The organism is Rhodanobacter glycinis, assembly GCF_006438785.1.
GTDB lineage: Bacteria > Pseudomonadota > Gammaproteobacteria > Xanthomonadales > Rhodanobacteraceae > Rhodanobacter > Rhodanobacter glycinis_A.
Genome location: NZ_RCZB01000004.1, coordinates 57,672 through 113,214, shown reverse-complemented (window position 1 = coordinate 113,214; position 55,543 = coordinate 57,672). Strand labels below are relative to the sequence as shown.

At 64.9% G+C, this 55,543-nt stretch carries 55 protein-coding genes (2 of these 55 only partly in view); 26 read left to right on the top strand and 29 right to left on the bottom strand.

Annotation, left to right across the window (positions count from 1 at the left end):
• Both dnaN and dnaA read right to left on the bottom strand, forming a co-directional pair.
• Positions 1–847, bottom strand: partial view of a DNA polymerase III subunit beta gene (gene dnaN, locus EAH75_RS14485; protein ID WP_140651565.1) — the 5' portion only. The gene continues 254 nt to the left of window position 1, outside the view; the window shows 847 of its 1,101 coding nt (coding positions 1–847); it begins with the start codon at positions 845–847; its stop codon lies beyond the left edge, outside the window.
• 251 nt (positions 848–1,098) lie between these two features.
• A complete protein-coding gene (gene dnaA, locus EAH75_RS14480; protein ID WP_140651563.1) occupies positions 1,099–2,433 on the bottom strand; it encodes a chromosomal replication initiator protein DnaA in 1,335 nt (444 codons plus the stop codon).
• Between the two features lie 190 nt (positions 2,434–2,623).
• Here dnaA and rpmH point away from each other — a divergent pair, with 190 nt between their 5' ends.
• From rpmH to mnmE, 4 genes are all read left to right on the top strand, one after another.
• Positions 2,624–2,758 (top strand): 50S ribosomal protein L34, encoded by a 135-nt coding sequence (rpmH, locus tag EAH75_RS14475; RefSeq protein WP_008211413.1) that lies wholly within the window; start codon positions 2,624–2,626, stop codon positions 2,756–2,758.
• Between the two features lie 14 nt (positions 2,759–2,772).
• Positions 2,773–3,177: a ribonuclease P protein component gene (rnpA, locus tag EAH75_RS14470; protein WP_140651560.1), complete on the top strand. Its 405-nt coding sequence runs from the start codon at positions 2,773–2,775 to the stop codon at positions 3,175–3,177.
• Between the two features lie 64 nt (positions 3,178–3,241).
• Entirely contained in the window at positions 3,242–4,984 is a 1,743-nt protein-coding gene (gene yidC, locus EAH75_RS14465) for a membrane protein insertase YidC (protein ID WP_140651558.1), read from the top strand.
• Positions 4,985–5,060: 76 nt separating this feature from the next.
• Positions 5,061–6,407: a tRNA uridine-5-carboxymethylaminomethyl(34) synthesis GTPase MnmE gene (mnmE, locus tag EAH75_RS14460; RefSeq protein WP_140651556.1), complete on the top strand. Its 1,347-nt coding sequence runs from the start codon at positions 5,061–5,063 to the stop codon at positions 6,405–6,407.
• Here the strand turns inward: mnmE and rbsK are convergent, their stop codons facing one another.
• The 8 genes from rbsK to lptM all read right to left on the bottom strand — a co-directional run bounded on the left by rbsK (position 6,408) and on the right by lptM (position 12,975).
• Positions 6,408–7,304 (bottom strand): ribokinase, encoded by an 897-nt coding sequence (gene rbsK / locus EAH75_RS14455; protein ID WP_140805954.1) that lies wholly within the window; start codon positions 7,302–7,304, stop codon positions 6,408–6,410.
• Between the two features lie 179 nt (positions 7,305–7,483).
• Complete coding sequence (locus tag EAH75_RS14450) at positions 7,484–8,110, bottom strand: hypothetical protein (RefSeq protein WP_193557793.1); 627 nt, start codon at positions 8,108–8,110, stop codon at positions 7,484–7,486.
• Positions 8,111–8,164: 54 nt separating this feature from the next.
• Complete coding sequence (gene hslU / locus EAH75_RS14445; RefSeq protein ID WP_140651549.1) at positions 8,165–9,502, bottom strand: ATP-dependent protease ATPase subunit HslU; 1,338 nt, start codon at positions 9,500–9,502, stop codon at positions 8,165–8,167.
• A gap of 81 nt (positions 9,503–9,583) precedes the next feature.
• A complete protein-coding gene (hslV, locus tag EAH75_RS14440) occupies positions 9,584–10,120 on the bottom strand; it encodes an ATP-dependent protease subunit HslV (protein WP_140651547.1) in 537 nt (178 codons plus the stop codon).
• 140 nt (positions 10,121–10,260) lie between these two features.
• On the bottom strand, positions 10,261–11,148 hold the full coding sequence (gene xerC / locus EAH75_RS14435) for a tyrosine recombinase XerC (RefSeq protein ID WP_140651545.1): 888 nt from the start codon (positions 11,146–11,148) through the stop codon (positions 10,261–10,263).
• Between the two features lie 7 nt (positions 11,149–11,155).
• Complete coding sequence (locus EAH75_RS14430; protein ID WP_140651543.1) at positions 11,156–11,842, bottom strand: DUF484 family protein; 687 nt, start codon at positions 11,840–11,842, stop codon at positions 11,156–11,158.
• Positions 11,843–11,934: 92 nt separating this feature from the next.
• On the bottom strand, positions 11,935–12,783 hold the full coding sequence (gene dapF, locus EAH75_RS14425; RefSeq protein WP_140651541.1) for a diaminopimelate epimerase: 849 nt from the start codon (positions 12,781–12,783) through the stop codon (positions 11,935–11,937).
• Positions 12,784–12,795: 12 nt separating this feature from the next.
• Positions 12,796–12,975 carry an LPS translocon maturation chaperone LptM gene (gene lptM, locus EAH75_RS14420; protein WP_140651539.1) on the bottom strand — a complete coding sequence of 60 codons (180 nt, stop codon included), beginning with the start codon at positions 12,973–12,975 and terminating at the stop codon, positions 12,796–12,798.
• A 120-nt stretch (positions 12,976–13,095) separates the two neighbouring features.
• Here lptM and EAH75_RS14415 point away from each other — a divergent pair, with 120 nt between their 5' ends.
• Positions 13,096–13,785 carry a hypothetical protein gene (locus EAH75_RS14415; protein ID WP_140806125.1) on the top strand — a complete coding sequence of 230 codons (690 nt, stop codon included), beginning with the start codon at positions 13,096–13,098 and terminating at the stop codon, positions 13,783–13,785.
• 31 nt (positions 13,786–13,816) lie between these two features.
• Here EAH75_RS14415 and EAH75_RS14410 read toward each other — a convergent pair whose 3' ends face one another.
• On the bottom strand, positions 13,817–14,398 hold the full coding sequence (locus EAH75_RS14410; RefSeq protein ID WP_140805952.1) for a hypothetical protein: 582 nt from the start codon (positions 14,396–14,398) through the stop codon (positions 13,817–13,819).
• A 131-nt stretch (positions 14,399–14,529) separates the two neighbouring features.
• On the opposite strand from EAH75_RS14410, the gene EAH75_RS19650 reads away from it, so the two are divergent.
• Positions 14,530–14,718, top strand: coding sequence for a hypothetical protein (locus tag EAH75_RS19650; RefSeq protein ID WP_161596307.1), 189 nt, complete (start codon positions 14,530–14,532; stop codon positions 14,716–14,718).
• A 134-nt stretch (positions 14,719–14,852) separates the two neighbouring features.
• On the opposite strand, the gene EAH75_RS14405 is transcribed toward EAH75_RS19650, so the two are convergent.
• A complete protein-coding gene (locus EAH75_RS14405) occupies positions 14,853–15,326 on the bottom strand; it encodes a GNAT family N-acetyltransferase (protein ID WP_140651946.1) in 474 nt (157 codons plus the stop codon).
• Positions 15,327–15,751: 425 nt separating this feature from the next.
• Here EAH75_RS14405 and EAH75_RS14400 point away from each other — a divergent pair, with 425 nt between their 5' ends.
• Complete coding sequence (locus EAH75_RS14400) at positions 15,752–17,236, top strand: RimK family protein (protein WP_140651535.1); 1,485 nt, start codon at positions 15,752–15,754, stop codon at positions 17,234–17,236.
• Between the two features lie 47 nt (positions 17,237–17,283).
• On the opposite strand, the gene EAH75_RS14395 is transcribed toward EAH75_RS14400, so the two are convergent.
• Positions 17,284–17,544, bottom strand: coding sequence for a hypothetical protein (locus EAH75_RS14395; protein ID WP_140651533.1), 261 nt, complete (start codon positions 17,542–17,544; stop codon positions 17,284–17,286).
• 176 nt (positions 17,545–17,720) lie between these two features.
• Between EAH75_RS14395 and aroE the strand changes: the two genes are divergently transcribed.
• The 3 genes from aroE (at position 17,721) to EAH75_RS14380 (ending at position 19,478) form a co-directional block, all read left to right on the top strand.
• Complete coding sequence (gene aroE / locus EAH75_RS14390) at positions 17,721–18,551, top strand: shikimate dehydrogenase (protein WP_140805950.1); 831 nt, start codon at positions 17,721–17,723, stop codon at positions 18,549–18,551.
• Complete coding sequence (locus tag EAH75_RS14385) at positions 18,548–18,814, top strand: YkgJ family cysteine cluster protein (protein ID WP_140651529.1); 267 nt, start codon at positions 18,548–18,550, stop codon at positions 18,812–18,814. The genes aroE and EAH75_RS14385 overlap by 4 nt, the downstream gene beginning before the upstream one ends.
• A gap of 112 nt (positions 18,815–18,926) precedes the next feature.
• Positions 18,927–19,478: an energy transducer TonB gene (locus tag EAH75_RS14380; protein ID WP_140651526.1), complete on the top strand. Its 552-nt coding sequence runs from the start codon at positions 18,927–18,929 to the stop codon at positions 19,476–19,478.
• A 14-nt stretch (positions 19,479–19,492) separates the two neighbouring features.
• Here the strand turns inward: EAH75_RS14380 and EAH75_RS14375 are convergent, their stop codons facing one another.
• Together EAH75_RS14375 and EAH75_RS14370 are read right to left on the bottom strand one after the other, a co-directional pair.
• On the bottom strand, positions 19,493–19,822 hold the full coding sequence (locus tag EAH75_RS14375) for a low molecular weight protein tyrosine phosphatase family protein (protein WP_205043196.1): 330 nt from the start codon (positions 19,820–19,822) through the stop codon (positions 19,493–19,495).
• Positions 19,822–20,355: a gamma carbonic anhydrase family protein gene (locus tag EAH75_RS14370; protein ID WP_140651524.1), complete on the bottom strand. Its 534-nt coding sequence runs from the start codon at positions 20,353–20,355 to the stop codon at positions 19,822–19,824. The genes EAH75_RS14375 and EAH75_RS14370 overlap by 1 nt, the downstream gene beginning before the upstream one ends.
• Before the next feature lie 145 nt (positions 20,356–20,500).
• Here EAH75_RS14370 and EAH75_RS14365 point away from each other — a divergent pair, with 145 nt between their 5' ends.
• A complete protein-coding gene (locus EAH75_RS14365; RefSeq protein ID WP_140805948.1) occupies positions 20,501–22,558 on the top strand; it encodes a M3 family metallopeptidase in 2,058 nt (685 codons plus the stop codon).
• Between the two features lie 239 nt (positions 22,559–22,797).
• Here EAH75_RS14365 and EAH75_RS14360 read toward each other — a convergent pair whose 3' ends face one another.
• On the bottom strand, positions 22,798–23,007 hold the full coding sequence (locus EAH75_RS14360; protein WP_007082376.1) for a cold-shock protein: 210 nt from the start codon (positions 23,005–23,007) through the stop codon (positions 22,798–22,800).
• A 334-nt stretch (positions 23,008–23,341) separates the two neighbouring features.
• On the opposite strand from EAH75_RS14360, the gene xth reads away from it, so the two are divergent.
• From xth to EAH75_RS14345, 3 genes are all read left to right on the top strand, one after another.
• Positions 23,342–24,109 carry an exodeoxyribonuclease III gene (gene xth, locus EAH75_RS14355; protein ID WP_140651520.1) on the top strand — a complete coding sequence of 256 codons (768 nt, stop codon included), beginning with the start codon at positions 23,342–23,344 and terminating at the stop codon, positions 24,107–24,109.
• The gene (locus EAH75_RS14350; protein WP_140651518.1) at positions 24,110–24,787 is read left to right on the top strand and encodes a YecA family protein; all 678 of its coding nucleotides are present in this window, start codon (positions 24,110–24,112) and stop codon (positions 24,785–24,787) included.
• Positions 24,788–24,916: 129 nt separating this feature from the next.
• Positions 24,917–25,750, top strand: a complete 834-nt coding sequence (locus EAH75_RS14345) for a pirin family protein (RefSeq protein WP_140805946.1) — start codon at positions 24,917–24,919, stop codon at positions 25,748–25,750.
• An 86-nt stretch (positions 25,751–25,836) separates the two neighbouring features.
• Here EAH75_RS14345 and EAH75_RS14340 read toward each other — a convergent pair whose 3' ends face one another.
• From EAH75_RS14340 to EAH75_RS14315, 6 genes are all read right to left on the bottom strand, one after another.
• A complete protein-coding gene (locus tag EAH75_RS14340) occupies positions 25,837–26,658 on the bottom strand; it encodes a carbohydrate ABC transporter permease (protein WP_140651513.1) in 822 nt (273 codons plus the stop codon).
• On the bottom strand, positions 26,655–27,548 hold the full coding sequence (locus tag EAH75_RS14335) for a carbohydrate ABC transporter permease (RefSeq protein ID WP_140651511.1): 894 nt from the start codon (positions 27,546–27,548) through the stop codon (positions 26,655–26,657). Before EAH75_RS14335 ends, EAH75_RS14340 begins: the two co-directional genes overlap by 4 nt.
• Complete coding sequence (locus tag EAH75_RS14330) at positions 27,545–28,798, bottom strand: sugar ABC transporter substrate-binding protein (protein ID WP_240046217.1); 1,254 nt, start codon at positions 28,796–28,798, stop codon at positions 27,545–27,547. The genes EAH75_RS14335 and EAH75_RS14330 overlap by 4 nt, the downstream gene beginning before the upstream one ends.
• Positions 28,799–28,869: 71 nt before the next feature.
• Positions 28,870–30,264 (bottom strand): glucoamylase family protein, encoded by a 1,395-nt coding sequence (locus EAH75_RS14325; RefSeq protein ID WP_240046216.1) that lies wholly within the window; start codon positions 30,262–30,264, stop codon positions 28,870–28,872.
• 204 nt (positions 30,265–30,468) lie between these two features.
• Positions 30,469–33,336, bottom strand: a complete 2,868-nt coding sequence (locus EAH75_RS14320) for a TonB-dependent receptor (protein ID WP_140651507.1) — start codon at positions 33,334–33,336, stop codon at positions 30,469–30,471.
• Positions 33,337–33,506: 170 nt separating this feature from the next.
• Positions 33,507–34,517, bottom strand: a complete 1,011-nt coding sequence (locus EAH75_RS14315) for a LacI family DNA-binding transcriptional regulator (RefSeq protein WP_140651505.1) — start codon at positions 34,515–34,517, stop codon at positions 33,507–33,509.
• A gap of 81 nt (positions 34,518–34,598) precedes the next feature.
• Between EAH75_RS14315 and EAH75_RS19645 the strand changes: the two genes are divergently transcribed.
• From EAH75_RS19645 to rsmG, 3 genes are all read left to right on the top strand, one after another.
• A complete protein-coding gene (locus tag EAH75_RS19645) occupies positions 34,599–34,769 on the top strand; it encodes a hypothetical protein (RefSeq protein WP_161596200.1) in 171 nt (56 codons plus the stop codon).
• Between the two features lie 149 nt (positions 34,770–34,918).
• The gene (locus EAH75_RS14310) at positions 34,919–35,377 is read left to right on the top strand and encodes an SPFH domain-containing protein (protein ID WP_140651503.1); all 459 of its coding nucleotides are present in this window, start codon (positions 34,919–34,921) and stop codon (positions 35,375–35,377) included.
• A 149-nt stretch (positions 35,378–35,526) separates the two neighbouring features.
• A complete protein-coding gene (gene rsmG / locus EAH75_RS14305; RefSeq protein ID WP_140651501.1) occupies positions 35,527–36,156 on the top strand; it encodes a 16S rRNA (guanine(527)-N(7))-methyltransferase RsmG in 630 nt (209 codons plus the stop codon).
• 156 nt (positions 36,157–36,312) lie between these two features.
• Here the strand turns inward: rsmG and EAH75_RS14300 are convergent, their stop codons facing one another.
• Positions 36,313–37,668 (bottom strand): GH1 family beta-glucosidase, encoded by a 1,356-nt coding sequence (locus tag EAH75_RS14300; RefSeq protein ID WP_140651498.1) that lies wholly within the window; start codon positions 37,666–37,668, stop codon positions 36,313–36,315.
• 136 nt (positions 37,669–37,804) lie between these two features.
• Between EAH75_RS14300 and EAH75_RS14295 the strand changes: the two genes are divergently transcribed.
• The 5 genes from EAH75_RS14295 (at position 37,805) to EAH75_RS14275 (ending at position 42,225) form a co-directional block, all read left to right on the top strand.
• On the top strand, positions 37,805–38,896 hold the full coding sequence (locus EAH75_RS14295) for an ABC transporter ATP-binding protein (RefSeq protein WP_140651496.1): 1,092 nt from the start codon (positions 37,805–37,807) through the stop codon (positions 38,894–38,896).
• Positions 38,897–38,964: 68 nt separating this feature from the next.
• On the top strand, positions 38,965–39,846 hold the full coding sequence (locus EAH75_RS14290; protein WP_140651494.1) for a ParA family protein: 882 nt from the start codon (positions 38,965–38,967) through the stop codon (positions 39,844–39,846).
• Positions 39,847–39,849: 3 nt separating this feature from the next.
• Positions 39,850–40,719, top strand: coding sequence for a ParB/RepB/Spo0J family partition protein (locus EAH75_RS14285; protein WP_170212226.1), 870 nt, complete (start codon positions 39,850–39,852; stop codon positions 40,717–40,719).
• 280 nt (positions 40,720–40,999) lie between these two features.
• The gene (locus EAH75_RS14280; protein ID WP_140651491.1) at positions 41,000–41,716 is read left to right on the top strand and encodes a glycosyltransferase; all 717 of its coding nucleotides are present in this window, start codon (positions 41,000–41,002) and stop codon (positions 41,714–41,716) included.
• A 140-nt stretch (positions 41,717–41,856) separates the two neighbouring features.
• Positions 41,857–42,225, top strand: a complete 369-nt coding sequence (locus tag EAH75_RS14275; protein WP_140651489.1) for a DUF488 domain-containing protein — start codon at positions 41,857–41,859, stop codon at positions 42,223–42,225.
• 13 nt (positions 42,226–42,238) lie between these two features.
• Here EAH75_RS14275 and EAH75_RS14270 read toward each other — a convergent pair whose 3' ends face one another.
• On the bottom strand, positions 42,239–43,180 hold the full coding sequence (locus tag EAH75_RS14270) for a patatin-like phospholipase family protein (RefSeq protein WP_140805944.1): 942 nt from the start codon (positions 43,178–43,180) through the stop codon (positions 42,239–42,241).
• Between the two features lie 180 nt (positions 43,181–43,360).
• On the opposite strand from EAH75_RS14270, the gene EAH75_RS14265 reads away from it, so the two are divergent.
• Positions 43,361–45,139, top strand: coding sequence for an SLC13 family permease (locus EAH75_RS14265; RefSeq protein WP_140805943.1), 1,779 nt, complete (start codon positions 43,361–43,363; stop codon positions 45,137–45,139).
• 6 nt (positions 45,140–45,145) lie between these two features.
• On the opposite strand, the gene EAH75_RS14260 is transcribed toward EAH75_RS14265, so the two are convergent.
• Entirely contained in the window at positions 45,146–46,129 is a 984-nt protein-coding gene (locus EAH75_RS14260; protein WP_140651482.1) for a helix-turn-helix transcriptional regulator, read from the bottom strand.
• A gap of 191 nt (positions 46,130–46,320) precedes the next feature.
• Between EAH75_RS14260 and EAH75_RS14255 the strand changes: the two genes are divergently transcribed.
• The gene (locus EAH75_RS14255; protein WP_161596306.1) at positions 46,321–47,172 is read left to right on the top strand and encodes a hypothetical protein; all 852 of its coding nucleotides are present in this window, start codon (positions 46,321–46,323) and stop codon (positions 47,170–47,172) included.
• A 95-nt stretch (positions 47,173–47,267) separates the two neighbouring features.
• Positions 47,268–48,083, top strand: coding sequence for a DUF481 domain-containing protein (locus tag EAH75_RS14250; RefSeq protein WP_140651478.1), 816 nt, complete (start codon positions 47,268–47,270; stop codon positions 48,081–48,083).
• 116 nt (positions 48,084–48,199) lie between these two features.
• On the opposite strand, the gene hemC is transcribed toward EAH75_RS14250, so the two are convergent.
• The gene (hemC, locus tag EAH75_RS14245) at positions 48,200–49,117 is read right to left on the bottom strand and encodes a hydroxymethylbilane synthase (protein WP_140805941.1); all 918 of its coding nucleotides are present in this window, start codon (positions 49,115–49,117) and stop codon (positions 48,200–48,202) included.
• Between the two features lie 136 nt (positions 49,118–49,253).
• On the opposite strand from hemC, the gene EAH75_RS14240 reads away from it, so the two are divergent.
• Positions 49,254–50,009 carry a Bax inhibitor-1/YccA family protein gene (locus tag EAH75_RS14240; RefSeq protein WP_140805939.1) on the top strand — a complete coding sequence of 252 codons (756 nt, stop codon included), beginning with the start codon at positions 49,254–49,256 and terminating at the stop codon, positions 50,007–50,009.
• Between the two features lie 88 nt (positions 50,010–50,097).
• Here EAH75_RS14240 and EAH75_RS14235 read toward each other — a convergent pair whose 3' ends face one another.
• The 3 genes in view from EAH75_RS14235 to EAH75_RS14225 are tightly spaced (at most 11 nt apart) and all read right to left on the bottom strand, a layout consistent with a single transcriptional unit that may run on beyond the window.
• Positions 50,098–53,166 carry an efflux RND transporter permease subunit gene (locus tag EAH75_RS14235; protein WP_140805937.1) on the bottom strand — a complete coding sequence of 1,023 codons (3,069 nt, stop codon included), beginning with the start codon at positions 53,164–53,166 and terminating at the stop codon, positions 50,098–50,100.
• 9 nt (positions 53,167–53,175) lie between these two features.
• Positions 53,176–54,336, bottom strand: coding sequence for an efflux RND transporter periplasmic adaptor subunit (locus EAH75_RS14230; RefSeq protein ID WP_140651470.1), 1,161 nt, complete (start codon positions 54,334–54,336; stop codon positions 53,176–53,178).
• A gap of 11 nt (positions 54,337–54,347) precedes the next feature.
• Positions 54,348–55,543: the 3' portion of an efflux transporter outer membrane subunit gene (locus EAH75_RS14225; RefSeq protein WP_240046202.1), read on the bottom strand. Its footprint extends 337 nt past the window's final position; 1,196 of the gene's 1,533 nt are visible here — the last part of the coding sequence; the start codon falls outside the window, past its right edge; the stop codon is at positions 54,348–54,350.

Below are 55,543 nucleotides of genomic sequence, written 5' to 3'. Positions count from 1 at the left end.
ACCGCACGCCGCGGTATTTTTCATTCGACAGGATCGCCGCGCGCTGCAAGGCACCTCGTAAAACTTCGCGGTCCAGCGTGGCGGTCTTGTCGGCGCCGAGCGGAATGACAGCTTCGTAATCCGGGAAACGGCCGTCAATCAGTTTGGAGGTGAACACCACATCACCACGACGCACTCGCAGATGGTTGCGGCCAAATTCGAGTTCGACCTGACCATCGCCGGCTTCCAGCAGACCAACCAGTTCGTTGACGCCCTTGCGCGGGATGATGATCTGCCGGCGCGTACTTACCGAACTCTGCAGTTCGGTTTCCTTCATTGCCAGGCGATGGCCGTCGGTAGCCACGCAGCGCAACGTGTGCTCCTGCAAGTCCAGCAACATCCCGTTCAAGTAATAGCGCACGTCCTGGTTCGCCATGGCGAACGAGGTGCGCTCCATCAGATCGCGCAAGGCCTCCTCGGGCAAACTGACCTTTTCCACCAATTCGATTTCATCGATCGTGGGGAACTCGCTAGCGGGCAAGGTCGTCAGCGTGAAACGGCTACGCCCGGCGTTGAGGGCAACGCGGTCGCCATTGAGCTTGAGCTCGATCCGCGCGCCGTCGGGAAGCGCTCGCACGATGTCGAACAGCTTGCGCGCGGGTATGGTGATTTCCCCATCAACGAGCTTTTCAGCGTCCGTGGTGGCAACCATTTCCACTTCCAGATCGGTGCCTGTCAGCGACAACTTGCCGGCACTTACCTTGACCAGAAGGTTGGCCAGTACGGGTAGGGTCTGGCGGCGCTCAACCACGCCGACCACTTGCTGTAATGGTTTGAGCAGAGCTTCTCGTTGGATGCTGAATTGCATGGCTTTGCTTCCCCTATACCTGCTGTTCTGTCTTTAAAAGAAGTTTAGTGGTTGTTGTAGGCGCTGTGGGTAACTTTTTAATCTTGTTTTTTTATTCAAAATCAATTGCTTGACTGTGTTTTAGGCTGTGCCCGGAAAGGCTGGCAGACTGTGGACCTTTTGTGGATAACTCGAGGTGCCAATTCATCCACCCATTATCCACAGCTTGAAGCCCCTGTTATCCATAATCTTTGCAGCCCGCCAATGTAGAGTCAGCCGGTCAGTGTGCGGATCAGCTGTTCCCAGTCCTGGCGCATTCGCGGATCGGTCTCGACAAACTTCCGGATCGTCTTGCAGGCATGCATTACGGTCGTGTGGTCACGACCGCCGAACGCTTCGCCGATCTCCGGCAGACTGTGTTCGGTCAGCTCCTTGGACAGCGTCATGGCGATCTGGCGTGGCCGCGCCAGCGAGCGCACGCGGCGTTTGGACAGCAGGTCCTGCAGTCGCACGTTGAAATATTCGGCGGTGATTTTCTGGATGTTGGGGATCGTGATGGCCTGAGCATGCGTAGCCAGCAGGTCGCGCAGGGTTTCCTCGGCGAAATCGGTGGTGATCGGCTTGCCGTAGAAATTGGCACGGGCCGCCAGTGTGTTCAACGCACCTTCGAGGTCACGCACGTTGGAACGGATGCGTTTAGCCAGCAGCATGGCCACGTTTTCATCCACAGCCACGCCCTTCTCATGCGCCTTGGCCAACAGGATCGCCGCCCGTGTCTCGAAATCGGGCGGCTCGATGGCCACCGAGAGACCCCAACCGAGGCGCGATTTCAGCCGCGGCTCGAGCTTGTCCACTTCCTTCGGGTAGCGATCGCAAGTCAGGATGATCTGCTGCTTGGATTCGAACAACGCGTTGAACGTGTGGAAGAATTCTTCCTGTGTAGTGTCCTTGCCCGCAAAGAACTGGATGTCGTCGATCAGCAACGCGTCGACCGAGCGGAAGCGCCGTTTGAACTCGTCCATGCTCTTCGCCCGCAACGCCTCGATCATCGAGCCGACGAACTGCTCCGAGCGCAGGTACATCACCTTGAAGTCGGGATTGCGCTCGCGCATCAGGTTGCCCGCAGCGTGCATCAGGTGGGTCTTGCCCAATCCGGTGCCGCCGTACAACAGCAGCGGGTTGTAGGCGCGACCCGGATTGGTCGCCACCTGCATCGCGGCTGCCTTGCCGAGCTGGTTCGACTTGCCTTCGACAAAGGTCTCGAAGGTGTAGTGCGGGTCCAGGTTGTGATGAAAGGCAGGAGCCGGCGGCGCGGCGGGTCGCGCCTTGGGCGCGGCGACAGGCTTGACCGCCGGCGTCGTTCGGGCCGAATTGGAGCCGACCTCCAGTCGCACCGGCCATGGCTTGCCGCCCAGCTGCTGCAGCACGAGCTCGATCTGTGGCAGATAGCGCTCGCGCACGGTATCCAGGGTGTAGGAATTGGGTGCGAACAGCTGCAGGCCGTCGGCATCGTCGCGCGCCTGCAATGGCATCAACCAGGTATGCAGGTCTTCGGCGCTCAAATCGCCTTCGAGGCGCTCAAGGCAGCGCCGCCACAGATCACTCATGAATAAAATCAGCCACAGCTTCGGGCGCTTGCGCGCGGGGAATGGGCTAGTCTAGCAGCAGCCTTCGCACTGCCGCCCCCGGATATCCACATGACTATCCACAGGTTGTCATCGGGCGCCATTTGACAGCACCCGCGAATACCCCACATACTTTCCAACCTTTTTATCCACATTCCCTTCGGAGTAAGCCATGAAGCGGACTTTCCAGCCCAGCAAGCTCAAGCGCGCCCGCACACACGGTTTTCGTGCCCGTATGGCCACCGCCGACGGTCGCAAGATCCTCAATGCCCGTCGCGCCAAGGGCCGCAAGCGCCTGATCCCGTAATCGGTACGAGCGTCATGTTCACCGCCGGGCTGCCGCGCGATGCGCGGCTACGTCGGCCGGGTGACTTTGCCGCCTTGCGGACAAGCAGCGGACGCGCAGGCGGCCGCTGTTTTCATATGCGTTATCGAGACAACGACCTGGGCCACGCCCGGCTCGGTCTGGCGATCTCCAAGCGCGTGTCCAAACGCGCGGTCGAGCGCAACCGGATCAAGCGCCTGCTGCGGGAGTCGTTCCGCCGCGTCCGTCACCAGCTGCCTGCGGTTGATCTGATGGTGATGGCACGCGAACAGGCGGCCGGCGTACCCGGTACGCAACTGCTGGTCGAGATCGACGGGTTGTGGAAAAAGCTGCTGGCGAGCCGGCCCGGGACTCCCGAACCATTGAAGCGGGCTGACGACACCACCACAATCGGACGTTGACCTTTTCTTTTTCTGCCTCCGCGGCGTTGCACAGTGTCGTGGCGTTACCCGGATCTGCTACGCGATGAATCAAACGCGCACCTTCCTCATGTTCGCCCTGCTGGCCGTGGCCTACCTGCTGTTCATCGCCTGGGAGAAGGACTACGCGCCGCCGCCGCCGGTTGCGGCAGCCAGTGCATCCAGCGCAGCCATTCCGTTAGCCGATGGCAGTGTGCCGGGGGCGATCCCGACCACGGCGACGCCGACCGCAGCATCCGGTACGGCAGCGGCGATCGCTACCGACGTCGCGCATGCCGCGCCGTCGCCGTCGCAGTTGATCACCATCAACACCGATGTGCTGCATCTGAGCGTGGACACTCGCGGCGGCAGCGTGGTGCATGCGGATCTGCTGGCTTATCCCAACGCGCCGCGCACGCACAAGGCGCCGAATCCGCCGCCGACCGTGCTGTTGGCCAACGACGACAAGCATTACTTCGTGGCACAGAGCGGCCTGGTCAGCAGCAGCGATACCGCGCCGCAGGATCAGCCGAATCATCAGGCATTGTTCCAGAGTGCGCAGACCGCCTACACGCTGGCCGACGGCCAGAACGAGCTGAATGTCGACCTGACCTGGCAGGATGCCGCCGGCCTCAAGGTCACCAAGACCTACAGTTTCAAGCGCGGCAGCTATGTCATTGGCATGAGCCAGCGCATCGACAACGGTGCGGCGCAGGCATGGCAGGGCAATGCCTACCTGCAGCTGCTGCGGGTCGAGCCGCCGAAGGCGAGTAACTGGCTGGCGAACTACACCAATCCCGAGACACGCAGCTTCCAGGGTGCTGCCTGGTACACCGGCGAGAAGTTCGAGAAGCTGTCGCTCGCGGATTTCAAGAAAGAGAAGGATCAGCTCAACAGCCAGATCAAGGGCGGCTGGGCGGCGATGCTGCGGTTGTATTTCGTCACCGCGTGGATTCCGCCGGCCGGCGAGACCGATCAGTACACCACGCAGACGATCAACCCGGACAGCGCGCAGCCGCGCTACCTGATCCGTGCAGTCGGCCCCACCTTGAGCGTGGCGCCGGGTCAGAGCTTCACCAGCCAGACACGTCTGTACCTCGGTCCGAACGTGCAAGGCACGCTGGACGCGGTCGCGCCCGGACTGGACCTGACCATCGACTACGGCATGTTCAAGGTCATCGCCGTGCCGATGCACTGGGTGCTGTCGCAGTTCCACGCGATCAGCAAGAACTGGGGTCTGTCCATCATTCTGCTGGTGCTGCTGATCAAGGGCCTGAGCTGGAAGCTCACGGCGGTGCAATACAAGTCCAGCGCCAAGATGCGCAAGCTGGCGCCGCGGATCCAGGCGCTGAAGGAGCGTTACGGCGACGACAAGGTCAAGATGCAGCAGGCCACCATGGAGCTGTACAAGAAGGAGAAGGTCAACCCGATGGGCGGCTGCCTGCCGGTGCTGATCACCATGCCGGTGTTCTACGGCCTGTTCTACGTGCTGGAGTACAGCCTGGAACTGCGCCACGCCGCGTTCCTGTGGATTCCCGACCTCAGTGCACCCGACCCGTTCTACATCCTGCCGATCATCTATGCACTGGTGATGCTGGGCACGCAGTGGCTCAATCCGGTCGCCGCAGGCATGGATCCGGCCCAGGCGAAGATGATGAAGGTGATGCCGCTGCTGTTCACGGTGATGTTCGCGTTCTTCCCCGCCGGCCTGTGCCTGTACTACGCGGTCAACGGTCTGGTCGGTCTGGGCCAGCAGTGGTGGGTCACCCATCACGTCGATCGCGAGCAGGACGTGGTCAAGGCTGCCTGAGCGCGACCCGCTGCACAAACACAAGTCAGCCGCGATCGGGCAACCGGCGCGGCTGACTTCGTTTAGAGTCCACGAAATGACCGAGCACACCATCGACACGATCGCCGCCATCGCCAGTGCGCCCGGGGCGGCCGGCGTCGGCGTGGTGCGCGTGTCCGGACCGGCTGTACCGGGCATCGCACAAGCCATGCTCGGCCGTGTGCCGCAGCCGCGCCATGCTCATTTCGCCGCATTCCGTGATGCCGACGGTGAGCTCATCGACCGCGGCCTGCTGCTGCATTTCCCTGCCCCGGCCTCGTATACCGGCGAGCAGGTGCTGGAGCTGCAAGGCCACGGCAGCGCGGTGTTGCTCGATCTGTTGCTGCGCCGCGTATGCGAGCTCGGCGCGCGGCTGGCGCGGCCTGGCGAGTTCACCGAGCGGGCGTTTCTCAACGGCAAGCTCGACCTGGCTCAGGCCGAAGCGGTCGCCGACCTGATCGCCGCACGCTCGCAAGCCGGCGCACGTGCTGCGTTGCAGTCGATGGAAGGCGTGTTCTCGCGCAAGGTCGAAGCCTTGCTGCAATCGTTGATCGCATTGCGCGTGCACATCGAGGCGGCCATCGACTTTCCCGAAGAGGAAATCGACTTTCTCGCCGATCCGGCGATCGGCCAGCAACTGCAGGCTGCACGCGACGAACTGGCCGAGCTGTTGCGCGAAGCCCAGCGCGGCCTGCGCCTCAACGACGGCCTGCGCGTGGCGATCATCGGTCGTCCCAACGCCGGCAAGTCCAGCCTGCTGAATGCGTTGGCCGGCAGCGACCGCGCCATCGTCAACGCCGCTGCCGGCACCACGCGTGATGTGCTGCGCGAAGCGCTGAGCCTCGATGGCGTTGCCCTGGAACTGGCCGACACCGCCGGCTTGCGTGAGACCGACGACGAAGTCGAACGCGAAGGCGTGCGTCGCGCCCACGGCGAACTGCAACGCGCCGATGTGGCGTTGCTGGTTACCGACAGCGAACACGCGCAGGCCGATCTCGCGCTGTTCGAGCACCTGCCGAAACAAGCCGAGCGGTTGCTGCTGATCAACAAGATCGATCTCGACGGCATGGCTCCGCACAGCGAACGACGCAGTGACTGTCGCTGGCTGTGGGCATCGGCCAAAACCGGTATCGGCCTCGACGCCCTGCGCCATGAACTCAAGCAACTGGCCGGCGCCGGCAGTGGTGAAGGCGCCTTCAGCGCGCGCCGCCGACATGTGCTGGCACTGCAGCAAGTCACCGCGCATCTCGATCAGGCCGGCCATGTGCTGGCCGGCAGCCGTGCCGGCGAACTCGCCGCCGAGGAACTGCGTCAGGCCCAGCACGCGCTCGGTGAAATCACCGGCAGCTACAGCAGCGACGACCTGCTCGGGGCGATTTTCGGTTCGTTCTGCATCGGCAAATGATCAGCCGGGTTGCTGCATCAGCAGCGCTTCGACCTCGCGCAATGTCGGCATGCCACCTTGTGCACCGAGCTTGCCTACTGACAACGCAGCGGCAGCGCAGGCCTTGCGCACGGCAATAGGCAGGCCTTCGTGCAGGAATACGGCCAATGCGGCATTGAAAGTGTCGCCAGCGCCGGTGCTGTCAACGACGTTGACCTGGAAACCGGATTCATGAATCGGTTCGCCCTGTTCGCGATACCACGCACCTTCGGCGCCGCGGGTGAGTACGACAGGGCACGGCGCGCGTTGCATCAGGGTTCGGAAATCCTCATCCGGGTCTGCGCCCAACAGGATCGCCAGCTCATGCTGGTTCGGCGTAACGTAGCGGGCCAGTTGCAGCCACGCGGCAGGCAGCTTCTGCGCCGGTGCCGAGTTGAGGATCACCGGCACGCCAAACTGGTGGCCCAGGCGCAGGGTAGCTTCCACCGCGTCCAGCGGGATCTCCATCTGCACCAGCACGGCGTCGGCGCGGGCGATCAGTGCCTGTGCCTGTTCGACCTGCGCTGGCGTAACGCGCGCGTTCGCGGCGGGCACCACGATGATCTGGTTCTCGCCGCCGGCGACGGTAATCGAGGCGGTGCCGCTGGCACAGTCGTCGAGTTGGGCGACGCGGGTGAGGTCGATGTTTTCGGCGGCCAGGCCTTGACGAAGTTGCCGGCCGAACGCGTCATCGCCGGTGGCGCCGACTAGCGCCACCTCGGCGCCCAGCCGCGCCGCGGCCACCGCCTGGTTCGCACCCTTGCCACCCGGTACGGTGATGAAGCGTTCGCCGAGGATGGTCTCGCCGGGGCCGACGAAGCGCGACGCCTGGGTAACCAGATCCATGTTGATGCTGCCGACAACGACGATGCGTGTCATGTGGTGCTCCCGTATGCCGTGCCGCTGGTTTCGCGGCTATCGGGGGGAGCTTAACCGCTGCTGCGATACAGCTGAAACCATTGGCGCCACGTCACTTCGCGAAAGCGCGAATTTTTTTCCTCACATTCCCAAAACTGGCAGGGAAAGCTGCTGCAGTTGGAAGAGGCATGCCTGTGCGCTCAGTGCGCGCGGCCGATCCCGGAGTCGTCGCCCTGTTCCAGCGCCGGTGCCGCGCCGGCGACGGCCAGCAGTGACTGCGCGTAGCTGTCCTCGATGCTGACGGTGGAAACCTCGTCCCAAGAGAAGAAACTGGCCTCGCGCATCCACTCCGCGTCGGGACTGAGTTCCTGCATGTTGAAACCGTCTTCCTCGACGCTGACCAGCCTGCCGATGTAGCAGACCTCGGCTTCGTCCTCGCTGTCCACGTGCACGCCGATCACCGGCGCCTGCGCACCCGCGGCCTGAATGACTTCGCGAATGTTGTCCAGCGGAAAACCGCGCGGCGGGCGTGGCAGGATGTGCTTTAGCGCCAGCGCTTTCTCGAAGAACGCATGGTGCTTGTCCGGCGCCTCCAGCTCGGAGATGTCGCGATGGCGCATCACGTACATGCCGTCGTAGGTGATGCCGTCGCCGACCACCCAGAGCAGAAAGAACTCGCGCCCGACACCGCCCACGTACCCGCAGAAACTGCCGTGCTCGAGATCCTCGCGCCACAGCCGAACCAGGGTCTGCTTCTGCTGCGCTTCACGCAGCAGCGCGCGCTGGCCAGTGTTCTTCAATTCGATAATGTTGCTCACGGTATCCATTTTAACAGATTGGGGTGATCGGCTTGTTAGAGCCTCATAACAGCTCGCTTCCGGTTACAGGATGTAGCGGCTGAGGTCCTCGTTCTGCACCAGGCTGCCGAGGCTGTTGTCCACGTGATCGGAGTCGATCCGGTAGTTTTCGCCGGACTTGTCCGCCGCTTCGTAGGAAATCTTTTCCAGCAGCCGTTCCATCACCGTATGCAGCCGGCGTGCACCGATGTTCTCGGTGCGCTCGTTCACCTGGAACGCCACTTCGGCCAGCCGGTCGATACCGCTGTCGGTGAATTCCAGGCCGACGCCTTCGGTGGCCAGCAGCGCCGTGTACTGCTTGGTCAGCGCATTGTGCGGCTCGCGCAGAATCCGCTTGAAATCGTCCACGCTGAGCGCGGACAGCTCGACCCGGATCGGCAGCCGACCCTGCAGTTCGGGAATCAGGTCGGACGGCTTCGCCAACGAGAACGCACCGGAGGCGATGAACAGCATGTGGTCGGTCTTGATCGGGCCGTACTTGGTCGACACGGTAGAACCCTCCACCAGCGGCAACAGATCGCGCTGCACGCCTTCGCGACTGACTCCGGCATGGCCGTGATCGCCGCGCTGGGCGACCTTGTCGATCTCGTCGATGAACACGATGCCGTTCTGCTCGGCCGCCTCCATCGCCTGCGCGCGGATCTCCTCGTCGTTGAGCAGTTTGCCGGCCTCTTCGTCGATCAGCAGCGGCCGCGCCAGCTTGATCGCCAGTTTGCGGCTCTGCGTCTTGGCGCCACCGATGTTCTGGAACATCTGGCGCAGCTGCGCGCCCATCTCCTCCATGCCCGGCGGCGACATGATCTCCACGCCCACATTCATGGCGAAATCGAGCTCGATCTCGCGCTCGTCCAGCGCACCTTCGCGAAGCTGCTTGCGCAGCTTCTGGCGGGTATCGTTTTCGATGGTCGGCGCGGGCGCGTCGTGACTCCAGTCGGTCGGCGTCTGCCGACGCGGCAGCAGCGCGTCGAGGATGCGATCCTCGGCGCGATCCTCGGCCAGCGTGCGCACGCGCTTGACCGCCTGCTCGCGGGTCAGCTTGTAGGCCACGTCGGCGAGGTCGCGGATGATCGATTCCACATCCTTGCCGACATAGCCGACCTCGGTGAACTTGGTCGCTTCCACCTTCACGAACGGCGCATTTGCCAACGTGGCGAGGCGCCGCGCAATCTCGGTCTTGCCCACGCCGGTGGGCCCGATCATCAGGATGTTCTTCGGCGTTACTTCCTCGCGCATGCCCGGCTCCAGCTGCATGCGCCGCCAGCGGCTGCGCAATGCCACCGCCACGGCGCGCTTGGCGTCGTGCTGGCCGATGATGTAGCGGTCGAGTTCGTTGACGATTTCGCGGGGAGTGAGTTCGGACATGGATTCACCGGAGAACAGGAGTGCATGGGGAAGCGCAACGGCGTGCGCGAACAATGTCGGTCAGGAGCGGGCGCGCTGCGCTTACAGCTCTTCGATCGACACGTTGTGATTGGTGTAGATGCAAATGTCGCCGGCGATCTTCAGCGCCTTCTCGACGATGGTGCGTGCATCCATGTCGGTGTTTTCGAGCAGCGCCATGGCGGCGGACTGCGCGAACGGTCCGCCGGAGCCGATCGCGATCAGGCCGTGCTCGGGTTCCACCACGTCGCCATTGCCGGAGATCAGCAGCGAGGCGTCCTTGTCGGCCACCGCGAGCATCGCCTCGAGCCGGCCGAAGCGACGGTCGGTGCGCCATTCCTTGGCCATTTCCACCGCGGCGCGGGTCAGGTTGTTGTTGTGCTTTTCCAGCTTCTGTTCGAACAGTTCGAACAAGGTGAACGCATCGGCAGTGGCACCGGCGAAGCCGGCCACCACCTCACCGGTCTTGCCCAGCCGGCGCACCTTGCGCGCATTGCCCTTCATCACCGTGTTGCCCAGCGTGACCTGGCCGTCGCTGCCGATCACGACGCGGCCTTCGCGGCGCACGCAGACGATGGTGGTGGCGTGAAACGATTCCATGGAAGCTCCGCAAGTGTGCTTGAACGGACGACATGGGGCCGCTGCGGTTTCGCTTCAATGTCGGTGGAATGGCCAGCGGACGCCGCACAGCCGGAAAGCGGAAGAAGGAATCGGTGCTTTTCAGCGTTGAGGTGCGCCGGTCAGGGCTTGCGCCTGGCCCGCGGATGCGCCGCGTCGTAAACCTTGGCCAGGTGCTGGAAATCCAGATGGGTGTAGATCTGCGTGGTGGCGATGTCGGCATGCCCGAGCAGCTCCTGCACCGCGCGCAGGTCGCCGGAGGATTCCAGCATGTGGCTGGCGAACGTATGGCGCAGCAGATGCGGATGGATGTGCTTGGGAATGCCTTGCTGCAGCGCCAGCGTGTTCATGCGCAGCTGCACCGTGCGCGGGTTGATCGGTGCGCCGGCGCGGCCGCGGAAGACCGGGCTGTCGGCCGGCATGCCCTGCTCGGCGCCGAGCGCGCGCAGCGCGGTGACGGCGTGGCGGCCGACCGGCACGATGCGGGTCTTGCTGCCCTTGCCGAGCACGCGCACTTCGCCGCCGTCGAGATCCAGGTCGATCCAGCGCAGGCCGACCAGTTCGGACAGGCGCAGCCCGCTGGAATAGAACAGCTCCAGCATCGCGCGATCGCGCACCGCCAGCTTGCCGCCGCTGTCGGTCTCGACCAGCGCGGCGGCCTCGTCGACGTCGAGCACCTGCGGCAACTTGCGGCGGACCTTGGGGCCGCGCACGCCGAGCATCGGTTCGCCGGCCAGCAAGCCCTCGCGATTGAGCTGGCGAAACAGGCTGCGGCAGGACGACAGCAGGCGCTGCAGGCTTTTCGGCGCCAGCCCGCTGCGATGCTCGCCGGCGACGAACGCGCGCATCAGGTTCGCATCCAGCGCATCGAACGAGGTCAATGCGTGGACCTGCATGAAGCGCAGCAGCTTGGCCAGGTCGCGACGGTAGCCGGCGACGGTGTGCGGCGAGGCATGCCGCTCGTCGGCGAGGCGAAGCAGCCAGCGCTCGACCTGTTGTTCGGGCGTCATCGCCGGCTCAGGAAATGTCCCGCGAGCGCGCCAACGCGGCGGTGACGGTGGCGGAGATCATCTTCAGGAACAGCGTGCCCATGCCGGGCTGGAAACGATCCGGATCATGGCTGCCGATCACCAGCATGCCGGAATCGCCCAGCTGCATCATCGCCACCGAGCGGATCTGCGTGGCTGTTGCACCAAACAGGCGCTCCAGCTTCTCGGCCGACAGCCGGCCGGAGACCGGCTCGTTCTGGTCCAGAAACTCGGCAAATTCCGGTAACGCCTCGGGGCCGGGCACCTGTTGCAACCACTCGGCTCGCGGCAACTGCGGTTCGTCACCGAACAACACCAGGCGCACCTGCTCGGTATGGAAATCCGCGCTGAGCTTGGCGACCACGCTGCGCGCGGTCACTTCCATCGTGTTGGCGCGCAGCAGCGCCACGGTGAGCGCATGCACACGCTCCATCAGCTGCTCGTTCTCGGCGGCAATCCCGATCAGTTCGGCCAGCCGCCGTTCCAGCTCGGCGTTCTTGTCGCGCAGGCTCTGCAGTTGATAGACCGCCAGCGACGACACCGCACCCTGCTCGCGCGGCATCGTCAGCTTGGCGGCCAGGTCGGGATATTCGCTGAGAAACTCCGGATGGCGTTTCAGGTAGGCGGCAACCACGCGGGCCTGGGTGGCATCGTCGAGCAGTGTTGTTGCGGTCATGCAAAGTGTCCTCGAACCAAGGCGGGTACGCAGGAAAGGCGTGCCGTCCGGCGGGAGTGTGCGATGGACGCGGGCGCGCTTCAACCGTCGCGTCAGGGCAGGCTGGCCGGAATCGTCCATTCGCCCTCGAAGGCGAACGCGGCCGGGCCGGTCATCCACAGCGGATGGCCGGGGCCGGCCCAGTCGATCTGCAGGCTGCCGCCGGGCAATTCCACCCAGACGCGGTCGTCGACGTCGCCACGCCGATGCAGCACCGCCATCGCGGCGCAGGCCCCGGTGCCGCAGGCCTGCGTCCAGCCGGCGCCGCGCTCATGCACGCGCAGGCGCAGATGGCTGCGATCGAGCTGCTGCACGAAGCCGGCATTGGCACCCTGCGCAAAGCGTTCGTGACTGGACAGCAACGGGCCGAGCCGTTGCAGATCCGGGGCGGCCAGGTCGCGCACCACCATTACCGCATGCGGGTTGCCCATCGACACGGCGCCGATCTGCAGCGTGGCATCGTCCACGCGGAGCTCGTAGCGTTCCGCCGCCGCTTCGGCCGCGAACGGAATCCGCGCCGGCTCGAAGATCGGCTCGCCCATGTCCACGGTGACTTCGTTCGCGCCGAGCAGGCGCACCGTCACCGGGCCGGACGGGCTCTCGATCAGCACGCTGTCGCCGAGTGCCAGCGCGCCGGCACGGTGCAGCCATGCCGCCACGCAGCGCACGCCGTTGCCGCACTGGCCGGACGCCGAGCCGTCGCCATTCCAGATGCCGTAATAGAACGCGCAGGACGGATCGCGTGCGGGTTCCACGCTCAGCAGTTGATCGAAGCCGACACCGGTGTGCCGGTCGGCCAGCGCGCGGATCTGCGCCGCATCCAGCGCAAAGCCGTCGTGTCGACAATCCAGCACGACAAAGTCATTGCCGATGCCGTGCATCTTGGAGAAAGGCAGCTGCATGATTGCCGCCGCTCAGCGCTGGTCGGCGGCCGGCATGGCGCTGCTGGCGGCAACAGCGGGAGCCGCCGGCGCTGGCGCGGTGATCGCTGCTGCCGGCCGGGTCGGCGGCAACACCAGTGGACCCTTGTTGCCGCAGCCGGCAAGCGTGGCGACAACGAGACAGAGCGGCAGCAGCAAGCTTGATCGGCGCATGGCGAGGTTCCTGTAGACCATTGCAGTATAGCGATGCCAGCCACGTCGACCGCAGCATCGCGGCATCGCCCGTTATGATGCGTGCACAAACCGCACGTCGATGCGGTGAAGGATATTTCGATGGAGTGGAACACGTTGTTGCGCATGCCGATGACCGTGCTGCTGGTACTGGCGGCGGTCTTTGCGCTGATCACGCTGGTACAGCTGGTGGTGTTGCGCCGCCACCTGCACAACCGCCACCACCTGGCGGCCAGCTGGCGAGCACTGCTTTGCGTGGCCTTTTTCGCGCTGACCCTGCTGCTGGCCGGTACCGGTGCCGCCTTGCGCGGTTATCGGCTGCTCGGCGAGGAAGCGCCGGTGGTCGACATCGACGCCCGCATCCTGTCGCCGCAGCGCTGGGCACTCACCCTGAGCTGGCCCGACGGCAGCACGCGCCAGGTGCAATTGTCCGGCGATGCCTGGCGCGTCGAGGCGATGGTGCTGAAGTGGAAACTGCCAGCGCTGCTGGCCGGCGTACCACCGCTGTACCGGCTTGACCGCCTGTCCGGCCGCTACGACGATGCCGCACAGGAAGCCGAGGCGCCGCGCACCGTGATCAGCTTCGGCGAAGCCGGCACGTTCGACCTGCTCACCCTCAGCAAGCAGTATCCGCAGTGGCTACCCGAGGTCGATACCGTCTACGGCAGCGGCGCGTTCCTGCCACTGGTTGACCAGGGCCACTACAGCGTCAGCCTGATGCGCACTGGCGCGCTGGTGGCAAGGCCGGATGAGGCGACCGAGCGGCGGATCGGGCAGCCGTTGGGTGGTTAAGGGCATGGCATCGTTGGAAGTCTCTTACGAACTAGTTAGGTGCTGCGCTTCCAGGAGCGCACACGTCGCTTTTGACGCTCGTTGAAACACCAGACGACCAAGCGATCTCCTTTCCCACGAACGGAGCAAGGTTCTGAATAGCATCGTAGATCGCCGTAAACGCGTCACCGTTGTCAACGAAATGACACGCGTTAATCAAAGCAGAGGTCGATGACGCGCCACTTGTGAATTTGATTGAATAGCTGCCGTTGTCATAAACGATATAGCCCTTTCGAAGGAGAGTGTGAATGCACTCAGGGGGCCACTTGGTGAGTGTCTTAGCAATCTTTGCGATCGCCATGTCTGGGATAGTCACAGTCTTGACGGTGGGCTGGTGTTGACGGCGCGTAAGTGTCATTACGGCCGTGCCATCACTGGATAGCAAGAGGTCTACCGCGCCTGTACCCGGCATGATCCCGCCGCCGAAACTGTATTCAAGCTTCCATGGCTGGCCCGGTGCAATTGGTGTTGCAGTGCAAGCCGGGGTTTTTCCGTTCACCGCAGATGCTGCTTGATGGGCATAAGCATCTCTGGAGTCAGCCATCGCAAACGACAAGGCTACGAGTGCCGTCACACACATTACGCGCCCGAACGTCATCGTTTACCCCACGATCTGGCCCATGTTCCGAATTTGGCAGACATGACATCACCTCACGCCGATTAGAGCCCGAATCCGGGAGATAGCTCCAGATCGTTCAGCAAGCGATGCTTGTGGTCAAGGACATCAACGCGGCGCGCTCGGTGGCCAAGGCATCACGGGAAAGTGGAGGTTTCTCTGCTCAACCTGTCCGCGTTGTCGTTTCAACCGGCTGCGTTGCCGCTTTTTTCGCCAACAATGCCGTCGAGAAATGGGGGCGCTGCCGCTTCTGGCGGCAACTTGGACGGTGCAAGTGACGATGGTGCAGAGAAAACCGGCAGGGTTGCCGAATTATCCGGCAGCATTGCCGCCAGCAAGTGAAACGCACGCCGCTTGCAGCGGCAGCCTCGCGACTCGAAGTGCCGGACACGCACGACACGACGACACCCGCTCAGCCCAACAGCTTCTCGTAGCGCCAGCCATCGGCGCCGTCCTGGTAGTAAGCGGCCAGTGCGCCGATGCGGCGATAGCCGAGTCGTTCGTAGAGTTTGATCGCGCTGTGGTTGTCGGTGCGTACTTCCAGGCGCAGTGCGCGGCAGCGGCGCTGGCGGGCGGCGGCTTCGGTGGCTTCGACCAGGGCGGTGCCGACGCCCTTGCCGCGGGCTTCGGGCTGGGTGGCCAGCGAATACAGCCGCGCCACGCCGCTGCGCTTGCGGAAGAACAGCACGGCGGTGCCGAGGAAGTTGCGGTGGTTGGCGCTGGCTACCAGCACCAGCGCGGAGTCGCTGTCGAGATGGCGACGGTACTGGTCGCGGCTCATGCGGTCGCTGTCGAAGGTGCGATCTTCCAGCGTCACCAGGTCATCAAGGTCGGATGTTTCGGCGCGGCGGACGCGCACGCTGGCGGTAGCTGGAGGTGGGTGCATGCCGGACTTGGGGATCCTGCGCAACGCTTCGCGCGGCGTGGTGGGGCAGATGGGTGAGGTGATCGACACGCGCGGACTCTAGCAGGTTGCCGTTGAGGGCTGTCCCCCGGCTGCGCGGGGGCAGGCTCTGCCCTCTGCAACGCGCCGGGTCCGGTGCATGCCCGGACCCGGCTCCGACGAATCAACCACGAGCATGTTTGGTCTGCGATCGATCCATCGATCGCATCAGCAGATTATTTTTCGACAACCCGCTGATGCCGCCGCCATGAAGGGCCCGTGGTTTCTGATCCGGTCGAATGGCGTTTATTCGAGCTTCAGCGCTTTCGCTTGTGCAACGGTGGCCCTGTGCCAAACTGCGGGACTTGTGTATGCCGCCCTGTCGCCGCAGGGTCTTCCCGCCGTAGTCGCATCGCCCGAGTGGTGCCATGACCCGTCTGGTCATCGTTGTCGAAAAAGCCTCCGACTGGAGCTCGTACTACCCGTCCGTCGACGTCATGAGCGCGATGGATTACCTGCGCGAGCCGGTCGGTGGCGACGACGAACGCACTCACGTGATCAACCTGTGCCGCAGCTACAAGTACCTGGGCACCGGCTACTACGTGTCGCTGCTGGCCGAAGCGCGCGGGCACAAGGTGATGCCGTCGGTGCGCACGGTGAACGACCTGCGCCGGCGCTCGCTGTATGGCGTGGACATCGACGACCTCAACCAGAAGCTGACCCACTTCCTGCCGGCCGGCGGCCGCGACACCATCGACTTCGGCATCCTCGTCTATTTCGGCGAGACCGCTTACCCGGCGCTGCAGGACCTGGCGCGACAGGTGTTCGAATCGTTTCCCTGCCCGCTGCTGCGGATCGAGTTCGAGCGCGATCGCGTGTGGCAGGTCAGCGCGATCAAGCCGGTCGGCCTGCAGACGCTGGACGACGCCCAGGAAGACGCGTTCGCCGAGGAACTGGACCGCTTCTCCAAGAAGCTGTGGCGCAAGCCGCGCGCGCGCAAGCTGTATCGCTACGACATCGCCATGCTGGTCGACCCGGCCGAGCAGATGCCGCCGTCGAACAAGAAGGCGCTGAAGGCGTTCATCGCGGCCGGCAAGGAGCTCGGCATCGAGGTCGATCCGATCGGCAAGAACGACTACCAACGCCTGGCCGAATACGACGGCCTGTTCATCCGCGAGACCACCGCCAGCGACAACCACACCTATCGTTTCGCCCATCGCGCCGAGAAGGAAGGCATGGTGGTGATCGACGACCCCACCTCGATCCTGCGTTGCACCAACAAGATCTTCCTCAACGACCTGATGGTGTCGCGCAAGCTGGCGGTGCCGCGCACCGAGATCCTCTATCGCGATGACGCCAAGGGCACCCGGGACGTGATCGCCAAGCTCGGCTTTCCGCTGGTGCTGAAAATCCCGGACGGCTCGTTCTCGCGCGGCGTGGTCAAGGTGGAGGACGAGGCGGCGCTGGCTCAGGCGGCCAGCAGCCTGTTCCAGCACAGCGCGCTGCTGCTGGCGCAGGAATACGTCTATACCGAGTTCGACTGGCGCATCGGCGTGCTCAACCGCGAGCCGCTGTATGCATGCAAGTACTACATGTCGCGCGGCCACTGGCAGATCTACAACCACGGCGCCAAGGGCACGGCGAAATCCGGCGGCTTCGAGACGATCGCGGTGAGCGAAGCGCCGGCCGAGGTGGTCAAGCTGGCGCTGAAGGCGACCCAGTCGATCGGCGATGGCCTGTACGGCGTCGACCTGAAACAGGTCGGCAACAAGCCGGTGGTGATCGAGGTCAACGACAACCCGTCGATCGATGCCGGCGTCGAGGACGCCCACTTGGGCGATGAACTCTACCTGCGCGTCATGCAGGAGTTCCTGCGCCGGATGGAACGCAAGCGGCAGGGCGTGGCGGGCTGACCGCCTCGCTTGCCTTCCGAGAAGGCGAAGGGTTTTTCGCTACCGGCTCAATGCCACACCGTTGCGTGAAGCATGTGTCGCCGCCGCGATTGGCGCAGCGCGAGCAGTTGACGCGGCAGCGTCGGCTCCAGCACCAGCAGCACGACCAGCGGCGCACCGAGCAACCAGAATGCCGGCGTCCAGCCGAGCAACTCGGTGTGCAGCGGAACCAGGGTGGTCAGCAGCAATGTACCGCCGCCCAGCAACCACAGCATGGCGGCGCCGAGCAGGCGTTGATGGCGCGGGAAAGGCAGGGATGGCGTGTGCATGGGTGGTGTCCTTGCAGCGGTGATGGCCGCAGATTGCGCGGTCGTCATCTCACAGGTTGCGACCCACGGTCGTGGCACGCCGGGCTCCCACAGATAGCCGGGTCTTCTTGCGCGGAGAAATTCCGCGAAGGCCGCGGCTTGTAGAATGCATGCCAGCAACCAGTCAGGGAATCCGCATGCCAGCCGCCCAGTTCGCCGTGTTCGGCCATCCGATCAGCCACAGCCTGTCGCCGCAGATTCACCGTGCGTTCGCGCAGCAGTTCGGCATCGAGCTCGACTACCGGGCGATCGACGCGGCGCCGGCCGATTTTGCCGCCGCGGTGCAACGCTTCTTTGCCGAGGATGGTCGCGGTGCGAATGTCACGTTGCCGCACAAAGCCGCCGCATTTGCGCTGGCCGATACACGCAGCGAAGCGGCCACGCGTGCCGGCAGTGCGAACGTGCTGACGCGGATCCCCGACGGTCGCCTCGCTGCACACAACACCGACGGCGCCGGCATGGTGCGCGATCTGACCGAGCGTCACGACATGGATCTGCGTGGCCACACCGCGCTGCTGCTCGGTGCCGGCGGCGCCGCGCATGGGGTGGCGTGGAACCTGCTGGATGCCGGCGTGGCGACGCTGACCATCGTCAATCGTTCCGCCGAAGCGGCCGACGTGCTGGCCGATGCCATCGGCGATCCGGCGCGTGCGCACACCCGCTACTGGGAGGATCTGGCCAGCATCGGCAGCTACGACCTGATCGTCAACGCCACCTCGGCCGGCGTGCTGGGTGCCGCGCTGCAGCTGCCGCTATCGCTGGTCGGCGCACGCGCGCTCTGCTATGACCTTTCCTATGGCGCTGCGGCCGGCAGCTTTCTGACATGGGCGCGGACCGCCGGTGCGCGCTCTGCGTTCGACGGGTTGGGCATGCTGGTGGAAACCGCCGCCGATGCGTTCGAGCTCTGGCACGGCCAGCGACCGGATACTGAGCCGGTCTATCAATCCTTGCGTCAACCCGCGGCGTGAGCGCGCCGACCTGCCGGGTCGGCTGCGGCGCCTGCTGCATCGCGCCGTCGATCAGTTCGCCGATCCCGGGCATGCCGGATGGCAAGCCCGCCGGCGTGCGCTGCGTGCAGTTGACGGACGACAACCGCTGCGCGATCTTTGGCCGGCCCGAGCGCCCTTCGGTGTGCAGCAGCCTGCGCGCCGAGCCGGCAATGTGCGGCACGGATCGCACGCATGCGCTGGCCTGGTTGGCGCTTTTAGAAAGGGCGACGGCAACGCGTTGATGCCGCGCAGCCATACGGCTGAAACACAAGCTGGCTAACGTGGCAGCATCCGCCGGGAGCACGTCGATGACGGACACTCCTGCGCGCGGCCATCGCTTGTGCAGCAGGTGTCATGCCCGATTTCCGTTTCGCTTCATCGCACCGATATGCGCTTGCCCTCGTTTCGGCGCTGGTACTGGCTGCCGCCGGTGGCATTTTCTGGTACAGCCGCGCCATGGCGAACGCCTCGTTCGATGATGCGGTAGCGTCGCCGATGGAGGCGACGGCTGCGCCTGCCGACGATGCGCAGAGCGGCAGTGAAATCCTGCTGGGGCTGGCCCGCGACGCGATGCATGACGGGCGCCTGGTCGCGCCGACCGGCAGCAACGCCTATGAGTTCTATCTCAGCGTGCTGCAGCTGGAGCCGGAGAACCCGACGGCCAGGGACGCATTGCGCGAATCCTTCCCGCGTGCCGCGGCGGAGATCGAACGCACGATCAACCAGAAAGACCTGGAGGAGGCGCGCCGCGAAATCGATCTGCTGCGCGAGTTCGACAGCAACAACTTCACCCTGGCCTTGCTCGGCAGCAAACTCTCGGCGGCGCGCAACATCGTGATGAAACAGCATGAGGCAGAGGCGGCGCGCATCCAGCAGTCGTCTAGCAGGAATGCGGCGGCGTTGTAAGCCCGCAAGACAAGTCAGCGCAGCAGCGGCCCGGCCTTCTTCAGCAGCAAATCCACCAGCTCCGGCTGCATGAAGTCGTAGCGATCGGGGATATCCAGGCAGACCACTTGTTTGTCCTTGAGCCGGCTGCGGTGGCGCGCCTGCAGGCGTCGCCGATGGCTGGCCTCCATCACCACAATGAGTTCGGCCCAGTCCAGCTGTTCGTTCGTCAGCACCACCTCGGCATCCGCAGCCAGCCCGGCGGAGTCGACTTCCAGTCCCGGCCAAGCACGAAATACCTGCTCGGCCGTGGGACTGCGCAGGCGATTGCGGCTGCACAGGAACAATACGCGTTGCACCGCCATCAGTCGGACGCCAGATAGTCGTCCTTCAGTCGCACGTAGTGGTCGGCCGAGTAATGCAAATGCTCGATCTGGCGATCACTGAGCAGGCGCACGAACCTGGCCGGATTGCCCAGCCACAGCTCGCGCTCGCCGACCACCTTGCCCGGCGGGATCAGCGCACCGGCGCCGACGAAACCGTACTTCTGCACCACCGCGCCATCGAGCACGCTGGCGTGCATGCCGATCAGGCAGTAATCGCCGATCGTGCAGGCGTGCACCACGGCGGCGTGGCCGATGGTGACGCCCTCGCCGATCAGGCACGGAAAACCCGGGCCGTATGGGCCGGCGTGGGCGACGTGCACGATGGCGCCGTCCTGGATACTGGTACGCGCGCCGACGCGGATGTAGTTCACATCGCCGCGCAACACCGTGCCCGGCCAGATCGAGACGTCATCGCCGAGTACCACGTCGCCAATTACGCTGGCGGCCGGGTCGACGTAGACGCGTTCGCCGAGGGTGGGCGTAATGCCCTTGAAGCTGCGCAGGGATTTCATCCGCGCATGGTAGCGGCCGACGGGCCCTGGTGTGGAGCGAATGTGAAGCGGGCTCGAACATGGTGTGGCAGCGGGCGCCGTCACAATGCGCCGCTTGATTTCGCCCCGCGTGATCGCCACGCTGGGGGTCTGCCAAGGAGCGTTCATGAGTCACGACAACCCATTGCTGGCCGACCACACGCTGCCGGCGTTCTCGCAGATCCGGCCCGAGCATGTCACGCCTGCGATCGAGGCGATCCTGGCCGACTACCGCGCCGGCATCGACGCGCTCGTCGCGCCCGGTGCACCGCGCGATTTCGCCACGGTGATGCTGACCCAGGAGCGCCTGGAGCAGCATCTGGCGCGTGCCTGGGCGCCGGTTTCACACTTGCACTCGGTGGCCGACAGCGAGCCGTTGCGCAAGGTCTACGGCCCAGCCGAGGAACAGCTGACCGATCACGCGATCGAGTTGGGCCAGAACCGTGATCTGTATGCGGCCGTGCAGGCATTGGCCGATGCGGCGGACTTCGCCGCGTTGCCGCGGCCCGAGCGCGCGCTGGTCGAACATGCGCTGCGCGATTTCAAATTGTCCGGCGTGGCATTGGAGGAACCGGCACGGTCGCGCTTCCGCGAGATCGGCGTGGAGCTGAGCAAACTCTCCACCGAATTCTCCAATGCGGTGCTCGATGCCAGCGAGGCATGGCATGAACACATCACCGACGAGCGCGATCTGGCCGGCATCCCCGAATCCGGCCGCGCGGTGCTGCGCCAGTACGCCGAGGATCAGGATCTGGATGGCTATCTGGTGACCCTGAAACAACCCAGCGTGCAGGCGGTGCTCAGCTATGCCGACAACCGCGGTCTACGCGAGCGGGTGTACTGGGCCTACCAGACCCGCGCTTCCGACCAGGGCCCGAACGCCGGCAAGTTCGACAACAGTGCACGCATCGAGAAGATCCTGGCGCTGCGTCATGAGGCCGCGCAGCTGCTCGGGTTTGCCAATGCCGCGGAGGAGTCGCTGGCGACCAAGATGGCCGCGTCACCGACCGAGGTGATGGAATTCCTGCACGACCTGGCCACTCGCGCCAAACCGGTGGCGCAGCAGGAGCTGGCCACACTGCGCGAGTTTGCCCGCAGCGAACTCAAGCTCGACAACCTCGAATCGTGGGACGTCGGTTACGCCTCGGAAAAGCTGCGCCAGCAGCAGTACGCGCTGGACGAGGAGCAGCTCAAGCCCTATTTTCCCTTGCCCGCCGTAATCGACGGCTTGCTCGATCTCACCGAAAAGCTCTACGGCATCTCGCTCGCCCAGCGCACCGACGTCGATGTCTGGCATCCGGACGTGCGCTATTACGACGTACGCGATGCCGATGGCCGCGTATTTGCCGGTGCCTATGTGGATCTGTATGCGCGCAATGGCAAGCGTGGTGGCGCGTGGATGGACGTATGTCGCGCCCGTTTCGACGATGGCACGCAGTTGCAGTTGCCGGTGGCGTTCCTGACCTGCAATTTCGCGCCGCCAACCGAAGGCAAGCCCGCGCTGCTCACCCACGACGATGTGCTCACCCTGTTCCACGAGTTCGGCCACGGCCTGCACCACCTGCTCACCGAGATCGCGCTGCCCTCGATCGGCGGCATCGATGGCGTCGAATGGGATGCGGTGGAACTGCCCAGCCAGTTCATGGAGAACTTCGGCTGGAACCGCGAGGCGCTGGATCTGTTCGCCCGCCACTACGAAACCGGCGAGCGATTGCCGGACGAGCTGTTCGAACGCATGCTGGCCGCGCGCCACTTCCACGCCGGGCTGTTCCTGGTGCGCCAGCTGGAATTCGCGTTGTTCGATTTTATGCTGCACCTCGAATACGACCCCGCCGAGGGCGCGCGCACGCTGGCCGTGCTGGAGAGTGTGCGCAAGCAGGTGGCGGTGCTGCATCCGCCGGCATGGCAGCGTTTTCCGCACGGCTTCAGCCACGTCTTCGCTGGCGGCTATGCGGCCGGCTACTACAGCTACCTGTGGGCCGAGTTGCTGAGTGCCGACGCGTTCGGCGAGTTCGAGGAGCGCGTCGGGAAAAGCGACAGCGTGATTGATCGCGCTACCGGCGATCGCTTCCGCCGCGAGTTTCTTGCCGTTGGCGCCAGTCGTCCCGCGCTGGAAAGTTTCATCGCGTTCCGCGGCAGGAAACCGGAACCGGAAGCGTTGCTGCGCAGTCACGGCCTGGCCTGATTCCCTCAACGTGATTCCCGCGGCCGTTCACCTCCGGATCGAGTCCGGGGCAGGCTTGGGCGTCGGTCGCGCAGCGGCCAAAGTCGAAGGGCGCCGGCGGGAGCCTGCGACAGCTGGTCGACTTCGAAGTCCGAAGGATGGCTGCGCTCAGTGCGAACGGTTGGGCTGGGGACTCACCGTCCAGACGAAAAAAAGCCCGCCGAAGCGGGCTTTTCAAGATCGCTCAAATCCCGAGGGACTTAGGCAACCTGGACTTCCTCAGCCTGCAGGCCTTTCTGGCCCTTGGTGACGATGAACGTGACGCGCTGGCCTTCCTGCAGGGACTTGAAGCCCGTGCCCTGGATCGCGCGGAAATGCACGAACAGGTCGTCACCGCTTTCCGGGGTGATGAAGCCAAAACCTTTGGCGTCGTTGAACCACTTGACTGTACCGCTCTGACGATCCGACATGTAACATTACCTTTGAAGCATGGATGGTTTGCGGCTCGGAGCGAAGTGCACTTGACCGCAATAGGAGCAAGAAATCGGAGTTGCCTCGGACTCTTGCTTTCCCAGCATACACCGGAATACCGGCTTTCGGTGATTTTCCTGCATAAATTCCCTGATGTCAGCCTGCAGCATGCATCGGAATTCGCCATTTTGCCGGATTGAGCCGCGCTGCAGCGCCATTCGGGTGGCCTGGATGATGGAGCACCGGGTGAAATCAACAGGCCTCCAGGCTCCCGGTTTCGGCACATGCGCCGTTCCGGGCAACCCGCGCTGACGCTTCCCTTACAATGCCGCGATGAAAATTGCCTCGTGGAACGTCAATTCGCTGAAGGTGCGCCTGCCGCATCTGACCCAGTGGCTGGCCGATGCGCAGCCAGACATCGTGGCGCTGCAGGAAACCAAGCTGGAAGACGCGAAGTTTCCGGTCGACGAGCTGGCTGCGGCCGGCTATCGCGCGGTGTATTCGGGGCAAAAGACCTACAACGGCGTGGCGATCCTGGCCCGCGACGAGCCGCGTGACATCATCACCGACATTCCCGGACTGGATGACCCGCAGCGGCGGATTCTCGCTGCGAGTATCGGCAATCTGCGCGTGGTGGATCTGTATGTGGTCAACGGCAAGGCCGTCGGCGACGAGAAATACGCCTACAAGCTGGACTGGTTGGCCAAGGTGCGCGAGTTTCTGGCGCACGAGCTGGAGCGCTATCCCAACCTGGTGGTGCTGGGCGATTTCAACATCTGTCCGGACGACCGCGACGTCTACGACCCGGTCGCCTGGGGCGAAGACATCCTGTGCTCGCCGCCCGAGCGCGCCGGGCTCAAGGCGATCACCGACCTTGGCTTGCACGACAGCTTCCGGCTGTTCGAGCCGGGCGCTGAACATTACAGCTGGTGGGACTATCGACAGGCCGCGTTCCGCCGCAACATGGGCCTGCGCATCGATCTGATCCTGATCGGCGAGGCACTGAAATCCGCCGCCACGGCAGCGGCGATCGACCGCGAACCGCGTCGCTGGGAGCGTCCTTCCGACCACACGCCGGTGACGTTGGAACTGGACATCTGAATGACTGCAAAAACCGAATGGCCCAGCTCGCTGGACGACAACGAACTGGATGAACTGGATCGCTACCTGCGCGCACACACCGGCGAGGGCGACCTGCTGCTGGATGGCGTGCACGGCCTGCTCAGTGCCTTGGCGGTCGGCCCGTTGCTGGTACTGCCGGACGAATGGCTGCCCGAAGTGCTGCACGAGCCGTTCGCCGACGAGAGCGAAGGCAACCGTGTGCTGGCGCTGCTGGCCAAGCTCAATGATTCGATTAGCGCCGAGCTCGACGTGGAAGCCTACGAGCCGATCCTCGGCGAGGTCGAGCTGGAAACCGGCCCGATGCTGTCGGCCGCCGGCTGGTGCGAGGGCTTCAGTCGCGGCATCGACCTGCGCGCCGCGTTGTGGGAAAACCGCCTGGCCGAGGACCCGCAGCTGATGGAGCTGCTGGGACCGGTGATGGCGCTGGCGGTGGATGAAGGCATCCTCAGTGCCGATACCGAGTTCGAGAAACTCAGCGATGACGAGTACGACGAATGCCTGTCACAGGTGCCGGCCGTGCTCGGCGCGGTGAATCAGTACTGGCAAGCGAAACCCGCCACCGAGGCCGAAGTGGAAACGATGGTGCTGCAGCAGCGCCCTGACAAGGATGACGACGACGCGCCGCCGCGCCAGCGTAGCGGCCACTGGGTGCATTGATCGTCGGGCCGGTACGCGGCGTCGGCCCGGCGTTGCCGGGATGAAACAATCCGTTTCCAGGCCAACGCTTGGATAAGCGCGCGAACGGGGCCATCTTGCCGGTCAGTGATTCCCTTACCGGAGCAAGCCATGAGCGATCGTCACATCACCCGCCGCATCCGCGGCACGGATACCGCCGACGGCGCCGGCGTGAAACTCAAGCGTGTCATTGGCCAACCCGGGCTGGACATGCTTGACCCGTTCCTGCTGCTGGACGAATTCCGCTCGGACGACGCGGGCGATTACATCGCCGGCTTTCCGGAGCATCCGCATCGCGGCTTTGAGACGGTTACCTACATGCTGGCCGGCCACATGCAGCACCACGACGACCACGGCAACCGCGGCGACCTCACGCCTGGCAGCGTGCAGTGGATGACCGCCGGCCGCGGCATCCTGCACTCGGAAATGCCGCAGCAGGAAGATGGCCTGATGTGGGGTTTCCAGCTGTGGGTGAACCTGCCGGCGAAGGACAAGATGACCGCGCCGCGTTACCAGGACATCGGGCCCGAGCGGATACCGGTGGTGCGTCCGGCCGATGGCGTCGAAGTGAAGGTGATCGCCGGCGAACTGGCTGGCGCCACCGGTCCGGTCGAGGGCATCGTCACCGCGCCGGTGTATCTGGATATCAGCCTGCAACCGGGCGCTGCATTGACGCTCGATCTGCCGGCGGGTCATCACGGTTTCGCCTACGTGTTCGAAGGCGAGGCCGCGCTGGTCGGTGGCGAGCAGCTGCAACGTAGCGAGCTCGGCGTGCTGTCCGACGGCGAGCAGTTGCAGCTGGCCGGCGGAGCCACGCCGTCACGCCTGCTGGTCGTCGCCGGCAAACCGCTGAATGAAAGCGTGGCGCGCTACGGACCGTTCGTGATGAACACGCCCGAGCAGATCCACGAAGCGATCGCTGATTTCCGCGCGGGCAAGTTCTAACCAAAGAGACCGCTTGTTGCTTTCGCCTCCTCTCCCCTCCGGAGAGGAGGCGAACGCGAAAAACACGTCTCTTCATGGGAGCGCGCTCACCCCTTCACACTGCCCAGCAGCAGCCCTTCCAGGTAATACCGCTGCATCGCCAGGAACAGCAGCAGCACCGGCAGCACGGTAATCACCGAACCAGCCATCATCAGCTCGCTGTCCTGCGCGTGCTCGCGTGCCAGCGAGGCCAGCCCGATCGGCAGGGTGTAATGCTCCTGTCCGGTCAGCACGATCAGCGGCCACATGAAGTCGTTCCACGCGGCGAGAAACGTGAAGATCGCCAGCGTCACCATGATCGGCTTCAGCAGCGGCAGGACGATCTGTCCGAAGATGCGCCACTCGCCAGCGCCGTCGATGCGCGCGGCCTCCAGCAGTTCGTCCGGAATGCCGCGCGCGTACTGGCGCACCAGGAAGATGCCGAACACGGTCGCCATGCCGGGTACGATCACGCCGGCATAGCTGTTGACCAGACCGATGTACTTCAGCAGCAGGAACAGCGGCAGCATCGCCACCTGGGCCGGGATCACCAGCGCGCCGACCAGCGCCTGGAACAGCCGCTCGCGGCCGGCGAAACGCAGCTTGGCGAACGCGTAGCCGGCCATCAGGTTGAACGCCAGTGAGAACACGGTGATCGCACTGGAAACCAGCAGGCTGTTGAACAGGTAGCTTCCCATGCCGGCATGCGCGAACAGCACGCGGTAGTTCTCCATCGTGGGATGCGCCGGCAGCAGCGGCGGCGGCAACGCGCTGGCCCCGCCCGCCGGCATGAACGACACCGACAGCATCCACAGCAGCGGAAACAACGCGACCAGCGTGCCGCCCAGCAGCAGACCATTGATCAGGGCCTTCGCCAGCCGCGGGTTCATGCTGGCTCTCCATCGACATGCTGCCTGTGGCGCGAGAGCTTCAGCATCAGCACCGTCACCGCGAACATGATGATGAACAGCAGGAACGCTACCGCCGAGGCGGAGCCGAGGTTCCACCACTTGAAACCCTCGTCGTACATCAGGTAAAGCACACTGGTGGTGCTCTGCAGCGGGCCACCCTCGGTCATCACGTAGGGCTCGGCAAACAGCTGGAAGTAACCCGACACGGTGAGGATTCCCACCATCAGCATGGTCGGCCCCAGCATCGGCCAGGTGATGTGGCGGAACTGGCGCCAGGCCGAGGCACCGTCGATGCGCGCGGCCTCGTACAGATCAATCGGGATCGCCTGCAGGCCGGCCAGAAAGATGATCATGTTGTAGCCGAAGTTCTTCCACACCGCGAAAAGGATGATCGTCGGCATCGCCCAGTGCGGGTCGCCGAGCCAGTCCACCGGATGGATGCCGAGGCCGTCGAGCGCATAGTTCATCCAGCCGTACTTGGTGTTGAACAGATAACGCCAGATCACCGCGGTGGCCACCACGGTAGTTACCACCGGTGCGAACAGCGCGGTGCGGAAGAACGGCTTGCATCGCGCCAGCGGCGAATTCAGCAGCAGCGCCGCACCCAGCGAGGCGCCCATCGACAGCGGCACGCCGACGGCCACGAAATACACCGTGTGGCCAAGCGCCGACCAGAACAGCGGCCGCTGCAACAGCGCCCAATAATTCTGTAGCGCCACGAAACGCAGGTTGCGAATATCGGCCAGCGCGTAGAGATCGTAGTCGGTGAGGCTGAGCACCAGCGCGGCAATCACCGGCAGCAGAAAGAACACGCCCAGTACCAGCAAGGCCGGCGTGAGGAACAGCCAGGCGGCGCGCTGCGCGTTCATCGCGCATGCTCCGCGGCCGGCCGCGGGTGATCGAGCACCCAGCGGCGCTTCTCCAGGATGCGATCGACGCGGTGGTCGATCTCGGCGGCAGCCTGATCGATCGTCAGTTCGCCGGCAATCGCCCGCGCGGCCACCAGCTGCATCTCGGTGGCGATGCGCTCCCACTCCGGCACCGCGGGCGTTGGCCTGGCCTTTTCCAGCTGCTCGCGGAACGCGCGCGCCTTCGGGTCGTCGCGCAGCGCGCCGCCTTCCCACGAACTGCGCCGCGGCGGCATGTCACCAAGCAGGTCGTAGAAACGCCGCTGCACCGTCGGTTGCGACAGGTACTCGATCAAGGTCCAGGCTGCGTCCTTGTGTGTAGACGCGCGGAAGATCACCAGGCTGGAACCACCGGCCGAGCCGATGCCGGTCCTGCTGTCATCCGGGCCGGGCAGCGGCGCAGTCGACCAGTCGCCCTGCTGCGCGGCCGGCAGGCGCTTGCGGAATTCACCGATGTTCCATGGCCCGGACAGGTAGAACGCGTAGACGCCGCGGCCGAACTCCGACCATGGGTTGCCGGCTTCCACATTGGTGATACCCGGGGCCTGGTGCAGCCGGAAGGTGTCCACGTAGAACGCCAGCGCACGCTTGAAACCGGCGCTCTCGAAATTGCCGTAGCGGCCGCCGTCGCGCAGCAGCGGGTCGGGCTGCTGCAGCGCCAGCGACATCAACTGCTCGTACTCGTTGGTGGGCAGCAGGATGCCCCAGCCGTGGCGTTGCGGATCGCTGAGCGCGGCGAGCATCTGTCGCCACTGCGCCCAATCATGCGGCGGCGCGTCGAAGCCGGCGGCCTTGAGCAGATCGCGGCGATAGAACAGCAGGCGCGTATCGACATACCAGGGCACACCGTACAGTGTGCCGTCGATCATGTTGGTGGACCAGATGCTGGCGAAGTAGTCGTCCTGCCTGACCACGGTCGAGTGATCGACGCGCGCCTGCAGCGGCTCCAGCGCGTCCAGCGCCACCATCTCCGGCAGCCAGGTGTTGCCGAGCTGGGTCATGTCCGGCGTGGAGCCACCGGCAAACGCAGTGAGCAGCTTCTGGTGCGCCGCCGTCAGCGGCAGCTGCTGCACTTTCACGTGGATGTCCGGGTGCGCCCGCTCGAAGTCCGGCAGCAGCGTGAGGATGGCTTCGCCCTCGCGGCCGACGGTCCACACCGTGAGCACCTTGCTGTCGATGGCCGGCTTCGCGCAACTGCCGAGCAACGGCATGCCGGCTGCCAGCCCCACCATCAGCATGCCGCGCAACCAGCGCCGGCGCCTGCCGATGACAGCGCCGGCAGTCACGGCCTGGCGGCTGCCTGGTCGAGCCAGCCGCCGGTGAAGCCCGCGCGTTCGAGCCCCTTGCGGATGTACGGATTCTTCTTCATCACCTTCCACACGAAATCGCTGCGCCAGTTTTCGATCATCAGCACGATCGGGCCCTGATCGATGCCCAGCTGCTCGCTGTCGACCCAGCCGAGCGGCAACAGTTTGCCGGTGCGCAGCAAAGCATGGGCGTGAAAGCTCGGGTTGAACGCATCGACGAAACCGTGCTCGTTGTAGATGTCGGCACCATAACGATGCTTCATTTCTTCCAGCGCGGAAATCACCAGCTCCGGTGCGAACGCGATGGAACCCGCCGCTGCGGTGGGCGCGATGGTGCCGTCGTCGACGATATAGCCGAGCCCGGCGCCGCGCGCGGTATAGCCCTGGAATGCTTCGCGGCGATCATGCCCATCGACGATGAAGCCGCCGGGGCCGTTGCTGGCGGTCAGACCCCACACGTTCTTGCCATAGCCGGTCCAGCCGCCGGGGTTTGCGATAGCGTAGTTGCGCTGGGCGATCACGGCGCGGCGGCTGTTCTCGAAATAGTCCAGATCGTGGTCGCGGTTCCACGCATCGCGGATGCCGCGGAAGTCGATCCACACATGGCTGTACTGATGACCGAACAGCGGCCCGAAGTTGAGCAGCCGCTGGCCCTGGAACTCGCCCCAGCTGCGCGCGTAGGTGCGGGTCCACGCAGTCCACGCATCGGCGCCGACCGGGTGCGTGGGTGAACCCAGCGCCAGCACATAGACCAGCATGCCCTCGTTGTAACCCTCCCAGTCGTGCGGGATGAACTTGCCGCCCGGTGTCCAGCCCATGCTGATCAGCGGCGCTCGCACCTGCGCCCAGGTCCAGTCGACGCGGCGGTAGATGCGGTCGGCCAGCGTTCGGATCTCGTGCTCTTGCGGCGTGTCGCGGTCGTAGTAGGACTGCGCGAACAGCACGCCGCCCAGCAGCAGCGTCGTATCCACGGTGGATACCTCGGTCCAGCGCGCGAAACGCTTGCCGCTGTGCATGTCCAGGAAGTGGTAAAAGAAACCCCGATAGCCGCTGTCGTCGTCCTCGCTGCCGCCCTGCGGCGCGCGGTCGAAGAAGCGCAGCGTGGCGAGCGTGCGTTCGGCCGCCTGCTCGCGCGTGATGTAGCCGCGCTCCACGCCCACGCCGTAGGCGGTGAGGCCGAAGCCGACCGCGGCGATGCTGGAGAACGATTCACCGGGGTAGTGATCGGGCACCAGTCCGTTGACGGGATTGGCACTGTCCCAGAAGAAACGGAAAGTGCGCTGTTCGAGATCGTTGACCAGCGCCGGGACGGCGGCGGCCGATTTGCGCACGTTCGTGGTGGCGGCTTGAGTCTGCCGGGCCGGAGCCATCGGGGCCGCAATGACCAGGCCCGTACCGAGCAGGACGGAAAGCCACGCGTGCCGGTTGAAAAACATCATGGGTAATCTGCCGTATCCAGCGGATTTCGGTCAGATGAGGCGGCATTCGCGCGACTTCATCTGGCCATCTGGACGTCCGCCCGCAATCTGCGGGTGGACGAATGAAGCGGCAGTGCAGCCATGCCGCGCAATGGTTCAGAACGAGTAACGCGCACCGATCTGGAAGCGTCTGGTCTGATTCGGATCAGCCGAAGTGGTTTGCCCGAATGTCGGGTCGGGTGTGGCGAAATTGCCGAAGTGATAGAAGTTGGAGCTGTAGCCGTTGATCACGTCGCGGTTGAGTACGTTGAATACGTCGAGACGCAGCTGCAGCGCCTGGCTCTGGCCCCAGCGCCACTCCTTCGAGACCGCCAGATCGAGGTTTATGTATGGACGTCCATACCGGCCGTTGATGACCTGTGCACAGTTGTAATCGCATGCGATGAGGCCCGTCGCATCGTTGCCGTTGTAACCCATCGAGTAGGAGTAGGGCGCGCCCGAGTTGTAGGTGGCGATGGCACTGAAGCGGGTGTCCCATGGCCCGTGAACCTGTCCGCTGATGACCAGGTTGTGTTTTGGGCCCACGTAATCGTGCGTGTATCCAGTCGGATCGGCATAGTCGAGCGAGTAATTGTCATTGCCACTCTGGCGGGCGCGCTGATAGGTGTAGGCGATATCCATGCCCCATCCTGACGCCGTCGTATACGGTTTGCTGATGCCTACCAGCACGCTGCTCGACTGGGTCTTCTTGTACGCGTTGCTCAACACCACGTATGACACGGCAGCGCCGGGCGGATTGATCAGGTTGAAGCCCGGGCCTGGCACGCGATTGCCCCAGACCCAGGTAAATTGACGATAGCCCAGCACGCGGGACAGCGTCAGTGAACCGGTCCAGTCGCCCAGCACCTGCTTGATGCCCACGCTGAACTGGTCGGTATACGGTGCCTTGGTGTGGTTGTTGATCGTGTCGATTTCGTTGCTGAAGCCAGCTGTACTGGAACCGATGATTTGGTCGAGTCCGGCGACGGTGAGGTATTTCGGATCCCATGCGATCGTTCCGGGCACGCTGCCATCCGGACTGAACAGGAAGGTGTAGTTCGGCACCTGCGAGTGGATCGGTTCCTGGCTGATCCAGTCGTACGGAGTGCGCGAAAAGTAGCGGCCGGCACCGCCGAACACGGTGGTGCTGGCGTCGCCGTCCTTGCTGACATCGAGCGAGAAGCCCAGGCGTGGCTGGATCTGGTCTTTCTGCGGCTTGCGGCTGTGGCCGTCGCTGATGTTGTTCTGCAGCCCGTTGTACTCGAGCACCGCTACCTGCGAGGCCGGTGTCACGTAGCCCTTGTCGAGCGCGTTGGTCTCGTAGTCCCAGCGCAGGCCGAGATTCAGCTGCAGACGATCGGTGACATCCCAGTCGTCCTGCGCATACAGGCCAAGCTGGTTGTCATGAACGTGAATCCCCGTACCCAGCGGCGAATAGACGGCACGGTAGGGGCTGGTGAAGCCTCCGGGTTGCGAGACGTTGTAGCTGTACGACGGTATCGCGTTGTTGTTCTGCAGCAGGTCGAGGCTGTAATCGGAATATTTGACGCCGACCTTCACGGTGTGGTCGCCGTGCCATGACAGACCGGTGAAGGTGAGATCGTCACGCAAGGTCACCTGGCTCTGCGACTTGTTCTGCAACCCGGTGGCACCACCGATCGTGGCGGTGCCTTCGTAGTTCTGCTGGATCAGATCCGGTTCGGCGCCGGAGGGGTTGAACTTGTACCGGCCGCTGTCTAGCAGCAGGTCGTTGGTCCAGCCGTTGCCATTGGTTTCCCATTTCAGCAGCAGATCGCCGACATTGTTCTGGCGTTGCTGGCGGCCCTGGTAAGCCGTCGTGCCGCCGAAGCCGAGCGTCTCGTTGTCCTTGCGGTCGGAATAACTGAGGTCGACGCTGTTGTCCTCATTGGGTTGCCAGCTCAATTTGCCGAACCAGGATTTTTCGTGAAACGGGGCCGAGAACGTGCCGTTGTACTGCGAAAAACGCGGATCGTTGATCGTGACGTTTTGCAGTGCCGCATCCTTGCGCTCTTCATAGTTGATGAAGAACTCAAGCTGGTCCTTGATGATTGGGCCGCCGATGTTGAAACCGCGTTGCTGACGTTTGTACTCCGGCTTCTTCACGTGATTCTTCTTGTCGAAAGAATCCTGCGCGAGCATCCCCTGATTCTGGAAATAGTCGTAGATCGTGCCGTGGAAGTCGTTGCTGCCCGATTTGGTCACGGCGGTGATGATCGCGGTGCCAGCCTGTTCGTACTCGGCTTTGTAGTTCTGAGTCAATACGCGGTATTCGGCGACTGCCTCCTGCGAGAAGGGGTTGCCACGACTGGAATCCTGACCCACCAGGCCGCCCTTGAGAATGTCATTGCGCTGGCTGGCGCCATCGATGAAAACGTTTACATTCTCGGCCGATTGACCGCCCGAAGAGAACGATTTCGCGTTGGGATCGTGCGATATGGTGACGCCAGGAACCAGTTGAGCGAAAGACATGAAATTGCGCTCGTTCTGCGGCAGGTTGGCGATTTGCGCCTGCGAGACGTTCTGCGCCACTTCCGAAGTGCGCGCCTCAAACAGCGAGGCAGCACTGACGGTGACCCCCTGCAGATTGGTGGCATTGGCGGTGCTCGCCGCGGGTGCCGTCGCCGCGGTGTTCAAATTCAAGGTGAGTGACTGACCCACGTGTACAGTTACGGACTGGGTCGCACTGCTGCCGTTGCCGCTGGCCACGATGTTGTAGCTGCCCGGTGCCAGGCTGACCAGAGTGTAGTTGCCGTCGGCAGTGACCTTCGACTTGTTGACGAAACCGGTGGCCGTATTGGTGGCGACGACCTGGGTCGGCACCTGCCCTTGCGGTGCCGTGATGTGGCCGCGCAAGGTGGCCGTGCTGTTCTGGGCGCTGACGATGCCCGGCAAGAGAAGCGTGGTGACGAGCAGGCCGGCGCAAGCCAGCGAGATCTGTCGGGATAGCATGCGTTGCTTGACCATGATCTGACCCTCTCCCGTAATCGGTGCAAGTAGTTGGACGTTCTGCTGTCGCGTTGCTGTGCTGTTGTCCGTAAGCGAAACGCCTCCCACGTTGCGCTCGCGCTGAAACCGTCTCGTTGCCGACGCGGTTTCGGTCGGCATCGTCCTGCGCCGGCCTGAATGTCTGCCCCTTATCCGGGTGCTGCACCGGTGGAACCGCGCACCACCAGCTTGGCGGCGACACGACGGTGGATGCCGGTCATCACTTGATCCGGGTGGTCGATCTGTTCGCCAAGCAGCTCCATCGCCTGGCCGCCGAGTTCGGCGATATGCACCTGGATCGTAGTCAGCGGCGGGGTTACGTAGCGCGCCATCGGCACGTCGTCGAAACCGCTGACGGCGATCTCCTCCGGCACGCAGATGCCGGCCTCGCGCAATGCCGCCATGCAGCCGATCGCCATCATGTCGTTGGCGGCGAACACCGCATCGGGCCGCGGCCGCATCCCCAGTACCTCCTGGCCGGCGCGGTAGCCGGATTCCTCGCCGAAATCCCCGCGCAGCATGATTACCGGGCTGTCCGGCGCATGGCTGACCAGCGCTTCGCGGTAGCCGAGTTCGCGTTCGCCGGCATCGCGGTTGCCGGGCGGCCCCTGGATGAACACGATCCGCTGGTGGCCAATCGCCAGCAGGTGCTCGACCATCATTCGGGCGCCGCCATCGTTGTCCACCGACAGCGCGCAGTAGTCGTCACCAGCCAGCCGGGTGTTCATCAACACGGTGGGCAGGTCATGTGGCAGGTTCTGGCGCAGAAATGCGGCGTCGGCGTGCGGTGACATCAGAAGCAGCCCGTCGACCCGGCCCTGCATCGCGCGCAGGGCCACGGCGGCGGCGGCGGCATCGTCATGCGAACTGGAAACCAGCAGGTGCAGGCCGCGTGCCCGTGCGGCCAGGTCGATGCCGCGGATCAGCTCGGAAAAGAACTCGCCATACAGGTCCGGCAGCAAGGCGCCGATGGTATTGGTGCGGCGGGTGATCAGCATGCGTGCCGCGGCATGCGGCATGTAACGCAGGCGCGTCGCGGCCTCGCGGATGCGCTGGCTGGTCTCGGCGGTCACGCCACGGCCACCATTCAGCGCGCGTGACACCGAGGCCACCGAAACCTGGGCCTCACGTGCCACATCTTTGATGGTTGCTGTCGCCATGCGAGCTTGCCCGGATCCGCCGAAACCCAGCAGTGGCGGCAACGTAAACGTTTTCATGTTGAGTTGTAAAGTGCCTGTAAAATGGAAATCCTGCTGCGTTGCGGGATGTTTTTGCGGCTCATCAAGGCCGTGACGAGACAAACCATGGCATACCGATTGCTGGCGGTGATCTGCGGCCCGGATTGGCGCTGTGGCACTGCAGCAACCGAAGGCCTGATAGCACGCAATGGCTCGCGCGAAGCGGATCCGTGAAGGGCATCTCACTTCGGTGCGTTTGCAGCTCTTGTTAAAAAATCCGTTGCGTCGTTAAATCAAGGTTAATCTTCGCGCACTCAAGCAACTGTATCCTCAAGTTCCCGCGACACCGAACGATATATGGACAAGTCCCTGTTTTGAATACCATGATGACTCTGCTGACCTTGTTGCTTGTGCTGCCTGCCGTGCTGATCGCCAGCGCGGTGAAGGTTGTGCCGGCCGGTCAGGTCTACAGTCTTTATCGGCGCGGCAAGCCGGTGCGGTTGCTGTCGTCGGGTATGCACCTGGTGCTGCCACTGCTGGATCGAGTGGCCCACAAGATCAATCTGGCCGGGCAAACACTGCGTTTCGAGGAGCCGCTGGCCGACGCGCACGACGTGCGCGGCACGGTGTACTGGCAGGTGCTGGAGCCCGAGCGCGCCGATGCGGTGTTCGAGCAGGTCGATCAGCTGATCCGTCGCGGCGCACATGACGCCCTGCGTGACGAGCCGGCAAGCGATCGCGTCGATCGCCGCGATCTGGGCGCGCGCCTGAAGCTGTCCTTGAACAGCGCATTGCGCGAGCGCGGCATGATGGTGACGCGGGTCGAACTCGACGCCGCCTGAATTGGAATGGCGTCAGGCGCCCGAGAGCGCCCACGCTGCAGGGGATTTGAAAGCCTTCGACCCGCCTCGGCGGGTTTTCTTTTGTCGCCGTTGGCAATGCCGGCGCGAGCCGCGGATACTTTGCGCCCCACGCCCTTCAAGTGATCCTCATGACCACCCGCGACGCCTTGCAGGCACGACTCGAACAAGGCATTGCCGTGCTGGGACTGACCCTGCCAGCTGCCGCGGTGCCGCGGCTGCTCGATTACCAGGCGCTGCTGGAACGCTGGAACGCCGCCTACAACCTCACCGCCGTGCGCGATCCAGCGGAGATGATTACCCGTCACCTGCTCGATTCGCTGGCGATACTGCCGTACGTGCAGGGCCACACCCTGGCCGATCTCGGCACCGGCCCGGGCCTGCCCGGCATCGTGCTGGCGATCGCCGCACCGGGGCGGGAGATTCTGCTGGTCGATTCCAACGGGAAAAAGGTGCGTTTCCTGCGCGAGGCGGTCCGCGCGCTGAAACTCGACGGCGTGCGCGCGCTGCAGTCGCGGGTGGAAGACGTCGACGGCCAGTACGACTGCATCACCGCGCGCGCCTTCGCCAGCATGGCCGACATGCTGGGCTGGGGCGGCCATCTGCTGGCACCGGCCGGGATCTGGCTGGCGATGAAGGGCAAGCGGCCGGACGACGAGTTGCCGGGCATTCCGGTCGGATTCGAGGTGCGCGGCATGCATGAGTTGGCGGTGCCGGGGTTGCCGGCGGAGCGCCATCTGCTGGTGCTTGGGCGCGCTTGAGTCAGGCGTTGGCTGATCTGGAACGCTGAATCCTTTTCACCGTTTACCCTGAGCGTAATCGCGCAGCGGCGAAGTCGAAGGGCTTCCGCGCGAAGCCTCGATTTCGCGCCTTCGGCGCTACGCTCAGCCCGAACGGTCCGGGAAGGCCGGCGGCGGCTATTCGTCCAGCACGCTGCCGTTGCTCTCGATCACCTGCGCATACAGCTTCGCGCTGGCCTTGGGCGTGCGCTGCTGGGTGGCGAAATCGACGTGGTACAGGCCGAAGCGCTTGGAGAAGCCCAGCGACCACTCCAGGTTGTCCATCAGCGACCACGCGTAATAACCCTTCAAGTTCACCCCGGCTTCGATCGCATCATGCAGCGCCTTGAGGTGCTTGCGCAGGTAGTTCGTGCGCAGCGGATCGTCGAGTTCGCCGTTTTCGACTACCGGCGGGTCGTAGAAGGCCGAGCCATTCTCGGTGATGTACAGCGGAATGTTGCCGTAGCGCTCCTTGAACCAGGTGAGTGTGTCGGTCAGGCCTTGCTCGAACACTTCCCAGCCGGTTTCGGTATAGGTCTTGTTCGGCTGGGGCACCGGCACGGCCTTCAGCGGGTAAGCGTTCGGATCGTGCTTCACCACCGCGCGGGTGTAATAGTTGATGCCGACGAAATCCACTTTCTGATGGGTCAGCTTTAAATCGTCGGCCGGAAACTCCGGCCATGCGTCGCCGAAGATCTCCTTCAGCTCGGGCGGGTAGCTGCCGAGCAGCGCCGGATCGGCGAACTGCTGGTTCATGTAGGCGTGCGCGCGGCGGGTGGCGGCGAGGTCTTCGGCGCTGTCCGAGTGCGGATACTTCGGCTCGATGTTGAACACTACGCCGATCTCGTGTTTGCCGTGCGCGCGATACGCCTGGATGCCGGCGCCGCTGGCGCGCATCAGGTTATGTGCGGCGATGGGCGCCTCGTACTTGCTGCGATGGCCCGGCGCCAGCGCGCCGTGCAGGTAGCCGCCATCGGTGACTACCCAGGGCTCGTTGAGGGTGGCCCAGCGCGGCACGCGGTCGTCCAGCGCCTTGAACATCACTTCGGCGTACTCGGCGAACCAGTGCGCGACGTCGCGGTTGAGCCAGCCGCCGCGATCGTCCAGCGCCGCCGGCAAGTCCCAGTGGAACAGTGTGGCGTTCGGCGCGATGCCGTTTTCCAGCAATTCGTCGACCAGCCGCGAGTAGAAATCCAGCCCCTTCGGATTGACCCGGCCGGTGCCTTCGGGCAGCACCCGCGCCCAGTTGATGCTGAACCGGTAGCCCTGCAGGCCCAGCGCGCGCATCAGTTGTACGTCGGCCTTGTAGCGGTGGTAGTGATCGCAGGCGATGTCGCCGGTGTCACCGTTGGCCATCATGCCGGGCGTGTGCGCAAACCGTTGCCAGATGCTGGGGCCGGCGCCATCGGCCAGCGGCGAGCCCTCGATCTGGTATGCCGAGGTGGCGGCACCCCAGTGGAAGCCATCGGGGAAGCGGAAGCGAGGGCGCGTCATCGGGGTACCTGCGTCTAAATTGCTTGATGTAAACGATTACATCGGCAGAATAGCCCAATGCCCCCCGCCAGTGTGCAGACCAGTGCATGCTGGTTCGGCGGGACGGCCATCGTGGCCAACTGCACCGGAGATGCCGATGGCCGCCGTACAACTGAGTGAGCTGCGCAAGGTCTACCCCAACGGCAACGTGGGCGTGGCCGGCGCCAGTTTCGAGATCGACGACGGCGAGTTGCTGGTGCTGGTGGGGCCATCGGGCTGCGGCAAGACCACCTTGCTGCGCATGATCGCCGGGCTGGAAACGATCAGCAGCGGCATCCTCAGCATCGACGGCCGGGTGGTCAACGAGGTGGCGCCGAAGGATCGGGACATCGCGATGGTGTTCCAGAACTACGCGCTGTACCCGCACATGACGGTGGCCGAGAACCTCGGCTTCGGTCTGCGCCTGCGCGGCCACAAGCAGGCCGATATCGACCAGCGCGTGATTGCAGCCGCCAAGACGCTGGAACTGGAATCGCGGCTCACTTCGCGCCCGGCCGCGCTGTCGGGCGGCCAGCGCCAGCGTGTGGCGCTGGGCCGGGCGCTGGTGCGCGACCCGCAAGTGTTCCTGCTGGACGAACCGCTGTCCAACCTCGACGCCAAGCTGCGCCTGTCGATGCGGGTGGAGATAGCGCGGCTGCATCGCCAGCTCAAGGCCACCATGATCTACGTCACCCACGACCAGATCGAGGCGATGACCCTGGGCCAGCGCATCGTGGTGCTCGACGGCGGGGTGATCCAGCAGATCGACACGCCGATGAACCTGTACGAGAAGCCCGCCAACCTGTTCGTGGCAGGTTTTGTCGGCAGCCCGGCGATGAATCTGCTGCACGGCAAGTTGCGCAGCGACCACGGCTGGGTGCTGACCACTGTGCACGGCGATATCGCGCTGGGCGAGCCGCCACAGGCCACGGCGTGGCAGCCGTGGCGCGAGCGCGAGGTGGTGCTGGGGATCCGTCCGGAAGATCTGCAACCGCAGGACACCGACGATGTCGCGCTCAGCGCCCAGCTGGAAGTGCTGGAGCCGGTCGGCAACGAGATCTTCCTCAACCTGCGCTATGGCGCGCAGGCACTCGTCTCGCGCGTGTCGCCGCGGGCCCTGCCCGAGCCGGGCAGCACGGTGCCGCTGGGGCTGGTGGCGCGGCGATTGCACCTGTTCGATGCTGCCAGCGGCACCCGGATCGGGCCCTGAGGGCGGGCAGCACTCGGCGGAGTGAGGCATTACACTAACCCTCTCCCGCGTACGGTAGCTATCCATCCATGGCCCGCATCATCGCTGTCGCCAACCAGAAAGGCGGCGTCGGCAAGACCACCACTGCCGTCAATCTTGCCGCTGCGCTGGCCGCCGCGAAGCGCAAGGTATTGCTGGTCGACCTGGATCCGCAGGGCAACGCGACGATGGCGTCGGGCATCAACAAGCGCGATGCCAAGCCGGGTGGCTGCGAAGTGCTGCTGGAAGAAGTGGAGATCGCCGCGGCGATCGTTCCGACCGACGCGCATTACGACCTGCTGCCGGGCAATGGCGACCTCACCGCGGCCGAGCTGAAGCTGATGGATGCGCTGGCACGCGAGCACCGGCTGAAGGAACTGCTGGCGAAGATCTCGCCGAACTACCACACCATCCTGATCGACTGCCCGCCGTCGCTGAACCTGCTGACGTTGAACGCGCTGACCGCCGCCGATGGCGTGCTGATCCCGGTGCAATGCGAGTACTTCGCGCTGGAAGGCCTGTCCAGCCTGCTCGACACGGTCAAGGCGGTGCGTCACCGGCTGAATCCGAAGCTGGAGATCGAAGGCCTGCTGCGGACCATGTACGACGTGCGCAACAACCTCGGCAACGAGGTCTCGGCCCAGCTCACCCAGCATTTCGGCGACAAGGTGCTGCGCTCGATCATCCCGCGCAACGTGCGGCTGGCCGAAGCGCCCAGCCACGGCCAGCCGATCCATCTGTACGACCGCAGCTCGCGCGGCGCGATCGCCTACATCGGCCTGGCCGGCGAGATCATCCGGCGCGAACGCGCGCTGACCCGTACCGATCGCGTTGATCCGGTCGACGACATCGAGCCAGCGGCGGCGTCCGCGCCAGCGCACGGCGACAGCGGACCGACGCTCAAGGCGCCGGCCGCCAACCATCAGGAATAACGCATGGCTGCTGCGAAAAAACGTGGATTGGGACGCGGGCTCGATGCTCTGCTCGGCGGCGATGGCGAGGGTTCGCCATCGGTGATCGGACAGGAAGGCGAGTTGCGCATGCTGCCGATCCAGCAGATCCAGCCGGGCAAGTACCAGCCGCGCCGGCACTGGAACGACGAGGCGCTGGACGAACTGGCCGCGTCGATCAAGGCGCAGGGCCTGATCCAGCCGGTGGTGGTGCGCGAGATCGGCAAGAACAGCTACGAGCTGATCGCCGGTGAACGCCGCTGGCGGGCAGCGCAGCGCGCTCAGTTGGGCGAGATCCCGGCGCTGATCAAGAAGGTCTCCGAGGAAGCCGTGCCGGCGATGGCGCTGATCGAGAACATCCAGCGCCAGGACCTCACTCCGCTGGAAGAAGCCGACGCGCTGAAGCGGCTGATCGACGATTTCGACCTCACCCATCAGCAGGCCGCCGACGCGGTCGGCCGCTCGCGCGCCGCGGTGTCGAACCTGCTGCGCCTTACCGAACTGCCTGCCTCGATCAAGAAACTGCTCGACGAAGGCAAGCTGGAAATGGGCCACGCCCGCTGCCTGCTGACCCTGCCCGAGCGCGACGCCGAAAGTCTGGCGCTGGAAGCGGCACGCAACGGCTGGAGCGTGCGTGAGCTGGAAGAAGCCGCCCGCCGTGCGCAGCAGGCGCCGAAGGGCAAGGCCAAAAGCACGCCGTCGCGCGATGCCAACATCGCCGACCTCGAACGCCAGCTCAGCGAACGCTTCGCCACCCGCGTTGAGCTGGCCCAGGGCCGCGGAGGCCGTGGCAAGCTGGTGATCCACTATCACAGCAACGACGAACTGGACGGGATTCTCGGCAAGATCCGCTGATCTCGTTTTTCCTTTCTCCCTGTGGAAGATAAGTCGGCAGGATCGCCGATTTGCACGGCGCAGCCGCCCGGAGGGGGAGTGCCATGGATGGCGCGAATGAAGGTGGCGCGCAGCGACGGTTGAGGGTGCGAAGCGTACAACTCACATTCACGCAAGCCCCGCACCCTCATCCCAGCCCTCTCTCGATGGGAGAGAGAGAGCAACAGCACAGCCGCTTGGCATTAAACTGCGCAGCTGCTGCGTCGAATGCAGCCGTTGCCCCCGCTGAAAGGCTTTCCCCATGCCGCAACTTTCCGTCGTCGTCCCCGTCTTCAACGAGCGCGACAACATACCGCCGCTGCTCGCCGAGATCGCCGCCGCCCTGCGTGGTCAGGTCGACTACGAAGTCATCTATGTCGACGACGATTCCAGCGACGACAGCCGGGCGGTGCTGGCTGCGCAGAAATCCAGCCACCCGGAACTGCGCGTGTTGCATCACGTCACCCGCAGCGGGCAGAGCACCGCGGTCTGGAACGGCGTGCGCGAAGCAAAGTCGCCGTGGATCGCCACACTGGATGGCGACGGCCAGAACGATCCGGCCGACATTCCCAAGTTGCTCGCCGCGCGCAATGGCGCGTCGGCGCAGACGCGGCTGTTCGCCGGCTGGCGCACGACCCGCCGCGACAGTTTCAACAAACGCATCTCATCGAAGGTCGCCAACGCGGTGCGCTCGCGCATGCTCAGGGATGCCACCCCGGATACCGGCTGTGGCCTGAAGCTGTTCGATCGCGAGGTGTTCCTGCGCCTGCCGTATTTCGACCACATGCATCGTTACCTGCCCGCGCTGGTCAAGCGCGCCGGTTTCCAGAGCCAGAGCGTGCCGGTGGGCCATCGCCCGCGCACCGCCGGTGTGTCCAAGTACGGCATGCTGGACCGGCTGTGGGTCGGGCTGGCCGATCTGCGCGGCGTCGCGTGGCTGATGCGTCGCGGCAAGGTGACCCGGGTCGAGGAACTCTGATCCAGATCACGCCGGGTTGATCTGCTCGACGTATGCTGGAGTCTTCCGCTCAACATCCCGCCCCGCTTGCCGGCGCCGGCGATGAAGCGAAGGGCACGCAAGAATATTTGCGGGCCGGATCACGAGGGAGACCGCCACCCATGGGCATCACCGCCAAACGTGTTTACGAACCAGCCGCAAAAGCCGATGGCTACCGCGTGCTGATCGACCGGTTGTGGCCACGCGGGCTGAAGAAGGACGCGGTGCCGCTTGACCTGTGGGCCAAGGAACTGGCGCCGTCCACCGCGTTGCGACAATGGTTCGGGCACGACCCGGCGCGATGGGATGGCTTCCGGCACCGCTATGCCAGCGAGCTGGATGCACTGGCCGAACACTGGCGACCGCTGGCCGAGCACTCGACGCGGCATGCGGTCACCCTGCTCTACGGCGCCAGCGACGAGGAACACAACAATGCGGTCGCGCTGAAGGCCTATCTCGACAGCTGGCTGCATACGCACGGGCCGCGTTGAGACGAGGCAGTGCTCAGGTGTCGCGCTTCGGAGTGCCCGCTCGGGTCCAGTTGGCAAGTGCCGTGCGCGCCTGCTCGCGACCCAGTTCGATCAGCTCGCGCGCGCGGTAGAACTCGTAGGCGCTGGCCATGTTGCGCGGCAGCTGGATCAGCAGGTCGGGTTCGTAGGCGGCCAGGCGCAGTCGCGAAAGGTTGGCCTGCATCAGATCCATCGACTGGGCGAGCAGGTCGAACGTGCCCGGTACAGCGGGATGACTCTCGCCGTGCGGCATGAGCCGGTTCATGAAGCCGCCGATCCGGCGGCGGTAGCTGCCTTCGGTACCGGGCTCGGGCCTGGGCGGCGGCGGTGTGGCCGCCAGTGCCGGGCCATCGACGCTCACCGCCAGCAGGTAGTCGGCCGTTTCGCGAATCAGCGGCGTCACCGGCACCGGGTTGAGCAGGGCGCCGTCGATCAGCCGTCGGCCGTCGATGGTATGCGGGCGGAACACCGTGGGTATCGAGATCGAGGCGCGGATGGCATCGAACAGGCAGCCGCGGGTGAGCCACACCTCGCGCTCGCGGTCCAGGTCGGTGGCTACCGCGGTAAACGTCAGCGGCAAATCCTCGATCTGGATGTCACCAATCAGCGTGCGCAGGGTTTCGATGATCCGTTCGCCCTTGATCAGGCCGCCGCCGGAGAACGTCCAGTCGACCAGCCGCAGCACGTCGAACTTGGCCAGTGCGCAAACCCAGTCGCGATAGATGTCGAGCTTGCCCATGGCGTAGATGCCGCCGATCAGCGCACCCATCGAGCTGCCGGCAATCGCCACGATCTCGAAGCCCTGGGCATCGAGTTCCTCGATGACGCCGATGTGCGCCAGACCCTTTGCACCGCCGGCACCCAGCGCCAGCGCGACCGTCGGCCTGGGTGCTACTGCAGGTTCGGCGGGGGCGAGGAGTGGGGTATCTGTGGGCATCGTTCGATCATCACGGCATGTGGGCGGTGGTCTGTGTTGAAGTCGACTGCGGTGAACCCGGCAGGACTTCCCGCCATGATGCACCTCAACCAAGACAAGCGCGCACGCCATCATGTCCGTCGATAGCCATTCCACTCTGCAGTACACACGTCGGATCCGCGCCGGGGCAAGGGTGGCTGCATGAGCTGGCAGGCGTGGGTCACGGTGGCGATCATCGTGGCGGCGATGGGCATGTTCGCCAGCGAAAAGGTGCGCATCGACCTGGTTGCGCTGATCGTGCTGGGAGCGCTGGTGGTGCTGGGTATCGTGAGCCCGGTCGAGGCCTTGTCCGGTTTTAGCAACGAGGCCACCGTGACGGTGGCGGCGATGTTCGCGCTGAGCCTGGGCATCGAACGTTCTGGCGTACTGGATCCGCTGACCCGCCTGCTGATGAGGATCCGTCGACCCTGGTTGCTGACCCTGGCGATGATGCTGGCGATTGCACCGCTGGGCGCTTTCGTCAAGAACATCGCGCTGGTCGCCGCGTTCCTGCCGCTGGCCCTGCGCGTGTGCCAGCGCACCGGTACCTCGCCGGCACGCGTGCTGATGCCGATGGCGTATGCCGCGCAGATGGGCGGCGTGTGCACGCTGATCGGAACGTCCTCGAACCTGCTCGCCGACAGCCTGGCGCAGAAGCACGGCATGGTGCCGTTCGGCGTATTCGAGTTCACCCGCATGGGCGCGGTGCTGGCGGTGGCAGGCATCATCTACCTGATGCTGATCGGCCGGCACCTGCTGCCACGACATATCGACGCGGCGCTGCCCGATGACGTCGAGGCCGGCAAGTACGTGGCCGAACTGGAGATCAGCGACGAGTCGCCCTTGCTGGGTACGGCCATTGCCGATGCGCGGCTGGGTGAGGAGTTCGGCGTGTATCCGCTGGAATTGCTGCGCGGCGAGCGGCAGATGTGGTCGCCGCGCGAACAGAAGCTGGAGGCGGGCGACGTGCTGCTGGTGCGCGGCGATTGGGAAAAGATCGAGGAGTTCCAGCGCAAGGCCAAGCTGCACAACGCGCCGGAGCGCCGCTATGCCCCGGAGGGCGATCAGCCCCGCGTGCTGGCCCAGATGATGGTGGCGCCGGCCAGTCCGATGGAGGGCCGCAATCTGGCCGAGATCGGTCTGGACTGGCGCTACGGCGCGACCGCGCTGGCGCTGAACCGGCGCGGCGAGGTGCTGCGCGACAAGCTCAGCGAGACACGCCTGGCGGTCGGCGACGTGCTGATGGTGCTGGTCGACGAAGCGACGATGCCGAAACTTCGCAACGACGAGGCGTTTATCGTGCTCAACGAGCGCGAAGACGTCCGCGGGATGTCGCGCAAGGCGCTGCTGGCGGCGACCATCATGGCCGCCGTGGTACTGGTCTCGGGCATGCACTGGCTGCCGATTCCGATCGCTGCGCTGTGTGGTGCCGTCGCGATGGCGCTGGGCGGCTGTTTCGGCCGCAAGGATGTCTACGAGGGAATGGACTGGAAAATCATCATCCTGCTCGGCGCCATCCTGCCGCTGGGACTGGCGATCGAGAAGACCGGATTGTCGGCGGTGGTGGTGACTGCCGCCATGCATCTGGTCGGTGGCCACGGCCCGCTGGCCGCGCTGCTGATGGTGTATCTGCTCACGGCGCTGCTGACCGAGCTGATGGGACACAACCCGTCAGTCGTGCTGATGGTGGGGATCGCCGCCACGGTGGCCCAGGCCACCCACGTCGATCCGCGGCCGTTCGTGGTGGCCGTGGCGTTTGCCGCCGCCACCTCGTTTGCCACGCCGGTCGGTTATCCGACCAACACCATGGTGTATTACGCCGGCGGTTACCGCTTCACCGATTTCATGAAGGTGGGCATTCCGCTGATAGCGCTGTTCTGTGCGTTGTCGATGTGGCTGATCCCGATCTTCTGGCCGTTCCATCCGCTGCCGGGCCATTGAACAGGATCAACTCAATTCGGAGCGATAGCCGCCCAGGGCCAGCTGCAGCAGGATCTTCATTTCCTCGCGCAGCGGCAGCGGCGCCACCACTTCCGCGTCCGGCCCGTACTTGAGCACGTCCATCAGCAACTCCTTTGAATTGGAGTAGGGCACCTTCAATTCGTAGCGGCCATCGGGCAGCCACTCACCCTTCTGCTGCGAATGCCAGTGCTCGTCGGCGACCCAGCGCGCGGCATGCGGCGAGAAGCGGATGGTCGCCCACGCTTTCGGCTTGCCCGCAAAGATGCCGTAGCTGGAAGCGAGCAACTCGTTGAGGTCGTTCTCCGCCACATCGGTGGCAGCATCATCCAGCGACTGCGCCTCGACGATGCGGTCGACCGCAAAACTGCGCAACGCTTCGCGATCGTGATCCCACACGTCCAGATACCAGTTGTCGCGGTAATGGGTCAGCCGCTGCGGCGACACGGTGCGCCGGCTGTCGGCATTGGTGGTGCGTGCGCGGTAGCGGAAGCGCAGCTGCTTGCGCTCCAGCACCGCGCCGGCAACGATGCGGAACACCTGCTGGTCGAGCTTGCGCTCGCCCCACGGGATCACCCGGATCCGCTCGATCGGCAGCGCCTTGCCGCTGCCTTGATCGGACAGCAGGCCCTCGATGCGCGCCTTGAACGGCGCCAGCGCGCCGGCCAGCACGCCTGGGCCGGAGCGGCTGATCAGTTCGTTCAACGCGAGCAGCGCGGCCAGCTCGTCGGAGGTCAGCCACAGCCCGGGCAGTTCGAACTTCTCGCCCTCGCCGACTTCATAGCGGAATGCGGCCTGGTCGGTGCCGGCGCTTTCGATTGGTGCGCCCAGCGCATCGCGCAGGAACGCCACGTCGCGGTACAGCGTGGCGCGCGAGCATTCCAGCTCGCCGAGCAGGCGCGACAGCGGCACCGGATAGTGTGCCGATTTCAACAGCCGATGCAGGGTCAGTATGCGTTCGTAGCGATCCATGGTGTTTCGTCGAGGCATGCGTGGGTGCAGCGTTGTAGCATGGGTGCGGCCTGCGGTACCCGCAAGCCCACCATGCGCAAGCAGATTGCCCGGCGCGATCGCCTGCCCCGATTTTTCTGGCCCAAGCCGGTTCACTCATGCAACCTGTTCGCGGATTACCCAACACCACCCCGTCCGCCAATGATGCCGACATGCCGATGATGTACTGGCGTGTGGAGTCGGCGGCGCCCCTGTGGCGGATCCTGGCGGCCAGCGGCTACGGCTTGTGGGCATGGCTGGGACTGGCGCTGTTGCTCGGGTTGTATCCGGCGGGTCGCAACGGCACCTTGGTGCCGCTGTCTGTCGGCACCTTGCTGATCAGCGCCGGCCTGCTGGTGGCCTGTCTGCCGTGGCGTGGCGCATCGGACTGGTATGGCTGGCGTCCGCGGCGCGGCAGTCGGCCGAACCGTGCAGCGCTGCTGGCGCTGGCGGCGTACCTGCCGATGCTGGCCGTGGCGGGACTGGCTCGCGGCGGCAACATCTTCTGGGCGACGCGACTGGCCGGCGCCGCGCTGACCTTGTGCAGCCTGTCCAGCCTGGCCTACACCGGCTATCGCTTTTGCTGCCAGCTGTCGCCGTCGGCGCAGCGCGCGGCAGTTTCGTTGCCGATCAGCCGGCTGGTCTTCGCCGGCTATGCCGGTGGCTTGTGGCTGTGGCTATGCGTGCTGGCGCTGGGTGAGTTGACGACTCCGCGCGGCCTGTATCCGTGGATCATGCTGCTGCTGGCGCTGGCCCTGCTGCTGGGTCTGCTGGAGGGCCTGGCCTGGCAATCGCTGGCCGGCTCAGCCACCCATGGTGGTGCAGCGCGTGAATATGCGCTGCGCCCGGCGCGTTTCGTGGCCGCGTTGTTCACCTATGTGATTCCTTGCATCGCGCTGTTGCTGACCCGGCATGACGGCATCGATCTGATCGCTGCGGCGCTGGCCGTGCCCAGCTGTCTGCTGGGCAAATGTCTGGAGCGGAATCTGTATGAATCGTTGCTGGTGCGCGGCGCAGCCGGCTGATCGATCGGCCAGACGCCGGCCTCATTCATTGCGAGTTCAAGCCATGCCGTTAAGGTAGCGCACTACGATTGTTTAACAAATGGACTGTCCCCCCGATGAAAAAGACCTTGATCGCCGGCCTGCTGCTGGCCGCCTTTGCGAGCTTTGCCGCGCAGGCCCAGGATGGCGCCACCGACACCGCCGCCACCAGCAATGGCGGCTGGAGTGGCTCGGGCGAATTCGGTTTTGCCTCGGCCACCGGCAATTCGCGCTCGCAAAACATCAATGCCAAGCTCGGCCTGAACCAGGAAAACGAGCAGTGGAAGAACAGCTTCTTCGTCGACGCGCTGCGCTCCAAGAGCCAGCAGAAAGTGGTCGATACCGCCGGCAACACCATCGAGCAGTTCAACACCACCGCGAACCGCTATGACGGCGGCGCCTCGGTCGGCTACAAGCTCGATCCGCGCAGCTACATCGTCGGTGCCGCCCGTTACGAGCACGACGATTTCGGCGCCAATCTGTGGCAGGGCATCGTCTCGCTCGGCTACGGCTACATCGCGTTGAAAGACGAGCGCAACGAACTGTCGTTCGAAATCGGTCCCGGTTACAAGCGTTACCGCCCGGCCGATGTCGACACGGTCGTCGGTGGCGCGCTGGTGCCGCAGCGGCAGCAGACCCAGAGCGAAATGGTGGCCCGCGGCCTGATCAACTACAAGTACAAGCTCACCGACAACACCGCGTTCGAGGACACGTTCCTGATGGAAGCGGGTTCGAAGAACACCTACCTGCAAAACGATGCCGGCCTGGCCGTCAGCATGACCAGGAAGCTCGCGCTGAAGGTCGGTTTCCAGGTGCGCCACAACAGCGACGTGCTGCCGGGCACCAAGAAGATGGACACACTGACCACGACGAATCTGGTCTACAGCTTCTGAATTGACCAGCAGCGGCTGCTCATGACGGCCCGGTGGCGCAAGCTGCCGGGCCGTTTGTCATGCAGCGGGGCGCGGAAAACAAATGCAACAGATGGCGCGACTTCGACCGCTCGTCGTCACAGCCCGAGCAACTCGCCCGCGCCCTGATCCAGCAGTGCCGCCGCCACTTCGCGACCCAGCGCCAGCGCCTGATCGCCGGGGCTGCTGGCCTCGGCCCGCAGCAGTCGGCCGCTGGCCGCGTCGCCGACCATGCCGCGCAGGTGCAGGCCGTGTTCACCGAGCACGCACCAGGCGCCGACCGGCACCGTGCAGCTGCCGCCGAGCGCGTGATTCATCGCCCTTTCGGCGCTGACGGTGAGCCGGGTATCGGCGTCATCCAGTGCGGCCAGCAGCATCAGCACGGTCGGGTTGTCGTCGCGCGCCTCGATCGTGATCGCGGCCTGGCCCGGCGCCGGCAGCCAGTCCGGTGCGGCTAGCCGCGAGCGAATGCGCGCCGCCAAGCCGAGGCGCTCCAGCCCCGCGCAGGCCAGCACGATCGCGTCGTAGTGACCGGCGTCGAGCTTGCCCAGCCGGGTGCCCACATTGCCGCGCAGGTCGAGCAGGACCAGATCTGGCCGCAGTGCGCGCAACTGCGCCTGTCGGCGCAGCGATGACGTACCCACCCGCGCGCCGCGCGGCAACGCCGCGAGATCCGCCCAGTCGTTGCTGACGAACGCATCGGCCGCGTCCGCGCGCGGCAACATCGCCGGCAACGTGAAGCCGGGTTCGAGTTGCGCGGGCACGTCCTTCAGCGAATGCACGGCGAGGTCGGCGCGGCCTTCCAGCATCGCCACTTCGAGTTCCTTGAGGAACAGCCCCTTGCCGCCGATGCTGGCCAACGGCTGATCCAGGATCTCGTCCCCGCGCGTGCTCATCGGCACCAGCTCCACCGCCAGCCCCGGATGCGCGGCGCGCAAAAGCGCGGCTACGTGCTCGGCCTGCCACAGCGCCAGCGCGCTCTTGCGGGTAGCGATACGCAGGGTGGAAGGATTCATCGGAACTCCGCACGATTCGGCAAGGTCGTATTGTCGCGTAGTTTGCGCGTGGCGGCGCAGCGACGTATCGGCGCAGGCGCTGTCAAGCCGATGGCGGGCCGGCTACGATGGGTCGGCAATCAACGGGAGTTTCCTCATGCAAAGCGGCAATCCGGCGCTCAACAAGAACACCTTCCTCGACGCCGCCAGCGGCGCGCTCGTCGCGCACGGCGACGAGGCCATGACGATCAACGGCACGGTCAACCGGACCGGCCTGCTGCTGATCCTGGTGCTGGTCGGCGCCATGTTCAGCTGGAGCCGGTTCAGCGGTGCGGAAAGCGCGCCGGCCATGTTGCCGCTGGTGCTTGGCGGCGCGATCGGCGGGCTGATCCTCGGCCTGGTCACCGCGTTCAAGAAAACCTGGGCACCGGTCACCGCGCCGCTGTATGCGCTGGTCGAAGGTGTCTTCATCGGCGCGCTGTCGGCGATCTTCGAGCTGCGCTACCCCGGCATCGTGATGCAGGCGGTGGCGCTGACCTTCGGCACCATGGCCGCGATGCTGCTGGCTTACCGCAGCGGGCTGATCCGCGCCACCGAGAAGTTCAAGCTCGGCATCGTCGCCGCCACCGGCGGCATCATGCTGCTGTACCTGGCCAACTTCGCGATGGGCTTCTTCGGCCACTCGATGGGCTTCATCAACGGCAGCAGCGGCATCGGCATCGCGTTCAGCGCGGTGGTGGTGGTGATCGCGGCGCTCAACTTGATCCTCGACTTCGACATGATCGAAACCGGAGCCCAGTCCGGCGCACCGAAATACATGGAGTGGTACGGCGCGTTCGCGCTGGTGGTCACCCTGGTCTGGCTGTACCTGGAACTGCTGCGCCTGCTGTCGAAGCTGCAGTCGCGCAACTGAACTGAAAGGACATTGCCCTGTCCAGCATCGCCGCCGGACACTGCAAGAAGAAAGGCGCGGGTGACCGCGCCTTTCTTCTGTCTGTCGCTCAGGCCTGCGCCGTCGACTCCTCCAGTCGCGGATCATCCGACGGCTCGCCGCCGTGGCGATCGGCCGCCAGCAGCAGGTAGAACGCCGGCACCACGAACAAGGTGAACACCGTGCCGATCGCCAGGCCGGTGGAAATCACCAGGCCCATGTTGAAACGGCCCGCCGCGCCGGCGCCGGAGGCGATCACCAGCGGCAGCACGCCCAGCACCATCGCCGCGGTGGTCATCAGGATCGGCCGCAGGCGTACCGCCGCGGCGTGTTCGATCGCCTCGCGTTTGGACATGCCGGCGAGTTGCGAGTGGTTGGCGAACTGCACGATCAGAATGCCGTGCTTGCTGATCAGGCCCATCAGGGTCACCAGGCCGACCTCGGTGTAGATGTTGAGGCTGGTGAACAGGTTGACGAAGATCAGCGCGCCGAACAGTGCCAGCGGCACCGAGACCAGGATCACGATCGGATCGCGCAGGCTGTTGAACTGCGCGGCCAGGGCCAGGAACACGATGATCACGGCGAACAGCAAGGTCGCGCCGAAACCGCCGGACTCCTGGGTGAACTGGCGCGACTGGCCGGCGTAGTCGACGTTGAAGCCGGTCGGCGCCACCTCCTTCACCAGATCGCGCAAGTAGGTCAGCGCGTCGCCCTGCGACATCCCGCTGACGCCGGAGATCGTGGCCGAGTTCAACTGCTGGAAGCGGTTCAGCGACTGCGGCACCACCTGCCTCGTGATCTTGGCCACGGTCGAGGCCGGGATCACCGAGCCGTCCGGCACGCGGATGTAGTAGCCCAGTACCTGGTTCGGGTTGAGCCGGTCGGCCTGCAATACCTGCGGGATCACCTTGTACGAGCGGCCGGAGATCGAGAAGTAGTTGACGTAGCCGCCGCCCAGCGCCGAGCCGAGCGCGGCACCCACGTCCTGCTGGGTCAGCCCGAGCGTGGTGATCATGTCGCGGTCGAGGCTGACCGTGCCCTGCGGCTTGTCGACCTTGAGGTCGGAGTCGACGAAGTAGAACTTGCCGCTGGCCTGCGCCTTCTGCAGTACCTGGGAAGCCACCTCGTTGAGGTTCTCGAACGGCTCGGTGGTGGTGATCACCACCTGGATCGGCAGGCCCGACGCGCCGGGCAGCGGCGGGAACTGGAACGCGGCCACGCGGCCGCCGGCGATGCCGTTCCACTTCTGCTGCAGGACCTGCTGCAGTTCGTGCGCGCTGCGGTGGCGCTGGTCCCACGGCTTGAACAGCACGCCGCCGATGCCCTGGTTGATGGTGGGCACGCCGGTCAGCTGGAACATCTGCTCGTATTCCGGCAACTGCCTGGACAGATCGAACATCTGCGTCGCATAGACATTCATCTGCTGCGCCGTCGTGTTCGGTGCGCCCACGATCTGGCCGACCACGATGCCCTGGTCCTCTTCCGGGGCCAGTTCGGACTGCGCCGTCATGCCCAGTGCAATGGTGGCCAGCAGCAGCAGCGCGCTCATCACGATGACCACCGACTTGGTCGACAGCGTGTTGTGCAGCACGCGCTGATAGCCGTGGTGCACGCGATCGAACTGGCGATCGATGAACTGCACGAAGCGGCCGCTCTCCTGCTCGTTGCGGAAGAACTTCGAGGCCATCATCGGCGACAGGGTCAGCGCGACCACCGCCGACACCGTCACCGCGCCGGCCAGGGTGAAGGCGAATTCGCTGAACAGCGCGCCGGTCAGTCCCTTCTGAAAACCGATCGGCACGTACACCGCGATCAGCACCACGGTCATCGCCAGGATCGGTCCGCCCAGCTCGCGCGCGGCGAGCAAGGCGGCCTGCAGCGGCGTCTTGCCCTCCTCCTTCATGTGCCGGTCGACGTTCTCCACCACGATGATCGCGTCGTCCACCACCAGCCCGATCGCCAGCACCAGCGCCAGCAGGGTCAGCAGGTTGATCGAGTAACCCAGCGCCAGCATCACGAAGAAGGTGCCGACCAGGGACAGCGGCATCGCGATCACCGGGATGATCACCGCACGCAGGCTGCCGAGGAACAGGAAGATCACCAGGGTGACAATCAGCAGCGCCTCGGCCAGGGTCTTGACCACCTCGTTGATCGAGCTGTTCACGAACTCGGTACCGTCGTAGACGATCTGCCCGGTCAGCCCGCCGGGAAGCTGGCTCTGGATTTCCGGGAACGCCTCGCGCACGCGCTTGGCCACGTCCAGCACGTTCGCGTCGGGTGCGACCTTGATGCCGATGAACACCGAACGCTTGCCGCTGAAGGCCACATTGAAGTCGTAGCTTTCCGAGCCCAGCGAGACCGTGGCTACGTCCTGCAGCCGCACGATCGCTCCGTTGACCTGCTTGATCGCCAGCTGCTTGAACTCGTCGACCGAATGCAGGTTGCTGTCGGCGGTCAGGTCGACCGTCACCGCCTGGCCCTTGCTGGAGCCAACCGCGGCCAGATAGTTGTTGGAGGCCAGCGCCGTGTTCACATCAGTGGCGGTGATGCCATGCGCCGCCATCTTGGCCGGGTCGAGCCAGGCGCGCAGGGCGAACTGGCGCGCGCCGAGCAGCTCGGCAGTCTGCACGCCATCGATCGAATCGAGCTTGGGCTTGACCACGCGCGCCAGGTAGTCGGTGATGTTGTTGGTGGGCAGCACATCGCTGTAGAAGCCCATGTACATCGCGTCGATGGTCTCGCCGGTCTGCACGTTGAGCACCGGCTGCTGCGCCTGCGGCGGCAGCTGGTTCTTCACCGAATTCACCTGGGTGGTGATCTCGGTCAGGGCGCGGTTGGCGTCGTAGTTCAGATGCAAGGTCGCGGTGATGGTGGACACGCCCTGCACGCTGCTGGAGGACATGTAGTCGATGCCCTGCGCCTGCGAGATCGCCTGCTCCAGCGGCTGGGTGATGAAGCCGGCCATGGTCTGCGCGTCAGCACCGTAATAAGCGGTGGTGACGGTAACCGTGGCGTTCTCGGTCTTCGGGTACTGGCGCACGCTCAGGCTGCTGACGGCGCGCACGCCGAGTACCAGGATCAGCAGGCTGACGACCACCGCCAGCACCGGCTTGTTGATGAACAGGTCGGTGAATTTCATGGCGTTCGCTCAGTGCTCCTGCGGCGCGGGATGGGCGCTGTCGGCCGGCTTCACGCTGTTGTCGATCGCGATCGGCGCGTCGTTCTTCAGCTTGATCTGGCCACTGGTCACGACCACGGTGCCGGGCTCGATGCCCTTGAGGATCGCCACCTGGTCGCCGCGGGTCTCGCCGACGGTGACGAAGGTCTGCTTCACCGTGGGCGGCAGCGGCTGGCCCTTGTCGTCCTTGCCCTTGGGCGGCTGCACCACGTACACGGTGTCGCCATACGGGTTGTAGACGATCGCCGCCTGCGGCAGCGTCAGCCGGGGCTGCTCGTTACCGACGTCGACGCTGACCTTGGCGAACATGCCCGGGGTGAGCGCCTTGTCGTGGTTGGGCACGGTCGCCTCGACCTGCACGTTGCGCGTGCCCAGATCGACCTTGGGGCTGATCGCGCTGAGCTTGCCGCTGAAACCGCGGCTGGCATACGCATCCAGCTTCAGGTTCACCGCCTGGCCCACTTGCATGCGACCCAGTTCGCTTTGCGGCACGTAGAAATCGACGAACAGCGGATCGAGCTGCTGCACCGTCACCACCGTGGTGCCGGCGCTGAGATAGTCACCGGGGCTGGTAGTGATGATGCCGGCGCGGCCGGCGAACGGTGCGCGCAGCTGCTTCTTGGCCACCACCACTTTCTGCTGCGCCACCGCGGCCTGCCTGCCCTTGAGATCGGCGGCGGCGGTGTCGTAATCGGCCTTGCTGATCGCCTGCGCCGCAAGTTGCTTGCGCGCCCGCTCGAAGGTGAGCTGCGACAGCTGGGCCGCCGCCTCCAGCTGTTGCAGCTGGGCCACGTCGTCGCCGTCGCGCAGCTGCACCAGCACCTGGCCCTGCTTCACGTCCTGGCCGGATTTCAGATTCACCTCGGTGACCAGACCGGCCACATCCATCGCCAGGTCGGCACCGTTGGCCGCACGCAGGGTGCCGACGGCACTCAGCGCGGGTTGCCATGGCTGTTCGCGGGCGGTGGTGGTGCTGACCGTGAACGGCGCCGGCTTCGGCATGTTGTGGATCATGCGCATGACCAGCAGCACCTTGATGCCGGCGATCAGCGCGATCAACAACAGCACGCCAACGATCATCCAGATCATGCGCTTGGTGGTGCTGGGCTTTTTGTCGACGCGCGTAGGCATGCGCGAACTCCTCAGTGGGGTGCAGTGGGTGGGGTGGGCGTGTTTGCCGCGGGGCTGGCCATGCCGGCATCACTGCGCCAGCCACCACCGAGGGCGGCATACAGCGCGGCGGTATCGGCCAGGCGCGCGACGCGCGCCTGGATCAGGGCGATGCGCGCCTGCTGGTAGCTGCGCTGGGCATCGAGCAGATTGAGATAGCCGGTCGAACCGAGCTGGAACTGGCGGTCGGTGAGCGCGAGCTGCTGCGATGCCGCGCTTTCGGCGGCGGCTTGCGCGGCCAGTCCTTCGGCATCGTATTGCAGCGCCTGCAGCGCATCGGCGACGTTCTGGAACGCGACCAGCACGGTCTGCTGCCAGTCCGCCACGGCCTTGTCCATGCCGGCCTGCGCGGCACGCTTTTTATGCAGCAGCTCGCCGCCATGGAACAGCGGCTGGGTCAGGCCCAGGCCCAGCGACCAGGCACCGGTGCCGGTGGAAAACAAATCGCCTGCGCGCAACGCCTGCGAACCGGCACTGCCGGAGAGCGTGATCTGCGGCAGCATCGCCGCGGTGGCCACGCCGACCTGGGACGACGTTGCATGCAGCTGTGCCGAAGCCGCACGGATATCCGGGCGTTGCTCGACCAGGCCCGAGGGCAGGCTGACCGGGATGTCGCGCGGCAGGCCGATCGCATCCAGCGTCAGCGGCGACAGCTCCAGCTGCGCTGGCGTGGTGCCCAGGTAGGTCGCCAGCTGGTTCCGCGTCGCGGCGAGCTGGGCGCGCAGTGGCGGCAGGGTGGCCTCGGTGGCGGCTACCTGCGAGCGCACGGCCAGCGTGTCGGACAGAGACTTCGAGCCGATCTGCTGCTGCTGGCGGGCGATCTGCAGGCTCTTGCCCTGGATGTCCAGGATCTGTTCGGTCGCGCGCAGCTGCTCGCGCAACGAGGCTTCCTGCAGCGACGCGGTGACCACGTTGGCGGCCAGGGTCAGGTAGGTGGTGTCGAGCTGGGCGCGCTGGTAGTCGGCCAGCGCCAGTTGCGCCTCGATCCCGCGGCGCACGCCGCCGAACAGATCGAGGGTGTAGCCGATGCTGACCGAGGCGTTGTAGACAGTGAACGGGCCGCGTCCGGCGGGACCCACCGACTGCGCGGCGGACTGCTTCTGGCGGGTGGCGCCGGCGCCGGCGTCCAGCGAGGGGAACAATCCGCCGCGTGCCGCATTGGCATTTT

Bases quoted from the DNA above. Each gene is read 5' to 3' on its own strand.
- EAH75_RS14315 (WP_140651505.1), bottom strand. From the start codon at position 34,517: ATGGCGACAGCAACCATCAAAGATGTGGCACGTGAGGCCCAGGTTTCG.
- rnpA (WP_140651560.1), top strand. From the start codon at position 2,773: ATGTTCACCGCCGGGCTGCCGCGCGATGCGCGGCTACGTCGGCCGGGT.
- EAH75_RS14360 (WP_007082376.1), bottom strand. From the start codon at position 23,007: ATGTCGGATCGTCAGAGCGGTACAGTCAAGTGGTTCAACGACGCCAAA.
- EAH75_RS14255 (WP_161596306.1), top strand. From the start codon at position 46,321: ATGCCGATGATGTACTGGCGTGTGGAGTCGGCGGCGCCCCTGTGGCGG.
- EAH75_RS14370 (WP_140651524.1), bottom strand. From the start codon at position 20,355: ATGAAATCCCTGCGCAGCTTCAAGGGCATTACGCCCACCCTCGGCGAA.
- lptM (WP_140651539.1), bottom strand. From the start codon at position 12,975: ATGCGCCGATCAAGCTTGCTGCTGCCGCTCTGTCTCGTTGTCGCCACG.
- EAH75_RS14375 (WP_205043196.1), bottom strand. From the start codon at position 19,822: ATGGCGGTGCAACGCGTATTGTTCCTGTGCAGCCGCAATCGCCTGCGC.
- EAH75_RS14260 (WP_140651482.1), bottom strand. From the start codon at position 46,129: ATGGATCGCTACGAACGCATACTGACCCTGCATCGGCTGTTGAAATCG.
- EAH75_RS14405 (WP_140651946.1), bottom strand. From the start codon at position 15,326: ATGCACCCACCTCCAGCTACCGCCAGCGTGCGCGTCCGCCGCGCCGAA.
- rpmH (WP_008211413.1), top strand. From the start codon at position 2,624: ATGAAGCGGACTTTCCAGCCCAGCAAGCTCAAGCGCGCCCGCACACAC.
- EAH75_RS14400 (WP_140651535.1), top strand. From the start codon at position 15,752: ATGACCCGTCTGGTCATCGTTGTCGAAAAAGCCTCCGACTGGAGCTCG.
- hslV (WP_140651547.1), bottom strand. From the start codon at position 10,120: ATGGAATCGTTTCACGCCACCACCATCGTCTGCGTGCGCCGCGAAGGC.
- EAH75_RS14415 (WP_140806125.1), top strand. From the start codon at position 13,096: ATGGAGTGGAACACGTTGTTGCGCATGCCGATGACCGTGCTGCTGGTA.
- EAH75_RS14350 (WP_140651518.1), top strand. From the start codon at position 24,110: ATGACTGCAAAAACCGAATGGCCCAGCTCGCTGGACGACAACGAACTG.
- EAH75_RS14250 (WP_140651478.1), top strand. From the start codon at position 47,268: ATGAAAAAGACCTTGATCGCCGGCCTGCTGCTGGCCGCCTTTGCGAGC.
- EAH75_RS14450 (WP_193557793.1), bottom strand. From the start codon at position 8,110: ATGGATACCGTGAGCAACATTATCGAATTGAAGAACACTGGCCAGCGC.
- dapF (WP_140651541.1), bottom strand. From the start codon at position 12,783: ATGCAGCTGCCTTTCTCCAAGATGCACGGCATCGGCAATGACTTTGTC.
- EAH75_RS14345 (WP_140805946.1), top strand. From the start codon at position 24,917: ATGAGCGATCGTCACATCACCCGCCGCATCCGCGGCACGGATACCGCC.
- EAH75_RS14340 (WP_140651513.1), bottom strand. From the start codon at position 26,658: ATGAACCCGCGGCTGGCGAAGGCCCTGATCAATGGTCTGCTGCTGGGC.
- EAH75_RS14395 (WP_140651533.1), bottom strand. From the start codon at position 17,544: ATGCACACGCCATCCCTGCCTTTCCCGCGCCATCAACGCCTGCTCGGC.
- EAH75_RS14280 (WP_140651491.1), top strand. From the start codon at position 41,000: ATGCCGCAACTTTCCGTCGTCGTCCCCGTCTTCAACGAGCGCGACAAC.
- EAH75_RS14330 (WP_240046217.1), bottom strand. From the start codon at position 28,798: ATGCCGTTGCTCGGCAGTTGCGCGAAGCCGGCCATCGACAGCAAGGTG.
- EAH75_RS14320 (WP_140651507.1), bottom strand. From the start codon at position 33,336: ATGGTCAAGCAACGCATGCTATCCCGACAGATCTCGCTGGCTTGCGCC.
- EAH75_RS14275 (WP_140651489.1), top strand. From the start codon at position 41,857: ATGGGCATCACCGCCAAACGTGTTTACGAACCAGCCGCAAAAGCCGAT.
- xerC (WP_140651545.1), bottom strand. From the start codon at position 11,148: ATGACGCCCGAACAACAGGTCGAGCGCTGGCTGCTTCGCCTCGCCGAC.
- EAH75_RS14430 (WP_140651543.1), bottom strand. From the start codon at position 11,842: ATGACCGCAACAACACTGCTCGACGATGCCACCCAGGCCCGCGTGGTT.
- rsmG (WP_140651501.1), top strand. From the start codon at position 35,527: ATGACCACCCGCGACGCCTTGCAGGCACGACTCGAACAAGGCATTGCC.
- EAH75_RS14290 (WP_140651494.1), top strand. From the start codon at position 38,965: ATGGCCCGCATCATCGCTGTCGCCAACCAGAAAGGCGGCGTCGGCAAG.
- mnmE (WP_140651556.1), top strand. From the start codon at position 5,061: ATGACCGAGCACACCATCGACACGATCGCCGCCATCGCCAGTGCGCCC.
- EAH75_RS14335 (WP_140651511.1), bottom strand. From the start codon at position 27,548: ATGAACGCGCAGCGCGCCGCCTGGCTGTTCCTCACGCCGGCCTTGCTG.
- hslU (WP_140651549.1), bottom strand. From the start codon at position 9,502: ATGTCCGAACTCACTCCCCGCGAAATCGTCAACGAACTCGACCGCTAC.
- EAH75_RS14310 (WP_140651503.1), top strand. From the start codon at position 34,919: ATGATGACTCTGCTGACCTTGTTGCTTGTGCTGCCTGCCGTGCTGATC.
- EAH75_RS19645 (WP_161596200.1), top strand. From the start codon at position 34,599: ATGGAAATCCTGCTGCGTTGCGGGATGTTTTTGCGGCTCATCAAGGCC.
- dnaA (WP_140651563.1), bottom strand. From the start codon at position 2,433: ATGAGTGATCTGTGGCGGCGCTGCCTTGAGCGCCTCGAAGGCGATTTG.
- EAH75_RS14270 (WP_140805944.1), bottom strand. From the start codon at position 43,180: ATGCCCACAGATACCCCACTCCTCGCCCCCGCCGAACCTGCAGTAGCA.
- hemC (WP_140805941.1), bottom strand. From the start codon at position 49,117: ATGAATCCTTCCACCCTGCGTATCGCTACCCGCAAGAGCGCGCTGGCG.
- EAH75_RS14285 (WP_170212226.1), top strand. From the start codon at position 39,850: ATGGCTGCTGCGAAAAAACGTGGATTGGGACGCGGGCTCGATGCTCTG.
- EAH75_RS14265 (WP_140805943.1), top strand. From the start codon at position 43,361: ATGAGCTGGCAGGCGTGGGTCACGGTGGCGATCATCGTGGCGGCGATG.
- EAH75_RS14240 (WP_140805939.1), top strand. From the start codon at position 49,254: ATGCAAAGCGGCAATCCGGCGCTCAACAAGAACACCTTCCTCGACGCC.
- xth (WP_140651520.1), top strand. From the start codon at position 23,342: ATGAAAATTGCCTCGTGGAACGTCAATTCGCTGAAGGTGCGCCTGCCG.
- EAH75_RS14380 (WP_140651526.1), top strand. From the start codon at position 18,927: ATGCCCGATTTCCGTTTCGCTTCATCGCACCGATATGCGCTTGCCCTC.
- EAH75_RS14235 (WP_140805937.1), bottom strand. From the start codon at position 53,166: ATGAAATTCACCGACCTGTTCATCAACAAGCCGGTGCTGGCGGTGGTC.
- EAH75_RS19650 (WP_161596307.1), top strand. From the start codon at position 14,530: ATGCTTGTGGTCAAGGACATCAACGCGGCGCGCTCGGTGGCCAAGGCA.
- EAH75_RS14295 (WP_140651496.1), top strand. From the start codon at position 37,805: ATGGCCGCCGTACAACTGAGTGAGCTGCGCAAGGTCTACCCCAACGGC.
- rbsK (WP_140805954.1), bottom strand. From the start codon at position 7,304: ATGACACGCATCGTCGTTGTCGGCAGCATCAACATGGATCTGGTTACC.
- EAH75_RS14230 (WP_140651470.1), bottom strand. From the start codon at position 54,336: ATGCCTACGCGCGTCGACAAAAAGCCCAGCACCACCAAGCGCATGATC.
- EAH75_RS14300 (WP_140651498.1), bottom strand. From the start codon at position 37,668: ATGACGCGCCCTCGCTTCCGCTTCCCCGATGGCTTCCACTGGGGTGCC.
- EAH75_RS14325 (WP_240046216.1), bottom strand. From the start codon at position 30,264: ATGGCTCCGGCCCGGCAGACTCAAGCCGCCACCACGAACGTGCGCAAA.
- yidC (WP_140651558.1), top strand. From the start codon at position 3,242: ATGAATCAAACGCGCACCTTCCTCATGTTCGCCCTGCTGGCCGTGGCC.
- aroE (WP_140805950.1), top strand. From the start codon at position 17,721: ATGCCAGCCGCCCAGTTCGCCGTGTTCGGCCATCCGATCAGCCACAGC.
- EAH75_RS14365 (WP_140805948.1), top strand. From the start codon at position 20,501: ATGAGTCACGACAACCCATTGCTGGCCGACCACACGCTGCCGGCGTTC.